Below are 57,671 nucleotides of genomic sequence, written 5' to 3'. Positions count from 1 at the left end.
ATCGAGCTTCATCGGGGATTATTATATCGGCCGCGATTATTTCCGGCTCAAACCGATGAACGTGTCCCACTTTATCGGCGATACCGTCATCGATCTGACCAAAGCGCAGATTCCTTACGGCACGACGAAGATCAACGTATCGAGCTTTATCGGCGACGTGGTGATCTATATGCCGAACGATCCGGAAGTCGGCGTCAAGGTGCACAGCAGTTCGTTCCTCGGCGACCAGAATATCTTGGGCAACAGACGGACCGGCATGGTCGGCGGCGTCGACGAGACGTATAATTACGACGAGTGCGCGAAGCGGATCAAGATCAACGTCAGTTCGTTCATCTCGGACGTGAACGTCAATATCGTAGGGTAAAGGCGGTCGGCCATGGGAAACTTATTGAAAAACACGAAGTGGGAGCTACTCTTTTATTTTCTGCTAAGCGGCGGGATTCTCGCCGCTTTGCTTTATTGGTTCAGCCTGTACGGCTTCGTACAGGTTTTTCCGCCGCGCATCTGGGTGTTCTATCTGCTGGCGGCGGTGCTCGTGGCGGTCGTGACCGGTTATATCGCGGGACAGCGTATCCAGCGCCGCATCGACGTGCTGCATTACAGCATGCTTCAGGTGTCGCAGGGCAATCTGGCGCTGCGGCTCGGCGATACGGAAGACCAATCGTTCACCCGCGTCTATCGCGAGTTTAACGTGATGATGGATTCGATCGAGACCAAGACCAAACTGCTGCAAAAATTGGGCGAAAGCGAAGCGGTCGGCAAAGAACAGCTTGTCGAAAGCGCGGTGCGCGAAGAACGCCGCCGAATGGCGCGCGATCTGCACGATTCGGTCAGCCAGCAGTTGTTCGCGATCCATATGTCGGCCGCTTCGCTGCCCAAGGTTCAGGCGATGAACCCGGACGCCGCGGCGCAGGTCATGCAGCAGTTGATCCAGATGTCCAATCTGGCCCAGAAACAGATGCGGGCGTTGATCGCGCAGCTGCGTCCGGTCGAACTCGAAGGGATCGCGCTGCCGGCGGCGTTGGATCGTTGGTTTCCGGATTACTGTATTCAGAACGGACTCAAAGGCGTCAAAGACGTCGAGCTGTGCGAAGAACTGTCCGAAGCGATCGAACAGCAGTTGTTCTTGATCGTGCAGGAAGCGATGGCGAATATCGTCAAACACGCGCAGGCGAGCATGGTCAGCTTGTCGCTGCGCGAAAACGAACGGCAGGTACTGCTGTCGATCAGCGACGACGGCAAAGGATTTTCCGGCGGCGCGGCGCAGAAGCAGGGGTCTTACGGCTTGATGACGATGAGAGAACGCGCGGAGAAGCTCGGCGGACGCGCGGAGATTCTGACCAAACCCGGCGCGGGCACGACGATTCGCGTACATATACCTAAATTTACAGAAGGAAAGGCAGTGGAAGAGCATGGAGAAGATCAAGATCCTGCTGGCGGACGATCACGACATGGTGAGGATGGGCCTCAAGACGTATCTGATGCTGGAACCGGGATTTGAAGTCATCGGAGAAGCGGCAAACGGCCGTGAAGTGATCGAACGTCTGCGTGCGTCTGCGGCGGAAGGCGGGGAGATGCCGGATCTGATCCTAATGGACTTGATGATGCCGGAAATGAACGGAACGGAAGCGACGCGCGTCGTCGTGTCCGAGTTTCCGGCCGTGCGCGTCGTCATGCTGACCAGCTTCCTCGAAGACAAACTGGTCATGGAAGCGATCGAAGCGGGAGCGGTCAGCTACGTGCTGAAGACCGTGACGGCCGAAGAATTGATCTACGCGCTCAAAGGCGCTTACCGCGGCATGCCGGTGATGACCGGCGACGTTTCGCAAGCGCTGACCCGCGGCATCCGGCAGCGGACCGTCGCGGCCGATTCTTCGCCGCTGACCGAACGCGAGAAAGAAGTGCTGCTGCTGATCGCCGAAGGCATGGGCAACAAAGAGATCGGCGAAGAGCTGCATATCAGCATCAAGACGGTCAAGACGCATGTCAGCAACCTGCTGATGAAATGCGAATTGGAAGACCGGACGCAGCTCGCGATTTATGCGCACCGGCAGGGCTTGGCGAGGTCTTGAAAAACGCCCGGAAAGCAGCTTGACGACGGGCAGCAAGAAACCGGAGCTTTTCCTTACGGAAAAGCTTTTTTTGATACGCAGAATTCGGTAAGCGTTACCAACGGCGTCAATACGCTTTTTTCTTTTTCTTATCAATCTTTATACCTCTTTTAATGTGCAATTAAGGTTGCTGGGCGAAAATAACTTCAGAAGCAAACGACGCACTACCGAATGAAGACACGCGAAAGCTTAATCAAAATTACGTTATTCGGCACAGCCCGAAAAGCGAGGAGGACAATAGAGATGGACGAAAAGAAATACGGTAACGGTTATGACGAAAACAACGCGACAAACGGCAGCGGAAGCAGCGATAATCTAAACGCAAGCTCCTCCGAGCAAGCGGGCGGCGGCCGCGAAGGTTCCTCTTATTATTATTCGTACGGACCGTTCCAATCGGTCAACTCGTCCGACGCGGAAGCGAAGAACGTGCAGAACGTGGACGTGACGCCGCCGAGCGCGATTCGCGGATACGATTCTTACGGAACGCCGAACGGACAAGGTTCCAAATCGGGCGGCAACTGGAACTATAACCAGAAGCCCAAGTCTTCGTTCAAGAACGCGCTGACTTCGTTCGCGGCCGGAGCGCTCGGCGCGATCGTCATCACCGGTTCGGTCTTCACCGCCGGACATGCCGGCTGGTTCTCGGGCGGCGGAACGGCGACGACGCCTACGGCCGCCGTGACGACGCCGGCGAAATCCAGCGGCGTGACGACCGCGGGCTACACGATCGATTCTTCCAAAGACATCGCGGACGTCGTGAATCAAGCCAGTCCTTCGGTCGTGAAGATCGAAACGTTGTCCAAAGGCGGCGGCGGTACCAACAACAGCAGCTCGAACTTCAACGATCCGTTCTTCCAATACTTCTTCGGCGGCCAAAACGGAAACGGAGGCAGCGGCGGAAACGGCGGAAGCAATCAAGGCAGCGGCAATTCCGGTTCTTCTTCGGATCAGTTGACGCCGCTCGGACTCGGAACAGGCTTCATTTTCGATAAAGAAGGTTACATCCTGACCAATAACCACGTGGTGGAAGGCGGCGACGTCATCCAAGTGACGGTGGACGGCACGACCAAACCTTACGAAGCCAAACTGCTCGGACACAGCGCCGATCTCGACCTTGCGGTTCTGAAGATCACCAGCACAGACGGCAAAGACTTCCCTTATATCTCGCTCGGCGACTCGAACAACATGGCGATCGGGAACTGGGTCGTGGCGATCGGCAACCCGGAAGGCTTCGAGCATACGGTAACGGCCGGCGTGCTCAGCGCCAAAGAACGCGAAATCTCCATCTCCGACGAAACGACCGGCAAAGCGACGCAGTACAAACACCTGCTGCAAACCGACGCTTCGATCAACCCGGGCAACTCCGGCGGCCCGCTGCTGAACCTCAAAGGCGAAGTCATCGGCATGAACACGGCCGTCAGCACGGAAGCGCAGGGCATCGGATTCGCGATCTCTTCGAACACGATCAAGAACGTCGTGGAACAATTGAAGAACAACCAAGAGATTCCGAAAGAAGCCGTTCCGTTCATCGGCGCCAGCTTGACGACCATGTCGGACAGCATCGCGCAGCAAATGGGCGTAACGACCAAAGAAGGTTCGCTCGTCAGCGAAGTCCTCTACGGTTCGCCGGCTTACAAAGCCGATCTGCGCAGCTACGATATCATCACCGGCATCAACGGCACGCCTTACGCGACGAGCCAAGACTTGATCACGGCGATCCAGAAGCTCAAAGTCGGCGACCAGATCACGCTGAACGTCGTGCGCAACGATAAGAAGGTCGATCTCAAAGTAACGATCGCCGACCGCAACGTGTACGAAGAATCCGCTGCGGCGCAGCAGAACAACAATTCGAACAACAGCGAGAACAACAACGGATTCGTCAACCCGTTCGGCGGCAGATAATTTCCGCCTTCAGGGAAAGAAAGAGCGGGAAGGGGAGACCCTTCCCGTTTTTGCGTCAAAAAGAGTGCGGAGGCAAGCGAACGTTGCTACAATAATAAAAAAGCATGTAGAGGAGAACGAAGAAAAAGATGCGATCGAATATATTGGTAGTAGACGACGACGAGAAAATCATTTCCATGCTTCGCCGAGGCTTGGCTTTCGAAGGCTACGAAGTCCACACGGCGCCCAACGGGGCGGAAGGCTTGAAGCTGATGAGAACGACCGATCCCGATCTGCTCGTGCTCGACGTGATGATGCCCGAGGTGGACGGTTTCGAAGTCGTGCGCAGATTGCGCGAAGCCGGCAGCGCCGTTCCGGTGCTGATGTTGACCGCCAAAGACGAGCTGGAAAATCGGGTCAAAGGCTTGGATCTCGGCGCGGACGATTATCTGGTCAAACCTTTCGCTCTCGAAGAACTGCTGGCGCGCGTCCGCGCGCTTCTGCGCCGCAAGACCGACAGCGTGCGCGAAGACGACGGCGAGCGTCTGAGCTTCGAAGATTTGGTCATGAACGTGGATTCCCGGGAAGTGACGCGGGGAGACAAACGGGTCGAGCTGACGGCCAAAGAATTCGAACTGCTTCATTTGTTCATGCTGAATCCGCGGCGCGTATTGTCGCGGGACCTGATCATGGACAAAATCTGGGGATACGATTACAGCGGCGAGTCGAACGTGCTTGAAGTCTATGTGGCAATGCTGCGCCAGAAGACCGAAGAATCCGGCGGCAAACGCCTGATCCAGACGATCCGCGGCGCCGGTTACATCTTGAGAAGCGATTCCTAAAAGGGGGCAGCCCTCTGTCATGTCCATCCGTTTACGTTTGACCGCCTGGTATTCGGGCATCCTCGCGCTGACGCTGTTGATGTTCAGCGGAGTCATCTATACGTTCGTTTATTACAATACTTACGTGAGCACGTACGATACGTGGCGAAGCCGGATCAGCGACCAGATTCGGCAGAGCATTACCGCGCCGGGCATCAACAGCGACGGAACGGTGAGTTCGCGGATTAACGTCAACAATATTTTGCAGACGATCGATCGGCGGCTGTATGTGCAGATCTACTATTATAATACGAACAAAATCCAGCAGTCCGACAATATGATGTACGGCGGCGAAGCTTTCAAATTCGACGTGCCGGCCGATCCTGCGGACGTGGTCAAAGACTTCAGTCAGATCAACGCGAACGGCAAACCGTATCTGATGTATCAGCAGTTGATGCAGACCGACGTCTCGGGCGCTCCCGTGCTGCTTCAGATCGCGGCCAGCACGGAAGAAGCCGAGAACATGATGTCCGACATGCGTTTCATTCTGGTACTGGGTTCGCTCGCGACGCTGATTCTGGCCGCCACGCTCGGCATGTTTCTCGCGAGGAAATCGATGGCGCCGATCGGCAAAGTCATCGAAGCGGCCAATGCGGTGCAGACGAGCAGCGACTTGAGCGTGAGGATCGATTATACCGGCCCGCAGGACGAGGTCGGACAGTTGATCAGCACGGTCAATCGCATGATGTCGCGTACCGAGTTGTTCTATAAAGATCTCGAAGAATCGTACCGGACGCAGCGCCGCTTCGTGTCGGACGCTTCGCACGAACTGCGCACGCCGCTCACGACTATTCGGGGCAACACGGATCTGCTCAAGAAAATCTGGACGATGGACAGCATGCCGCAGGGACTGAGCGAAGAAGATTTGCGGCAGATGTCGGTCGAAGCGATCGGCGATATCGCCGACGAATCCGAACGCATGAGCCGTCTGATCAGCGACATGCTGTCATTGGCTCGCGCGGATGCGGGTCAGACGATGCAAAAAGAACTGCTGGAGTTCGGCCCGCTCGTCGAAGACGTGGTTCGCCGCGCTCAATTCCTGCCGCATCGCGCCGACTGGCTGCCGGGAGATCTGTCTTCGCTGGAGGGCATCGCGGTAGTGGGCAACAAAGACTACTTGCAGCAGATGTTATTCATTTTTATCGAGAACGCGTTCAAGTATACGCCGGAAGGCGAAGTGCGCTTCGACGTGCTGCTCTATCGCCAACAGGTCGGAATCCGGGTGAAAGATACGGGCATCGGGATGGACAAAGACGAAGTGCCGCATATCTTCGAACGCTTCTACCGGGCGGACGAATCGCGAGGCAAAACGCCGGGAACGGGCCTCGGACTGTCGATCGCCAAATGGATCATCGACGAACATCAAGGTTCGGTCGAAGTCGTGACGGTCAAAGGTGAAGGAACCACGTTCATCATCTGGCTGCCCGCGCTGTTCCCCGAGGTCCAAGCGGCTTCGGACGCGGACGAAGTCTCGGAGCGCGAGGAATCGGCCGAACAAGAAAGTTTCGAACCGGAAACGGAAAAAAGCGCGGAGACATCCGAAGAAAGCGGGAATCGGCATCGGGCCGAGTAAAAGCTGCCGAAAAAGCGGCGGGAAAAACGGCGAACAGGCTGTCGTTTCCCCGCCGCCTTTCTTCGCGCCTTCCGATACGTTATAATCGGGGTATGCGCTGGTGCGCTTAAGCCATGAATCCGAAAGCAGGTGCTGATAGATGGAAGTATTGCGTATCGCCCCGCGCGGCTACTGTTACGGCGTAGTCGACGCGATGGTATTGGCCAGACAGGCGGCTCAGAACCTCGATCTGCCGCGGCCTATTTATATACTCGGCATGATCGTGCACAACGCGCACGTGACCCAATCGTTCGAGGACGAAGGCATCATTACGCTCGACGGGCCGAACCGGCTCGAGATTCTGGAGAAGGTCGATAAAGGAACGGTTATTTTTACCGCTCACGGCGTATCGCCGGAAGTGCGCAAGCGCGCGCGCGAACGCGGACTGACGACGGTCGACGCGACCTGCCCGGACGTGACGAAGACGCACGACCTGATCCGCGATAAGACGGCGGACGGTTACGAAGTCGTATATATCGGCAAAAGAAACCATCCCGAGCCGGAAGGCGCGATCGGCATCGCTCCGGAACATGTGCATCTGATCGAGAAAGAAGAAGAGATCGATGCGCTGGACGTGCCGGCGGGCAAGATCATCATCACCAACCAGACGACGATGAGCCAATGGGATATCAAGCATATTATGAAAAAACTGCTGGAACGTTATCCGGGAGCCGAAGTCCATAACGAAATCTGTCTGGCGACCCAAGTGCGGCAGGAAGCGGTCGCCGAGCAGGCCGGTCAAGCCGATCTGGTTATCGTCGTGGGCGATCCGCGGAGCAACAACTCCAACCGGCTCGCGCAGGTCTCGGAAGAGATCGCGGGCACGACCGCGTACCGCGTGTCGGACGTCAGCGAGATCAAGCAGGAATGGCTGATGGGGATTCGGAAAGTCGCGGTAACGGCCGGCGCTTCCACGCCGACGCCGATCACCAAAGAAGTCATCAACTATCTCGAACAGTTCGAAGAAAGCGATCCTTCGACTTGGGAGCTCAAACGTACCGTCGACATGAAGAAACTGCTGCCGCCGGTTCGGACGAAAACCAAAGTCGCGGAGTAAGAGGTTCGTCGCTTAGCGGAGCGGGAGTAGAAGTTATACACAAGAATCGAATAAAAAAGCTGCCGAAGATGTCTTCGGCAGCTTTTTGGCGTCAAATCAACACATAAGTCGCTCTGAGCGGTCCGTGCACGCCGACCACGAGCTGCATCTCGATATCGGCCGAGTTGGAAGGGCCGGAGATCAGGTTAATGCAGGAGCCGAGCGCTTCGCCGGCTTCGTGGCGGCGATTCAGCGCCGCCGCTGCCTGCGTGGAGCGAGGCACGATGCGGTCTCGCTGGATCACGCCGATATAATGCGCCGGCAGGAAGTGCAGCGCCCGTCCTTGGTCGGGCCGGCTCTCCAGCACGACCGTGCCGGACTCGGCCAGCGCGTAGTCGGCGAACACGAGCGCGACGTTGGCCGCCTCCGCGCGGCGGACGTTGTCTTCGCGGCTAGCGTCCGGCGACCAGACGGAGCCGCCGGGGAAGTTCAAGCCGTATTCGGCGAACCGCGGATCGCCGGATCGGATGACCGGACCGCCGCCGAAGCCGGCGATCAGGTCGTCTAGCGTCCGCTGCAGCAGCGCGGGCGTCGATTCGATCACCTGCGTATGAATGAAGGTGCATTGTTCTTTCAGCACCTCGACCAATTGCTCCGTCGTCCGGTCCGCGAGCGTGTCCAGATGGACCGTATGCTTCCAAGCCGGCCGCTGCACGGGGTCCGTCCTGCGGGGACGGCCGAGACTTTCGGCGACGCGGCTTAAGAAAGCGTCGCGGTTAGAGCCGCCCGAACCTGCGGGGTTGCGCTTATCCGGCTGCGAAAAAGATGTCGTCATGCGTTATCGCCTCCTCTGCCGATGCGGGACGAAGCTTCTTCGACCGAGACGTCGCGGCCGGGCTTGGGCCCTACTTCTGTCGTCTTCAGATCGCCGGCGGTTCTTGCCGTCCGATCCGCGACTTCGGTCTCGGCCGCAGCGCCGTCCGGCCGCTCCCGGTTCTCGTACCAAGCGCGGAATCCGTCGCGCTTCTTCACCGGCTGCGGCATGTCGCGGATGCCGATCCAGCCTTCGATCGGGCCCGGGCCGCGCACGATGCGGCCGTGTCGGCTCATGAGCTTGGTCATGGAATAAGCCAGCCGCAGCGTGCTGCCGAACAAGCCCGGCGACGACAAAAATTTGCCGGCCGCTTTCATTTGTATCCGGTCGGCGGCGCCTGTCCGCCCTTGAGAGACGATGTTCTGCCGGTGCAAGATGAGCTGCTCGTGCAGCGGAATCTTGACCGGACAGACGTCCGTGCAGGCGCCGCACAGGCTGGAAGCGTACGGCAGCTCTTTGTAATCGTCGTAACCGCCGAGCAGCGGCGTGATGACCGCGCCGATCGGTCCCGGATAGATCGAGCCGTAAGCATGGCCGCCGATATGCCGGTATACCGGGCAGACGTTCAAGCACGCGCCGCAGCGGATGCATTGCAGCGCTTCGCGGAACTCGCCGGCCAGAATGTCCGAACGGCCGTTGTCCACGATCACGAGATGGAATTCTTCCGGCCCGTCGACTTCGCCTTCGGCGCGCGGCCCCATAACCGTGATATAGCTGGTCAGTTTCTGCCCGACGGCGCTGCGGCAGAGCAGATTGTCCAGCACTTCCATCTCTTCCATCGTAGGCACGATCCGTTCCATGCCCATTACGGCGATCTGCGTTTTGGGCAGAGCGGCGACCAGATCGCCGTTGCCTTCGTTGGTTACCAGATTGACCGCGCCCAGATTCGCTACCGCGAAGTTGCAGCCCGTGATGCCGATCTCCGCTTCGAGGAATTTCTCGCGCAGCACCTTGCGGGCGAAACGAGCCAGATGTTCGGGCGTTTCGTCGCCTTGATAACTCAATTTGTCCGCGAATACGTCGCGAATCTGATTGCGGTTCTTATGCAGCGCCGGAGCCACGATATGCGAAGGCGGGTCCCAATCGTCTTCTTGCAAAATGTATTCGCCGAGGTCCGTCTCGATGATCTCGCAGCCCGCTTCCGCAAGCACGTGATTCATCTCGATCTCTTCGGTCACCATCGATTTGGATTTGACGACTTTGCGCGCGTTTTTATTTTCGATCACTTGTCGGATATAGCCGCTCGCTTCTTCTTTGGTCCGGGCGAAAAAGACCTGTCCGCCGCGCCGCTCCACGTTGTCGGCCATCTGCCCCAGATAGTAGTCCAGATTCTCCAACGTATGCTGCCGGATCTGCTGACCCAACTCGCGCCAGCGTTCCCAATCGCCGAGCGTGGTCGCGGCCGTCAGCCGCCTCGTCTTGAGACTGTCTTGGGCGGAACCGACCGCGCCGCGCATAAAAGCGTCGCCGATTCCGTCTTCGGTCCGAACGCCGAAAGCCCGGTTGTCCGTTTTGAGACTCATGCGTAGATTCCTCCTTTGACGGCCGCCGGCCGGCTGTTCAACACTTCCGCGATATGCATGACTTTGATCTCTTTGCCCGTGCGCGACATTCGCCCGCCGATATTCATCAAGCAGCCCATGTCCGCGCTGATCAGATATTCCGCGCCCGTTTCCGCGACGCAGGCGCTTTTTTCGTCGACCATCTGCTCGGAAATCCGAGGCATCTTCACGGAGAACGTGCCGCCGAACCCGCAGCAGTTGTCGCTGTTCTTAAGCGGTTCGAGCTGCAGCCCGTCCACGTTCTCGAGCAGCAGGAAAGGCGTCTCCGCTTCGCCGAGCAGTCTCGTCATATGGCAGGAGCGATGATACGTCGCGCTGCCTTCGAGTTTCGCGCCCACGTCGGTAACGCCGAGAACGCGAACGATGAACTGCGTGAACTCGTACGATTTTTCTTTTAACGCAATCGCTTTCATTTCCCACTGCGGATCGCCCGCGAAGACATGAGGGTATTCATGGAACATGGCGATGCAGGAGCCCGAAGGGCCGACGACGTAATCCGAATGTTCGAACGCGAGCATCATGTTGATCATCGCCTGCTTCGACTCTTCCAGATAACCGCTGTTATAGGTCGGCTGCCCGCAGCAGACTTGAGAAGCCGGAAAATCCGTTTCGCAGCCGAGCCGTTCGAGAACTTCGACCATCGCGCGGCCTACGCCGGGGAACATGAGATCCACCAGACAGGTCGAGAAAATGCTGACTTTCATATGCGATCCCTCCGTTTTTCCTTTATTCTACTCTTCGATTGTACGCTTGAAAACCACAATAGTACAAAAATTAAATAAAAAACATCACAAAACCACAATTTTAAAGCCAAAAATGTTGACAATAAAAATTGATAACGTTTACAATGTGGATGAAGACCAAGACATTTTAACCCATTTCTGAGGAGGCAGGACCGGTGCAAAAACATCAGATGTATATTAACGGGCAATTTACCGATGCGGAAAACGGAGAATGGATGGACGTGACCAACCCTTCGACGGACGAAATCGTTTCGCAGGTGCCGAAAGCGACGCGCGGAGACGTCGTTCGGGCGATCGACGCGGCGGAAGCGGCGCAGTCGGCTTGGGAAGAAACGCCGGCGGTCGAGCGCGGCGTCTATCTGCACCGCATCGCGGACGGAATCCGCGAGCAGTCGGAAGAGATCGCCCGTCTGATTTCCGAAGAAGTGGGCAAGACGCTCGAATTGTCGACCGTCGAAGTGAACTTCACGGCGGATTATATGGATTATATGGCGGAATGGGCGCGTCGTTACGAAGGCGAGATCGTCCAGAGCGACCGCGGCAACGAGAACATCTTCGTGTTCAAAAGAGCGATCGGCGTGACCACCGGCATCCTGCCGTGGAACTTCCCGTTCTTCCTGATCGCCCGCAAGATGGCTCCGGCGCTGATCACCGGCAATACGATCGTGGTGAAGCCGAGCGCGGAATCGCCGAACAATGCGATCGCGTTCACGAAGATCGTCGATAAGGTCGGTCTGCCGGCGGGCGTATTCAATCTCGTGACCGGACGCGGCGGCGAAGTGGGCAACGAACTGGCGAGCAATCCGAAGGTGGGCATGGTCAGCTTGACGGGCAGCGTGCCGGCCGGGCAGAAAGTCATGGAAGCGGCCGCCGAGAATATCATCAAAGTCAGTCTGGAACTGGGCGGCAAAGCGCCGGCGATCGTGCACAAAGACGCCGATCTCGATCTGGCGGTCAAGTCGGTCGTGGACTCGCGCGTCATCAATACGGGACAAGTATGCAACTGCGCGGAACGCGTATACGTGCACGAAGAGATCAAAGACGAATTCACGAGCCGCCTCGTCGAAGCGATGAAAGCCGTCAAGTACGGCAACCCGCTCACCGACGAAGGCATTCAGATGGGCCCGCTGATCAACAAAGACGCGCAGGCTTCCGTGCAGGCGAAAGTCGATCGTGCCGTCGAACAAGGCGCGAAAGTGCTGCTGGGCGGCAGCAAAGTCGAAGGAACCGGCAGCTTCTATGAGCCGACGGTCATCGGCGACGCGCGCAACGACATGGAGATCATCCAAGAAGAGATCTTCGGTCCGGTCATCCCGATCGTCTCGTTCAAGACGCTGGACGAAGCGATCGAACTGGCGAACGACAGCGAATTCGGCTTGACTTCGTCGCTCTATACGCAGAATTTGAACGTGGCGATGAAAGTGATCAAACGCCTCAAATACGGAGAAACGTATATCAACCGCGAGAACTTCGAGGCTATGCAAGGTTTCCACGCGGGCTGGCGCAAATCCGGCATCGGCGGCGCGGACGGCAAACACGGCTTGAACGAATACCTGCAGACCCAAGTGGTGTATTTGCAGTACGACAAAAACATCGAATAAAGTTTCGATAAAACTTCAATAAGAGTCTGTCGACAATAAGCTTCTCCGCTGCTTGCGGTCGAAACGGGAGAGCGGTTTGACCGATCATTCGGCCAAAGCACTCGGCCGGAACGTTTTCCGATCAGGGAAACGTTCCGGCTTTTTTCGTCAGCGGCCTGATAGCGGTAACGCGCAGGCGGACATGAATAGAGGCGATGCAGCGGGGGAAGACGATTGTCCGCACAGGAGAGACTTGAGAAAGCTCCTGATTTGCCGTCCGCTTCATGCACATTCGAAGAGCGGAATAGGTTTCCGCAAAAAAGCGTCTTTCCGGGTTGACGGTAGGCGCTTTTTTTGTTAGAGTTACTTCAACGGATAAAAGCATAAAAGCTTAAAAGCGTCTAAGTGCGAAATAATCTTCGGATTAGGGGTATCCCTCCCGAAAAGACAAAAAGACAACAGGGAACAACGTTCCCATTCCCATAACGAAAGGAAGAGAATATTATGATCGCGATCTTATCGAACCAAGCTCCGGAGGAGCAATTGCAGGAAGTCATCCGCGTGATCGAAAAAGAAGGGTTGACCGTCCATCTATCGAGAGGCGCCGACCGTACGGTCGTAGGCTTGGTCGGCAAAGCCGAGCCGAGATTGGCGGAGCATCTGCGTCAGATGAAAGGCGTCGAAGACGTCGTGAAGATCTCCAAGTCCTACAAATTGGCGAGCCGCGATTTCCATCCGGAAAACACGGTCATCCAGATCGGCGACGTGAAGATCGGCGGCGGCGAACTGGTCGTCATGGGCGGACCTTGCGCGGTCGAATCGCCGGAGCAGATCGACGAGATCGCCCGGCTGGTCAAAGCGGCCGGCGGCCAAGTGCTGCGCGGCGGCGCGTTCAAACCGCGTACCGGTCCTTACAGCTTCCAAGGCGTAGGCGTAGAAGGCCTGATCATGATGGCGGAAGCCGGCAAAAAGCACGGCCTGCTCACGATCACCGAAGTCATGACGCCGGAATACGTCGACATCTGCGCGGAATACGCCGATATCCTGCAGATCGGCACGCGGAACATGCAGAACTTCGATCTGCTCCGCAAACTGGGCACGTGCGGCCGTCCGGTGCTGCTGAAGCGCGGCTTCAGCGCGACGTACGACGAACTGCTGAACGCCGCCGAATACATTCTGGCCGGCGGCAACCCGGACGTCATGCTGTGCGAGCGCGGCATCCGCACGTTCGAACCGTACACGCGCAATACCCTCGATCTCGCGGCGATTCCGGTTCTTCAGAGCCTGAGCCATCTGCCGGTCATCTCCGATCCGAGCCACGGCACCGGCCGACGCGAACTCGTCGAACCGATGGCCAAAGCTTCGGTGGCCGCAGGCGCGGACGGCCTGATCATCGAGATGCATACCGATCCCGACAATTCGATGACGGGCGACGGCGTCCAATCGCTGTTCCCGGATCAGTTCGCCGGCCTGCTTCGCGATCTGGAGCAATTGTCTCCGATCGTCGGCAAAAGCTTCTCCACGACCAAAGCGGAAGCGGACGCTTTTAAAAATTGGGCGATCGTCTAATTTTTGAACGGAAGTTAACAAAAAAGCTAACCTGCTTTCCATGCTTTACAATCGAAAAAGCCCGCGTCGTACCGCCGTTTGCGGCCGACGTCGGGCTTTCTTGACAAATTGCTTTAAATTTCACGAAAGTGTGAGCATAACTCACATACCCGTAAAAAATAGCTGACATGAGACTTGACTGCTAAATAGTGCCGTTTTATAATGACGACAGCGAAAAAAGAGCATGAACGTTTCATAACGCATATCCGTTCAATGTTCGGAAATTTGGGAGGAAAGTGACATGTCGGTAGAAAAAGTATTGAAGCTTATTCAGGAGAACAACATCGAGTGGGTTGATTTCCGTTTCGTGGATCTGTCGGGCAAAGCTCACCACATTTCGGTCCCTGCAAGCGCGGTTGAAGAAGAAACGTTCGAGAACGGGGTTGCCTTCGACGGATCGTCGATTCCGGGCTTCCGCGGGATCGAAGAGTCGGATATGGTCATGATGCCGGATCCGGAATCGGTCTACATCGACGCTTTCACCGCTCATCCAACATTGAACATTATGTGCAACATCCATACGCCGGACGGCGACCGTTACGATCGCGACCCTCGCGGCATCGCCGAGAAAGCCGAAGAATTCATGCAAGCAAGCGGCGTGGGTTCGGCAGCGTTCTTCGCGCCTGAATCCGAGTTCTTCATCTTCGACGACGTTCGTTACCACAGCGGCATGAACGGCGCTTCGTTCGAAGTCGATTCCGAAGAAGCGGCTTGGAACACCAACCGCAAAGAAGAAGGCGGCAACCTCGGCTTCAAAGTGGGCGTCAAAGGCGGATACGTACCGGTCGCTCCGGTCGACAGCCAACAGGACATCCGCAGCGAAATGTGTCGTCTGCTCGAAGAAGCGGGCCTCGTGATCGAACGTCACCACCACGAAGTGGCGACTGCCGGTCAAGCGGAAATCAACTTCCGTTTCGACACGCTGAAGAAAACGGCCGACAACCTGCTCAAATACAAGTACATCGTGCACAACACCGCTCGCCAATACGGCAAAACGGCTACGTTTATGCCTAAACCGCTCTTCGGCGACAACGGCAGCGGCATGCACGTTCACCAATCGATCTTCAAAGACGGCGAGCCTTTGTTCTACGAAAAAGGCGGCTACGCGAACCTGAGCGAAATGGCGCTGAACTACATCGGCGGCATCCTGTACCACGCTCCGGCCCTGATCGCGCTGACGAACCCGAGCACGAACTCGTTCAAACGTCTGGTTCCGGGTTACGAAGCTCCGGTTAACCTCGTCTTCTCCAAAGGCAACCGTTCCGCGGCCGTCCGTATCCCGGTCGCTGCCGTAACGCCTAAAGGCTGCCGCATCGAGTTCCGTACGCCGGACTCCACGGCTAACCCTTACCTCGCTTTCGCGGCGATGCTGATGGCCGGCCTGGACGGCATCAAGAAGAAAATCAACCCGGTCGAGCTGGGCTACGGTCCTGCCGACAAGAACCTGTACGATCTGCCGGAAGAAGAGAAATCCCAAATCCGCAGCGTTCCGGGTTCCCTGGAAGAAGCGCTTGACGCGCTCGAAGCGGACAGCGCGTTCCTGACGGAAGGCAACGTCTTCTCCGAAGACTTCATCGCCAACTACATCGCGTTCAAACGCGCCGAAGCGAAACAAGTTTCGATCCGCGTTCATCCGCACGAATACAGCCTGTACTACGACTGCTAATCGCTTCCGGGCGATTCGCGAAATTGCGGGCCGCATAACGAAAGCCTCCGTCCCGACCGGGACGGAGGCTTTTTTATTCGGATTTCGCCGCCTGAACGGCGGCAGGGATATGCTTCGCGGCCGTATTGCGCGAAAAAAACGCCCGCCCGGCAAGGGGCGGACGTTACGGAGAGCTTGCCCAGCGGCTGAACTGCGCTTAGATCGCCGACTTCAGTTCGGAGGAAACGCGGTTGAGATCTTCGATCAGATCGGAGAAGCGCGTGAGCAGAGCGGCATAATCTTCATTCATACGGGCGACTTTGTCCGCTTCTTCTTCGGAAAGTTTCGACAACCGTCCGAGATTTTCCATCGAAGACGCGGCTTGTTGGGTGCCGGCGGAGATTTCTTCCGCCGAAGCGCTGACGCCCTGAATCCGCATTTCGGAATGTCCGGTTGCTTCAAGAATGCCGCGAAACTGTTCGCTGCTCGATTCCAGACGCTGCATGCCGTATTCGACTTCTTGGTTGATCAAGATCATTTCTTCGGACGAACGGCTGATTCGGCGACGAATTTCGGTTACGACGCCGGCGATCTCCTGTACGGCGGACCCGGTTTCTTCGGACAGCTTGCGCACCTCCGTGGCGACGACTTCGAACCCGCGTCCTTTTTCGCCGGCATGGGCAGCTTCGATCGCGGCGTTAAGCGCCAGCAGTTGAGTCTGAGAAGCGACGTCGCGGATAAAAGCGATCACGGAAGCGATCTGTTCGGACATGGTATCGAGTTCGCCGATCGAGGCCGAAGAAGCGGATACCTTCTCGCGAATTTGCTGCATTTGAGCGATCGCGTTTTGGACGGAGTGCGTTCCGGCTTCGGACTGTTGCGTCGCGATCTTGGCCTGTTCGGCCACTTCGCTGCTGATCTCCGCCACATGAAGGATGCCGTGCGCGATCTCGCCGATCGCCGCCGTGCTTTCCAGCGTGCCTTGCGATTGAAGCCGCGAGTGTCGGGCGATGTCTTTTACGGCGTCTACGATACGCCCGTTGACTTCCCGGCTGCTGCGTTGAAGGTCGGAAAGTTCGCCGGCCAGCGAAACGATTTGGTCGGACGTGCTGCCGGCCTGCATCATAATCTGCTCGAGCTGTTGTTTTTGCCGCAAAATGTCGGTACTCGCTTCGGCCCGCTTGAATTGGAAGTACATGCTGATCAGAAGGCCGGTCAAGACCAGAATGTAGCTGACTTTTTTCAGCAGATGGGCCGTATCGAAGCTGATATCGTAAGAGGAATGGGAGAGCGACATAAAGCCGAATTGCGTCATCAGTCCCGCAATGATGGACAGCACGAGCCAATGCTCGAAATGCCGGGTTTTCCAATGACCCAGTCGCAGATGGCCGTAGAGGGCGATCGCGAACAGCACGCCCGGAACCAGTTCCTGCGGACGGCCGATAAAGCTGCCTTCGACGTACGCTTTCGGAAGCGGTACGAAAATGAAAAACAAGAAGCAGGCCAGCGTCAATGCGCCCGTGATTCCGTAAACCAGCCGTTCGGCCCGTCTGCGATCGTCGGCTTCGTTCTGACGCCGCGTCCAGAACAACCAAGCCAGCACAAGAAGCACGGACAGGAACATTCGGGAAGCCAGCCAACTCCAGGCGACGAGCGAAGAAGAGACGGAAGGGAAGACATCCGCGAAAAAAGGAGACGTGACGACGGCGTGATAGCCGTCGAGCAGAGCGGTTCCGAGAAATCCGCTGCCGATCAGCAGCATGGAGGTCTGATTTTGCGTGTAGTAGTAGACGAGAGCGAGAATGCCGATGAAGGCGGCCAACATCGTAGCCATGATCTCCATCGAAGTGTGCAAAACGTTGCCGCCTTGCCAAGCGATGCTGCGGAGCGGAAGTTCGGCGAGAGCCAGAATAAGGAATAAGGCGGCATAACCCCAAGCGCGGTTTCGAGCGATGTGCATGTCGGATCTCCTTTTAATGGAAATTGGATAAGAAGTAGAGCTGATTACAACTATTGCAGTATAATGTCGAAAATTGTTGAGGTCAATTGTTTTCTAAAATTAATTTGTCCAAAACCGAAAACACGAACATTCTCGATTTTGTGGCGAAAAATGTACACCCTGTTTGGAAGACGTTCGTTATCGCTTTATCGCGTTGTGGTTTTACTTGAAGTAATGTTAGATTGCTGTTATCATTAACCCTAAATTATGGGCTTGAGGGGGCATTCGATTCATGAGTAAACGGGCTTACAACTTTAATGCGGGACCTGCGGCGCTGCCGCTCGAGGTACTCGAGCGCGCGCAAGCGGAGTTTGTGGAGTTTCAAGGAACCGGCATGTCGATCATGGAGATGTCCCACCGCGGCGCGGTCTACGAGAGCGTGCATAACGAGGCGCAGGAACGCGTACTGAAGCTGCTGGGCAATCCTTCGGGTTACAAGGTATTGTTCCTTCAAGGAGGAGCCAGCACGCAGTTCGCCACGATTCCGATGAATCTGCTGGAATCCGGCAAGAAAGCCGGCTATGTCATGACCGGAAGCTGGGCGTCCAAAGCGGCCAAAGAAGCCAAATTGATCGGCGACGTCTATACGGCGGCTTCCACGGAAGGCGACAAGTTTACGCGTATGCCTTCTCCGAGCGAGATCGACGTTCAAGAAAACTCGGCTTACGTACATATCACGTCCAACGAGACGATCGAAGGTACCCAATTTGCCGAATATCCGGATACCGGCAGCGTGCCGCTGATCGCGGACTTGTCGAGCGATATCTTCTGCCGCCCTCTCGATATCGAAAAATTCGGATTGATCTACGCCGGCGCTCAGAAGAATCTCGGGCCGTCGGGCGTGACGCTGGTCGTGGCTAGAGAAGAACTGCTGGCGCGGGAAGCGAAGAATATCCCGACGGTGTTCCGTTACGACACGCATCTGTCGAACAACTCGCTCTACAACACGCCGCCGTCTTTCTCGATCTACATGGTTAACCAGACGCTGCGCTGGTTGGAAGAGCAGGGCGGTCTGGAAGGCATCGGAGCCAAAAACGAAGCCAAAGCGAAACTGCTGTACGACGCGATCGACGGAAGCGGCGGATTCTACCGCGGCGTCGCTCAAGAAGGCAGCCGCTCGCTGATGAACGTTACGTTCCGTCTCGGTTCCGAAGATTTGGAGAAGGCGTTCGCCAAAGAAAGCGAGCAGCTCGGATTCGTCGGGCTCAAAGGACACCGCAGCGTCGGCGGTCTGCGCGCTTCGATCTACAACGCCGTTCCTCGCGCAAGCATCGAGGCTCTGGTGGACTTCATGGGCGATTTCGCCAAGCGCAACGGTTAAAACGCGAGCGGATCGTCGAAGCGGCGAAGGGAAACCTTCCCATAAGCCGGCGATTCGGGTAGTATAGAGAGCAGAAGAGACGGAAGAGCCGCCCGCTTCGGGCGGCTCTTCTTTCGCGTTGCGGGCGGCATTAGGCAGTCCGCCGCCCGATGCACGTCTGTCTTCAATGAAGAAATAGGAGTGAACAACCGACTATGGCATTGCATATCGTGTTGGTGGAGCCGGAGATTCCGGCGAACACCGGCAATATCTCGAGAACCTGCGCCGCAACGGATACCCATCTGCATTTGGTCCGTCCGCTCGGCTTCCGTACGGACGACGCTTCGTTGAAGCGGGCAGGACTCGATTACTGGCCGTCCGTCAAGCTGGAGTATCACGATTCGTTCGCGGAATTGCAGGCGAAATATCCGGAAGGCCGCTATTTCTACGCGACGACCAAAGCGACCAAGCGCTACAGCGACATCGAATTCCGCGACGGAGACTTTCTCGTTTTCGGCAAAGAAACGAAAGGGCTGCCGGTCGAACTGCTGGAAGCGAACCCGGAGACCTGCGTGAGAATGCCGATGCGGACCGATCACGTCCGTTCGCTGAATCTGTCGAACTCGGTCGCGATCATGCTCTACGAAGCGCTGAGACAGCTTGATTTCCCGGGCATGGAATAAAAGAATCGAAGGCGCGGACAACCGCCGTCCGAGCCTTTCTTATTATTAGCAGGGAAAATGTCGGATTAGACAAAAAACCGATAATTAACCAACGTTTCTTTTTTTTGTTGAACAAGAAGGAATTCGTAATCCGACCTCGAATATCTAATGTTGGGTTTGCAGAATCATTTCTGCAGGTGGGGCAGAAACAGCAAACTAATAACAGAAGAGGTGTTTTCAATTATGAAACCTGCTGGAGTAGTCCGGAAAGTCGACCAACTGGGGCGCATCGTGCTCCCGAAATCGCTGAGAAAAAGATATCAAATGAACGAAGGCGATCCGGTCGAAATTTTGGTCCAGGGCGATCATATCATTTTGGAGCGTTACCGTCCCAAATGTGTGTTCTGCGGTTCGATCGATGAGGTCAGCGAGTTTAAGGATCGTTACATCTGCGGAGCTTGCGTATCCGAGATGATGCAGATTCCGAAGCACGGCTGATCCGCATTGAAAACATCCGTGTACGCAAAAAAAGAGCCTTAGGGCTCTTTTTTTCGTGGATCGTATACGCGCGAAAAGACAGTGATCTAGCGGAAAAACAAAAAGTTCGTCGGCACCGGACGCATATTGCCGTCCGACGGATGATTGACGACGCGGCCGTTCATGACCAACGTGGACGAACCTCCGCCGTCCAAGTTATACGCGTTGACGACGCCGATCTTGTACAGCTGTCCTTGAATCTCTTCCAACGTCGCGCCGGAGCGGCCGCCCTCGTTATAGCCGTCGATGACGAAAATAATGAGCTGATCGTCTTTGTAGCTGCCGATGATCGTGCGCGGAGCGCGTTTGGGCGATGCTTTCCATTTGGTCGGAATCGGCGTTTTCTGACCGTTCTTCAGCAGGATCGGCACGAAAGAAGCGCCGAACCGCGGCTGAAGCCGATCCAATTCGGCCTGCTGTCTGAACTGTCCGCCGATCAGTTTGCCGGAGCCGTTCAACCCGACGAAATACAGGTCTTTGAAGCTGGATTCGAATCCGGTCACGTATTTGCCGTCCATGACGGTCGTGCTGAGCGGATAACGTTTGCCGTCTTGATCGGCGAAACCGCCGGCATTGATGCCCGCTACGGCGCCGTGGCGCTCTACCGCTTTGAGCGTCGTCTCGGAGCTTCCGAGCGTCTCGCCCGCCAGGCTCATGCGCATGGCCGACGGATCTTTCAATTTGACCTTCATGGCGTAACCTTTGTAGGTCACGGCATTGACGCGGAACAGTTCGATCCGAATCTTGTCGCTTTCGCTCGTCTCGATCGGATTGCCGAGCTTGGAGCGAATCCGCTTATCGTAGATGTTCTCCGGGCGCTGCGCCTGCACGGACGCTTTCTGCACGATGGAGGACATGGTTCGCGTCGTTTCGTTGTAGAGCGTCAGCGTCTTCTTAAGCGAAGCGGAAGTCGATTTGGCGCTGACTTCGGCCTTCTCCAGATCCTGAAGCAGCTTCGCGGACGAAGGGCTCAGGCTCGACGCCGTCTTGTACTTATCGGTATCCAATTGCAAATCGGGCCGAGGCGGAAACAGCAGCAGGCACAGCAGCAGGCCGAGAACGGGAGCCGTCAGAAGCATGAAAAAGCGGTTCGTCCGCTGGATTCGCGTCATTTGAGCAGATCCATCTTCTTCTGAAGCTCGCTGAGTTGGGACTTGACCTCGTTCAGCTGCGTGTAGAGCTTGTTGCTGTTGTCCGTCTTGTTGTTCGCGTTATCCTTGGTAAAGGTGAGCAGCTCGTTGAACGAGTCGACTTTGCCCTGCAAGGCGGCTACCTGTTGATTCAGCTGCGCGAATTGTTTTTCGTAATCGGCGCGGAGATCGGCCATCTGCGTCTCGGTCTGCGTCCGAAGAGTCGCCAGCGTCTGCTCTTGCAGCCTCTGACTGTATTCGTAAGCCGCGTAAACGAACAGCGCGATGATCACGACCCAGAACAGCAGGAACCATCTGACGGGAAGCCTGTCCTTTTTCCTGCTGCGAGAAGGGGCAGAGGTAGGTCCCGTTGAAGCTTTCATGATATCACCTCGTCAAAAAATTAAAGAAAACGGTCAAGCCCGAATTTCAGCTTTCATTCTATCATGCGGGGTTTTATTTCGCAAAAGCCCGTTTGCACGTTTTCAGCAAGAATCTTTCGATTTGCAAAAACGGACAATCGTTCTTTTTTCTATTGTTCCGACCAAGCGGAGACGACGGTCGCGTATTCGTTCAGAGCGGCCGTCCCGGCTTCGGTCAAGCGGTATCGGCCTCTGGACACCCGTTCGAACCAGCCGTAATGATTATCGCGAAGAATCGACGCCGCTTTTCCGACGCCGCTGGCTTCTTTTAGCTGTACGGGGGAAGATTCTCCGAACATCCAGAGCTGGCGGGCGACTTTCAGCGCGTTTTCGCGGTAAGCGGTCACGATTTTGCGTTTGGTCGATCCGCCCGTATTATGGTCTCCGCTGCGGGCATCGAACTCGGCTCGCAGGCGTTTGGCGCGAAGCCCGCTTTTTCGGGCATTTCCGGTTTCCGCTTCGCAGAGCACCTCCACGAAAGGCGCTTTGGTCTTGTAGAAGGTGACGACGATCAGACCGAGTCCGAGTCGTGCGCAGATCTGCGCGATTTCGCCGAACCGCTGGTTATGCGCGCCTTTTTTCGTCCGATTTCGTTCGACCGCGAGATAGACCGATCCGCCGAGCCGCTGCCGGTCGGCGCCTTGAAGCAGCAGTTCCAGCGTGAAGGTCTTCTTCATCTCGACGATCAGCGGACGTTCTTCGTTTTGCCGATAACCGAGCAGGTCGCAGTGGCGAACCTCGCTTTTGACCGAATAGCCCCGGGCCTCGAAAAAAGCTTTGAGCGGCGGATACAGTTCGGTCTCGTATTTGACAGCCATAATGCGGAATCCTCCGATGCATAAATTCGATACTTTATCTTACCTCTTCGTAAGGGACTTGGCAAAAAAGCTTGTCGCGCAAACGACACCTATATATAATAGAAGGAAAAAACATGGGTTTCCGGGCGGATGATCGCCGAAAGGCATTTCCGGCCGTGAAGGAGGTAAAACGATGGCTTCGATTCACGACGTGGCCAAAGAAGCGGGAGTGTCCGTTGCGACCGTTTCTAAGGTAATTAACAATTATCCGGACGTAAGCGACAAAACGCGCAAAAAAGTCAGTCAAACGATCAAACGTCTTAAGTATCATCCGAACGTCGCCGCCAGAGGACTGGTCAAAGGTCGCTCTTGGACAGTCGGCGTTTTTCTGACTACGCCTTTCACCAATCCGTTCGTTACGGAACTGCTTGAAGGCATCAAGACGGCGCTGCAAAACAGCGGTTACGATCTGGTTCATCTTTCGACGCGTTTCGACGATCCGGGCTATTCGTTCGTCGAACATTGTCTCAGCCGGAACGTGGACGGGGTTGTCGGCTTCGGCGTGGATCGCAACGACCCGCACTTGGAAGAACTGCTCGATTCGGACATTCCGACGATGTTCGTCGACGCGGACATCCGCGGTCGCCGTGCCGGCTATATTACGACGGAGAACAAAGCAGGAATCATGCAGGCCGTGGAGCATCTGACCGAATTGGGCCATTCCCGAATCGCATTCGTCTCGGGCGAGTTGAACAAAGCGGTCGGCATGCTTCGCCACGAAGGGTACATGGAAGGCATGAAGCTGCATAAACTGCCTGTACAAGACGATTACGTGAAGATCAGCGACTATTCGATGGAAGGAGGCACGCGGGCGATGACGGAGCTGCTGGAGCTTGCGGAACGTCCGACCGCCGTTATCTGTACATCGGACATGATGGCGTTCGGCGCGATCAACGTCATTCATCGCAGCGGCTTGTCCGTGCCGGAAGACATCTCCGTGATCGGCTTCGATAATACGTATTATTCGGAGATTTTTAGTCCGGCCTTGACGACGGTCAACCAGAATATCCGTTCGATCGGTTCGCATGCGATCGAGACGTTGATCACGATGATCGAGAACAGCGAGTTTACGCCGTCCGTCGTGACCGAACCTTCCAACTTGGTCGTACGCTGCACGACGGCGAAGCCGCGCGAAGCTTCCGCTTCCCAAAAGCCGAAGAAATCCCGCTCCAAATCTTAAACCCGGCGCGCCGATTCTCGGAACCCTGCTGCAATTGCGGCAGGGTTTTTCTTCGTTTCATAAATCGCGGCAGATACTAACAAAATAATTTTATTCGAATTTTGTTTTCCTAATAAAATAAAAATGGGATAAAAAATTCGAAAATTATTGAAATCCGCGAACAGGGATGATACGGTGTGAAAGAAAGAAAAAGCGGTTACACTCTCGATATTGGAGGAAGACGCCTTGAACGAAATCACACGGGATTTGCAGAACTGGACATTCAGAGCTTCGGGGGAAACGGAGTGGCTTCCGGCCGTCGTACCGGGCTGCGTACATAGCGACCTGTACAAGAACGGGAAGATTCTCGACCCTTATTACGGAACGAACGAACACGATTTGCAGTGGATCGACAAACGGGATTGGGAATACGAGAGCGTATTCGAAGTGCCGCAGGAACTGTTAAACCAAGAGCATATCAACCTCGCGTTCGACGGTCTGGACACGTATGCCGACGTTCGCTTGAACGGAGAGGTCGTTTTGTCGGCCGATAACATGTTCCGGACTTGGAACGTACCGGTCAAGAATCGTCTGAAAAGCGGAGAGAACCGTCTGCATATCACGTTCCGTTCGCCGATAAACGAAGATCTGCCTAAGCTGGCGGAGCTCGGCTACGCGCTGCCGGCGGCCAACGATCAGTCGGAACTGGGCGGACTGGGCGACAAGCGGGTGAGCGTGTTCGCGCGCAAAGCGCCTTACCATTACGGCTGGGACTGGGGGCCGCGGTTCGTGACCAGCGGCATCTGGCGCGCGATTCGTCTGGAAGCTTGGACCGGTCTGCGGATTACGGACCTGTTCATTCGTCAGCACGAAGTGACGAAGGACCGAGCCAAGCTGACCGCGACGGTCGCCGTCGAATCCGATCGGGAGTTCGAAGGACGCCTGCGGATCGCGGCGGAAGGCTTGTCGTTCGAACGCACGGAGCAGATTCGTCTCGGCGAAAACGTTTTGCGTTTCGAGATCGAAATCGACGAGCCCAAGCTGTGGTGGTCGAGAGGACTGGGCGAAGCGCATCTGTACGACTTCACGGCCGAGATTCTCGAAGGCGAATCGGCCTGCGCGAAGAAGAACGTCAAGACGGGACTGCGCAGCGTCAAGCTGAAGCGGGAGAAAGACGGCGCCGGCGCTTCGTTCTATATCGAACTCAACGGCGTGCCCGTATTCGCCAAAGGCGCGAACCATATCCCGAACGACAACTTCGAGACCGACGTGACGCGCGAGCGTTATCGGTACGAGATCGTGTCGGCCGCCGAAGCGAACATGAATATGCTTCGCGTATGGGGCGGCGGCATCTACGAAGAAGACGCGTTCTACGAACTGTGCGACGAATACGGCATCATGGTCTGGCAGGACTTCATGTTCGCGTGCAGCATGTATCCGGGCGACGAAGCTTTCTTGGAAAGCGTGCGCCACGAGGCGGAAGACAATGTCCGTCGTCTGCGCAATCATCCGAGCATCGTGCTCTGGTGCGGCAACAACGAGATCGACTCCGCATGGGCGCATTATCATCCGGACGGAGGCTGGGGTTGGAAAAAAGCGTATAACGAAGAACAGCGCAATCGGATCTGGGCCGACTACGAAGCGATCTTCCATCGGCTGCTGCCGGCCGCCGTCTCGAAGCTGTCGCCGGGCGCGGAATATTGGCCGTCTTCGCCGCTCGTCTCGCTGACGGGCGACGAGAATCAGCACGCGCATCCGGGAACGTCGGAAGGGGATATCCATTATTGGGGCGTCTGGCACAATTCCGAACCGTTCGAGAACTATAACAAATATATCGGCCGTTTCATGAGCGAATACGGCTTCCAATCGTTCCCCGAGCATAAGTCCGTGCTGCAATACGCGCCGGAAGACGCGCTTCGCCTCGATTCCGAGATCATGTTGGCGCACCAGAAGAACGGCCGGGGCAACTTCCTGATCAAAGAATACATGGACAAGTATCTGCCGGAGCCGAAAGATTTCGTTTCTTTCCTCTATATGAGTCAGGTGCTGCAAGCGGAAGCGATGCAATCGGCGATCGAAGCGCATCGACGCAGCAAGCCGTACTGCATGGGGACTTTGTACTGGCAGATGAACGACAGTTGGCCGGTCGCTTCGTGGTCGGGCATCGATTATTACGGACGTTGGAAAGCGCTGCATTATTACGCGAACCGGAGCTTCCGCGATCTGTCCGTTTCGATCGACGGAACCGACGGGGAAGAGCTGAACTTCCATGTCTTGAACGATACGTTGAACGCGGAATCCGTCACGCTGCACTTGCGTCTGCTGAGTTTCGACGGCACGACGATCCAAGAATCCGAGCTGCCGGTTCAGGCCGAAGCCAACAGCGCCGCGAAGGTCTATTCGCTGAAATCGGCCGAACTGCTGGGCGAAGCGTCGCCCGAACGTACCGTGCTGGCGGCCGAGCTCGTGCAAGGCGGGCGGGTGGTCGATCGCCGCACGCATTATTTCGTATCGACGAAAGCGATCGAACTGAGCAAGCCGACCATTCGCGCGACTCGCACGGACGACGGCGAAGGCCGGACGACGATCGTGCTGGAAACGGACGTTCTGGCGAAGCAGGTCTGGCTGTCGGCCGAAGCCGAAGGCGCTTTTACCGACAACTATTTCGACCTGCTGCCGGGCGAGCAGATTACGGTAGAGTTCCGAGTCCGCCGCGAAGACGGCACGCTGGCGCACGGCGCGGCCGGAGCGGTCGAAACGCGATCGATGGCGGATTTCATCAAGTAAAAGCTGTTTTTGCAGGCAGGCAAGCCGCTTTCCCGATAGGGAAGGCGGCTTGTTCGCGCTTGTACCGCCGCCTGAGCCGGGCGTATAATGGGACGGACAAAGCTTCGACGACAAAAGACGAAAAAGGAAGTGCATGATGGAACCGACACCGATCCGGACCACAAGAAGCTATAAAATGGCGCGGGTATTCCCGACCGACGTCAACAGCTATCATACTTTGTTCGGCGGTAAGCTGATGGCCTATATCGACGATATCGCTTCGATCGCCGCCGCCAAACTTTCGCGCGCCAACACGATTACGGCTTCGACGGATTCCGTCGACTTTCTGTACCCGATCTATATGACCGACTCCGTGACGCTGGAATCGTTCGTCACTTGGACGGGCCGAAGTTCGATGGAGACGTTCGTGAAAGTCATTCGCGAAGATCTGAAGACGGGAGAACGGCAGATCGCCGCGACGGCTTTTCTGACTTTCGTAGCCATGGACGATAACGGACGCAAGATCGAAGTCGCTCAGGTCTATCCGGAGACGGAGGAAGAACAGAAGCTGCACGAGAGCGCGCCGGTCCGTGCCGAGATGCGCAAGCAGAGAAGAGAAGCGAGCCGGACGTTGGCGGCCTTTCTGACGCGCGGCTATCCGTGGGAACCGGTCGAATAGAAAATTTCTATATAAAGAAACCAGTACGCTGATCGAAAATAAGGTGAGGTTTCGCCCCCGGAAACCCGCTTGAACCGTGCGTGTTTCCGAAGGGCTCAAACCTTAGATTGAATTCGATCAACTCACTAACTTTATTTTATTCAGCAGCTTGTAAAAGTGTTCAAGATCGTTTATGATGAAAAAAGAAAAAGTCGTCTGGATGTTCGTGGAAGTTTCCGAAAAAGGATTATGTAACTGAATCGTGACAATTTTCACATGCAGACGGCGAAAAATGGTTTAAAATAAAACTATAAAAAACAAATGAATAAAGGATCTTCGGGGTAGGGTGAAATTCCCGACCGGCGGTGATGGTTCGCTAAGCGAACCCAGCCCGCGACTCCCGAGCCGCTTTCGAAGCGGCAGGGACTGATCTGGTGAGATTCCAGAGCCGACGGTACAGTCCGGATGGGAGAAGATCAAGCGCAGACATGCCGGTGCAGACCGACCGCAGGTTTCTTTACGAGACCTGCCGCGGGATATTTGCTTCGTCCATGTTCTGCCGCTGAACCTTCAATGATGCAATCTTAGCCCCGAACGCCGCGTTTTACTCGGCTTCGGGGCTTTTTGCGCACGAGATCCCCCTTATTCGGATAAGGAGACTTGGGAAATGAAAACGGCCAATCGCAACGACTTCGTACAAACAAGCACAACTGGAGGCGGAAAATCGATTTTTGCTAAGCCGAGCAACGGCTTCTGGCTGATCGTGCTGGGAGCGGCGCTCTGGGGCGTCGATCCGCTGTTCCGCATCATCCTGCTTCATTCGATGACTTCTTCGCAGATCGTGCTGCTCGAACACGTCGTGATCGCTTTGTTCGTCGCTCCGATCTTGTGGAAAAACCGTGCGGAATTGAAAGGGATCGGCCTGCGTCACGTCGGAGCGCTGTTGTTCATTTCTTGGGGCGGATCCGCTCTGGCGACTTTGATGTTCACGCTCGCTTTGCAGCATGCCGGCGGCGCGTTCAATACGGTTCTGCTCCTGCAAAAACTGCAGCCGCTGTTCGCGATCATTCTGGCTCACTTCATGCTGAAAGAATCGCTGCCGCGCAACTTTGCTCCGCTGCTCGTGCTGGCGCTGGGCGGCACGTATCTGCTGACGTTCGGTTTCACCGTACCGTTCGGTCATGCCGGCGAATTCATGCAAATCGGCAGTCTGCTGGCGCTGGGCGCCGCCGCTCTCTGGGGCGGATCGACGGTCATGGGGCGTTACATGGTCGGCAAGCTGAAGTACGAGACGGTCACTTCGCTGCGCTTCATTCTGGCGCTGCCGCTGCTGCTGGCGATCACGGCCGGAGAAGGTCAAGCTTGGATGCTGCCGGCAGGCGGTCTGGCTCTGACGCTGGTCGGCGTCAACCTGCTGCTTCAAGCGCTGCTGCCGGGTCTGCTCAGTCTGTTGGCTTATTATAAAGGTCTCAAAACGACCAAAGCTTCGGTAGCGACATTGGCCGAACTGAGTTTCCCGATGGTCGGCGTGCTGGTGAACTGGCTGTACGGCGGCGAACTGCTGACCATCGCTCAAGTCGTCGGTTTCGTGTTGATCTGGTCGGTATTGTTCGTCATCTCCCGTCAGCAGACGCAGGAGATCGGACCGGAGCAGCTGGCCAAACAAGCGGCTTAAAGCGAATCGGTGCTAACGTCATCGCATAAATAAGGTTGAAAATCGACAAGCGCTCGCTGGTGATTCATTCCGGCGAGCGCTTTTTATTCGGCGAAAATTCCGGGGCGCTGCGCCTTTCAACGAGTTTGCGTATGCGGCCGGATCTTCGCGCGCGGCGCAATCCCGAGTTTTATCACCGTTCGACGGATATGTTATGATTGATCTATTACAGAAAGAAACGGAGAGAATCTCATGAATCGACAAGAAACCTGGCCGGCGCGTACCAACGACCGACCCTTCGTCCAGCTTATCCCCGACGTCCAGTTCGAACGATTCGCCGGCGGCAAAACGCTCAGCTTGAATCTGCTGCTGCCCAAAAGCGACCGTCCCGTTCCGCTGATCGTCTGGATCGTGGGCGGCGCTTGGATCAGCTGCAATGCGTCGCGCAATCTGCCGCAGATGATGATGCTCGCCGAGCGCGGCTACGCCGTCGCCGCCATTCAATACCGCTTGGCTCATGAAGCGCGGTTCCCGGCGCAGATCGAAGACGCCAAAAGCGCGCTGCGTTTCCTGCGCGCCAATGCGGACAAGTACGGCCTGGATGCAGGCCGCGTCGGCGTATGGGGCCATTCCGCCGGCGGACAGCTGGCGGCGCTGCTCGGCGTGACGGGCGGCTCGCCGGAGTTCGAGACGGCGGAGCATCTTCCGCAGTCGACCGCCGTGCAGGCCGTGGTCGATTTCAGCGGCCCGATCGATATCGAATTGGACTTCCAGAGCGAATTCCATATGCCGGTCATGGCCCTGATGCTCGGCGGCACCATTCGCATGAAGCCGGAACTCGCGCGCAGCACGAATCCCGTGAATTATCTGGACGGCCGCAAGCTGCCGCCGTTCTTGATCATGCACGGGGACGCCGATACCACCGTCCCGCTCCGGCAAAGCCGACTGCTGCATGACGCTCTGAGCGCCGCCGGCGCAAGCTCGGAATTTATCGTGCTCGAAGACACCGGTCATTCGACTGCCGAGATGCTGGTCCGCGACGATGTGATGAACAAAGTCGCAAACTTTTTCGATACGCATCTGAAAGCTTAATCTAAAAAACGACGTTCTGAAAAAGGCAGGCGCGGCGAATTTCGCCGCGCCTGCCTTTGCGTTTTGAGAAATTTTAATTTTTTGCGAAGTGAAGAAGCCTAAAAAGTACCTAGAAGAGAGACGGCTCGCTTCTCCCGCGAATAGAAACTTCCCGCCCTTTGCGCCAATCTAAGGCGCCATCCCCCGCCTTTTTCAGAACGTCGTAAAGCCCAACCGCATCTGAATCCGATACACCAGATCCTTCATCCAAGTCGTCGCTTCCAGATGTTCTTCCAGATCGAGCGTGTAAGTCGCGTCTTGATTGTTCCAGATCCGTTCGAAATACTGCCGAATCTCGCCCATCAGCGGACTGTCGGCCGCGCTGCGAACCAACAGATCGTTTTCCAAATTGTAATCTTTGAGATTGCGCGGCGTGAAGTTGGTCGACCCGGCCATGACGCTGCTTTCTCCGTTCGCGCGGTCGACGAACATCATTTTGGTATGATACTGTTCTTTGGTCGTGTTGTACCAGCGAATCTCGATTTTTTCCGGCACTTCGCTGTGCAGTTCGGCGGCGACCGGCCGGTTCGGAATGCCGATCTTGTCCCGGCCGAACGCATTTTCGTTGGGATCGAGCACCAGCTTGACCGCGACGCCGCGATCGGCCGCTTTCGTCAATTCGCTTAATACTTTTTTGTCCGCCAGATAGAACATGCCCATCCAGATCGTATCGCCGGACTCGGCCGCGCCGATCTCTTCCAGCACATGGTCGTAGACTTTGCCTTCCGTCAAATACTGCACCGCATAAGGTCCGCTTTCGTTTTCCCCGCTGCTCGTCGGGTAAGAAGGAAGAGTGCCTCCGCCCGAGAAGCCGAGAATCGCTTGTTCCGCTTTGAGCATGTCGCCGATGATCGGGCCGCTGACTTCGAGCGCCACATTGGAATGGTACGCGCTGGCATCGTGAATGTTGCCGCTCGAGATCAATGCGCTTTTTTCCGTGATAAACGCTTTGCGGTGGTTCGCTTTGACGTTCAGCAGCTTCAGGTAAGAGCGAAGCGTGATGTCCGGACCGTCGCTGGCCATCAGATTGGGCATCCAGCCGTGACCCGATTGGCCGAACCATTGAACGAACGTACGCCAGAACGCGGAATAGATCGGCGTGGAGTCCCGCAGCGGATCGGTATCGGTTACCACGACGCGAATCCCGGCCTTTTTAAGACTTTCCAGCAGTTCGTTGGCGGACGAACCGTAGTTGGTGTTGACTTCGTCGGTAATGAACGTAATATCGAGATCCGGTACCGCTTGTTTGCGTTCGATCAGCGTTTTCGCGAGCTTGGCGCTGACTTTCGGATATTCCTGTCCTTCGTGCGTATAGTCGTTGAACAGGAAGACGTCGATCACGATAAATTTTTCCGCCTCGTTGATCATTTCGATCGTCCGGTCGAAGATTTGCCGTTCCTGCGTGAATTCCCGGCCCGGGACCGGATAAGTGAGGTCGTGCAGAAAATCGACCTGCTGCATTCGGTAAACGCGGCTTTCGTACGAGATGCCTTCGGGCAGCGGTTTGTGCATCTGATACACCAGAACCGCAAGCAGCCATACGGCCAACAGAAGCAGCAGGATACCTATCGTTTTTTTTCGCCGTCGAGGCTTGCGCTCTCCGGTCTTTCGGTTCTTGCTTCCGAACGACGTAGGCCTGCGGCTCGACGCTTGCATGATCGTGCCGCTGCGATGCGTCGTCCATCGTTCTTCGTCACCCATCACGTTCCTCCTTCTCTGCGGGCATGCCGGATGCCTAGCTTTCTATCTGTATATAACAACAAGCAAGCAGGACTGACGCATCGGCATCTCGACAAAAAGCGAAAATCTTCGTTGCTTCCCGCTGTCTTTTAACGAAAACTTGAGATAAAATACGCTGTAAGAACGATTGTCGATTACGCGGAGAGCGAAGGGAGTTCGCCTTGAAAAATTCATTGGGGTTGTTAGGAGAGATATTTGCGAAAAGCGAGTTGTATCGGCCGCTGTTTATGTATCATCCCGACGCGATCTATGTGATGGATATGGCGGGCCGATTGATTTATGCGAATCCTGCGACCGAACGCATTAGCGGTTATACGCTGGAAGAGCTGCAAACGATGGATATGCGCAAGCTGTATCCCGAAGGAGAACGGGCCAAAAGTCTGAGCGGACGTACCGCGATGGGAGAAGCGAAGCAGCGGGATTTCAAAGTGAAAATCGTCCGCAAAGACGGAGCGCTGCTCACGTTGGCCATCACTTATTTGGCTATCGAACAAGGCGGAAAGCGCGTAGGAATCTACGGAATCGCCAAAGACATCACGGAAGAAGAACTTCAAAAGCGCAAGTTGAACGAGCAGGAGAAATTGTATCGTTCCTTGTTCGAATATAATCCGGCGGGCATTCTGTCTTTCGATCTGAAAGGGCGCTGCCTGTCGGTGAATCCCAATCTGGAAGCGATGACGGGGTACGCGAACGAAGAACTGCGCGAACAACCGTACTCGCTGTTGTTCGCGCCGGAATCGGCGGAACGTTTGAATCAACGTTTTCGACGCACGCTGCAAGGAAGTTCGGGGAACTTCGAAGCTCGATTGTTAGCGAAAGACGAACAGAAGATCGACGTGAATATTACCACCCTGCCGATCATCGTGGACGGAGAAGTGCTCGGCGTATATATGCTTGCCCTCGATATCACCGAATGGAAACGTCAGATCGAGCGCGGCCAAGAATTGACGGATCAATATACGGCGATTCTGAACGCGGTATCCGAAGGCATATTCGAGATCAACCGGGAAGGGCAATCCGTATTCATCAACCAGTCGGGAGCCCGTCTGTTAGGGTATACGGTTGAAGAATTCCGCGACGTATATAACCATGATCTGATTCACCATAGCCGTTCCGACGGCAGTCCTTATCCGATCGAAGATTGCCCGATCCACAAGAGCATGCGGGAAGGCGTAGCTCGGGCCGTAAGCGGGGAAGTCTTCTGGCGCAAAGACGGAACGAGCTTGCTGGTCGATTATCGGGTCAATCCGTTATTCGAGAACGGCGAGCCGGCAGGCGCGGTGATCGTATTCAAAGACGTAACGAGCGAAGACGAGATCGCCCGGCAGAAAAGCGAGACGCAGCGCGGATTCAGCGAGCGGGCGGAGTTCCTGAATCTGATGAGCCACGAGATTCGGACGCCGCTTAACGGCGTATTGGGCATGGCGGAGCTTGTGCAGGAGAGCGGACTGAACGAGGAACAGCAGCTCTACGTGGATACGCTGCTGCGCAGCGGACGGGCCTTGCAGGGCATAGCCGATCGTCTGCTCGATTTTAACGCCGCGGAGAGCGGTACGGTCGTTTTCGAACACGAACCGTTCGACGCCCGATATTTATTGAAGGAAGTCGCGGATTCTTTTTCGGTGCAAGCCGAAGCTTCGGGCGTCGAGTTGACGACGAGAATCGGAGAACCTTTTCCTGCCGAGCTTGTGGGCGATGCGGGCAAACTCCGTCGCATCCTGATCGGACTGGTCGGAAACGCGGTGAAATTCACTTCCCGAGGTTCGATCCGGGTCGCGGCGGAGTGCATGGTGCGGCCGAGGACCGGAGAAGGCGAATTGGTCCGCTGCGTACTGAAAGTGGAGGTGCGCGACACGGGAATCGGAATACCGGCGGATAAGCTCGAACTGCTGTTCCAGCCTTTTTCGCAGATTCATTCGGCTCTGGATCGCAGTTACGAAGGAACGGGATTGGGACTGGCGATCTGCAAGCGGTGGATCGAAGGGATGGGCGGCACGATCTGGGTCGAGAGCCGGGAAGGTCACGGCTCGGTCTTCTCTTTCACGCTCCCGATGCTGTGCGAAGAATAGAATCCGGAGTCATCGCGCCTTTGGCAAAAACCGCCGCATTCTTCCTTGCGAAAAGGAGAATGCGGCGGTTTTTGAGATTGCTGCGGTTTTCGATTCGATCAACTTTTTTTGGCGTACATCAACCCGATGGTTCCCGGACCGCAGTGCGTCGAGATGACGCAGCCGGCCGAAGACATCAGCACTTCTTCGGCATCCGTTTCCCGAAGGATCATGTCGCGAAGACGGACCGCGTCTTCTTCGGCGGCCGCGTTCACGACGACGACGGGACCGTCCAGACGGTCTTTGTTAGCAAGCAAATTTTGCAGCATCTTGTCGATCGCTTTCTCCCGTTTGCCTCGAACTTTATAAGCGGGAGTCATCTTGCCGTCGATCACTTTGATGATCGGACGGATGCTGAGCAGACTGCCGATCAGGTTCTGCATCCCCGAGCAGCGGCCTCCTTTATGCAGGTATTCGAGCGTATCGATCGCAAACTCGGTTTCGATCTCCGGACGCATCCGTTCGAGTTTGTGCACGATGTCGCCCACGTCCATGCCTTCTTCGGCATAGCGCGCCGCGCGCAGAACCTGAATCCCGATCGACGTCGACAGGTTGAGCGAGTCGAATACGGTCACGCTGCCCGGACCGAAATCGTTGGCCGCGATGCGCGCGTTCTGATAAGTGGACGATAAATCCGAGGACAACGCGATATAGAGAATCCGTTCGCCTTTTTCGATATAAGGAGCGAAAGCTTGACTGAAGTCGGCCGGCGAAGGGGCTGCCGATTTCGGAAGCTTGCCCTGCCTCGATACTTTATCGAACAATTGATTCGGCGTCAGATCCACACCGTCGCGGTAAGTTTGATCCTCGAATACGACATACAGCGGGACGATGCCGATCCCGTAACGCTGCCGCAATTCCGGAGGCAGATCGCTGGTGCTGTCGGAAAAAATTCGGATGTTGGACATGTTCATCTCCTCGTAACCGCTCCCGCCTGTTTGGCAAGCAAATTTGCGGGCGAAATGGCTTTAAGTCAAGTGTGCCGCATACGAGCGACAAGGTCGGTCGAGGCCGCACACGGAAGTGCCGCTTCAAGCGGTGCGGCACTTCCGTACAGTATACCATGATCCGGGGCAAATCGGCAGGCAAGCACGCAAAGGGGCCGACGCCGTCGAAGCGAAGGTCCCTTTGCGGTAATGCCGGATTCTTCGGGAAGGCGCGGCTTTACATGCCGCCGGCCGCTCCCATTACCGTGCTGATGAGGATAAAACCGCCGCCCGTCAGAACGCAAAGACCGTTAAGGATGGTTCCGATGATGGCGAATACTTTTTTGCGGTCTTTGACGACGAGCCCGATGATGCCCAGAATCAAGCCGATCAGGTTCAAGATGGCGGCGCCCAGAATGCCGAAGCCCGCAAAGCCGATCGCCATGAGCAGATTTCCGTTTTCGAGCGATTCGATGTTGGCTACTTGTCCGGTCGAGTCGACCATCGAAGCGACGGTGCCGATGATCGCCACGATGCACACGATGAACAGCAGGATGCCGATCAGGGCAAGCACGAACGACGCGATGCCGAGCCCCGAATGTTTCAGCGGACCGAACCGGCGGTCGTCGCGCGGATACTCGTCGTAAGGGCTGGGACCGTCTACGGGACTGAACGGCGGATTCATTCGTTCTTCGTAGCTGCGGCCGTCTTCGCTGCGATAAGGATCTTCGCTGCTGCCGATGCTTCTTTCGTCGCGCTCAGGATCTTTACGCAGATCTGGCCCGTTCGGTCGGCCGTCGGGGCCGCCGGAAGGCGGGAAACGATTGTCCATTTTTCAACTCTCCTTTATTATGGAAGCTTTTACTTGATTACTCTTTCATATCTTGCCTTAAAAATCAACCCTGAACAACAAGCTTTTTGCTTCATACGAACGAGAAACGGAAGCGTTTCGTTATCGGCGAAGACGAGCGGGCGAAAAGGCGGATTTTCGGGGTTCGTCTGGCCTTTCCGCATAAATCGTCCTATAATAAGTTGCGATTTGCGAATCCGGACGAACTTTGTTCCGTTCGCTTCATCTTCGAAGAAAAGAGGGGAAAGCATGCAGAGAAAAATCGCGGTCACGGCTTGCATAACGGCTTTGGTCGGCGTCGCTCTGGGAGCGTTCGGAAGTCACATTTTGGGCAGCCGAATCGGAGAAGATTCGCTGAAGACGTTTCAGACCGGCATCCAATATCATTTCATTCATGCGTTGGCGATGCTGATCGTGGCGATTGCCATGGGCGTATGGGGAGAGTCGCGTCGATTGGCATGGGCCGGATGGTTGTTTTTCGTCGGCATTCTCATGTTCTCCGGCAGCTTGTACCTGCTCAGCGTAACGGGGCTGAAGATATTCGGACCGATCACGCCGCTGGGCGGTCTGGCTTTCATGGCCGGTTGGATCTTGCTGGCGCTTGCGGCAGGCCGAAAAGCCCGCTAAGACCGCGCAACCCTATCCGGGCAATAGGAAAAAAGCCTTCGCTATCCGTTAATCTCCGGAAGGCGAAGGCTTTTTGATCTGCTTGCGCTTATTGGCCGCTGAGTTCGTCGATCTCGTTAAGCGAAAAGCTGTACACTTGTTTCTCGTCGACGTGATATACGCTCAATCGTTGGCCCGACTCGTCGAAATTGATGATTCGGCACGGGATGCTGAGACGATTGCCTCCCGGTTTGTTGACGATCAGACGAACCAGCCGATTTTTGTTGATCGAATCTCGAATGTCGTCCGGCGTCAGATAAGAAGCGGGTTGAGCCGCAGTTTTGGTAGTCGGATTCGAGGGGGCTTTCAAATCCGGCTGGGAGGCGGCGGAAGCGGACGTTTTCTGAAGCTGAAGATTTTTGGTCGCGGCCGATAATCCGGCTCTGGATTTCTCCAAATAATTGGTCTTCAGGTTCGCTAACGCGGCTTCGATTCCTTTGCCGAGCTCGATGCCGGAATTTATGCGAAGATCGACGACTTTGTCCGAGGCGTTCAAGAGCGCGAGCAGAGTCTGTAAAGCTTGGGCATTGGTCGAACCGTCAATCAGGATGTCTACGTTGAACAGAAATCCGGAACGTTCTTGCGGTGTCTTATTGTTCATAATTCCCCCGGTCTAAACCAGATCTAATTCGAATCTTGCTTCGTCGCCGCATAGCCAAAAAGCAGGATTCGCCGTTCTTTTATGATAGCATGACTTCATTCATAATCCTAGACCTGAACATTTCTTTGACGCGCGAATATCCAAATTAATGGGTGCGCGATCGCAGGGGATGGACCTATTCGTTTTGCTTGTTCCCTTCATGATTTCTTCACGTGCGCTGTTTGTTTCGCCGCATTTTGCAGAGGGTAAACTGTAACTAGGCACAGCAGGAAACACTTCTTCGCCGACCCCCTCGCCGAGCATGCGACCGGCGAAACGGAGAATGGGCGAAAAATAAGAATCAAATTTGAGGAAAGAGGGATCGATCATGGCTAAAACGACGAAAACCGAAGCTCAAACCCAAACGCTCGAGGAGATTTTGAACCGTCAGGTCGCGAACCTGAACGTTCTTTATGTTAAAATCCACAACTTCCACTGGTACGTGAAAGGCGAGAACTTCTACACCTTGCACGTGAAGTTCGAAGAACTCTATAACGAAGTCACCGTGAAAATGGACGAAGTGGCGGAACGCATGCTGACGATCAAAGCCAGCCCGGCCGCTACGATGAAAGAATATCTGGAACTGTCCAGCATTCAAGAAGCCGCCGGCGGCGAAGACCATCGCACGATGGTGCAGACGCTGATCGAAGACTTCGCGACGGTCGCCGAAGAAATGCAGGAAGGTCTGGAACTCGCGGAAGAAGCGCACGACCAAGCGACAAGCGACATGCTGATCGCCATGAAGCAGGATCTGGAGAAACATATGTGGATGCTGCGTTCGTTCCTCGGTCACTAAAATATCGGTTGATCCCAACGGATCCAGCCAAGCAAGAGCCCGGTCTTCTATAAGACCGGGCTCTTGCTATTGAGAATGCAGGCGATTTTTTCGCATGGAGAAGCGCATACGAATCGTTTTGCAAAATTAAAGGTTTCGCGGTTTGAAAGGGGAAATATAAGCGGATTCGTTGAACTGCAAAATAAATTGGGGTAAAATGAATTGAGAATCGATCATAATCAGTTTATAATCATTACAAGATTATAATTATTTCGATTGTTAAACGGATCAAAAGGATAACTCGGATTTACCATTATATTTCTGGAGGGACGCTGCATATGGCAACTAAATTCGTCATCGAAGGGCTTAAAGCGGAAATCGAAGGCAAAGAAATTCTGAAAGGCATCAATCTGGAAATGAACGGCGGAGAGATCCACGCGATCATGGGACCGAACGGTACCGGCAAAAGTACGTTGGCTTCCGCGTTGATGGGACACCCGAAATACGAAGTGACCGAAGGCTCGGCTACGCTTAACGGCGAAGACCTGCTCGAGATGGGCGTCGACGAACGCGCGCTTGCGGGCCTGTTCCTCGCGATGCAATATCCGAGCGAAATCGCCGGCGTCACGAATTCCGACTTCCTGCGCAGCGCGATCAACGCGCGCCGCGGCGAAGGCAACGAAATCTCGCTGATCAAGTTCATTCGCCAAATGGAGAAGAGCATGAAAGGCCTGGAGATGAATCCGGAATTCGCGCACCGTTACCTGAATGAAGGTTTCTCCGGCGGCGAGAAAAAACGCAACGAAATTCTGCAAATGATGATGCTCGATCCGAAGATCGTCATCCTCGACGAAATCGACTCCGGCCTTGACATCGACGCTCTGCGCATCGTGGCGGCAGGGGTCAACGAGATGAGAGCGGAAGATCGCGGTTTCCTGATCATTACCCACTACCAGCGCCTGTTGAACTATATCACTCCGGACTTCGTCCACGTCATGATGCAAGGCCGCATCGTCAAGTCGGGCGGACCCGAGCTGGCCGCGCGTCTGGAGCAGGACGGCTATGATTGGATCAAAGAAGAACTGGGCATCACGGACGAGACCGTCGGACAAGAACAAGAAGCTTAATATATAGAGAAACGGAAGGAGGAAGACCGATTATGACCTTACAAACCATTCTTCCGGTACAGGCCGCGCAGATCAAAGAGTGGGCCGAGACCCGCGGCGAAGCCGCTTGGCTGACTCAGCGCCGCTTGGAGGCGTTGGAACTGGCCGGTTCGCTGGAACTGCCGAAGCCGGAGAAAACGAAGCTCGATCGTTGGGACTTGAGCGGCTACGGCTCGTTCAAAGCCGGCGCGAAAGTATCGTCGCAAGACGAACTGCCGGCAGCGGCCAAAGAACTGATCGAAGAAGGCACGCAGAACTTGATCGTTCAGCATAACTCCGGCGTCGTCTACGCGGCGCTGTCCGAAGAACTGAGCGCCAAAGGCGTGATCTTTACCGATCTCGAAACGGCGGCCCGCGAGCACGAAGTGCTGGTCAAAAAGCACCTCGGCACGGCCGTGAAAACGAGCGAACATCAGGTGTCCGCGCTGCATTACGCGGCATGGACCGGCGGCGTCTTCCTGTACGTGCCGAAGAACGTCGAGCTCGAAGTACCGCTCCAAGCGGTATACCTGAGCGACGACGCTTCCGCGACGTTCGCGCCGCATATCCTGATCGTGGCCGACATGAACAGCCGCGTCACTTACGTGGACAATTACGTTTCCGCCGGATTGTCCGGCAGCGTTCTGCATAACGGCGTCGTGGAAGTCGTGGCGCTGGACGGCGCCAAAGTGCAATACGCGACGGTTCATCAATTCGGCAAAGAAGTTACGGACATTTCTTATCGCCGGGCGCTGCTGTCGAACGACGCCGATATCGAATGGATCGTCGGCGAGATGAACGACGGCGATACGATCGCCGATACGGCGACGACGCTGAACGGCAACGGCACGCATTCCGACGCCAAGATCATCGCGATCGGTTCGGGTTCGCAGAAGCTGAACTACACGACCCGCGCGGTTCATTTCGGCAAATCTTCGGAGAGCGATATGTTTACCCGCGCGGTCATGCGCGAAGAAGCGCAATCCATCATCAACGGCATCACGAAGATCGAGCACGGCGCGACCAAAGCGAACGGACAGCAGACGGAGAAAGTCCTGATGCTCAGCCCGAAAGCGCGCGGCGACGCCAACCCGATCCTGCTGATCGACGAAGACGACGTTATGGCCGGACACGCGGCTTCCGTCGGCAAGGTGAACCCGGAGCAAGTCTACTACCTGATGTCGCGCGGGATTTCCAAGCTGGAAGCGGAACGCCTCATTATCTACGGCTTCCTTGCTCCGATCATCGCGGAGATTCCGCTTGAGCTGCTGCGTACCCGCTTGCAGCGCATCGTCGAAAGAAAGCTGGGGCAGTAATGAACGCCTCGGTACGGGAGCAATTCCCGATTCTCAACCAGGAAGTGAACGGGCATCCGCTGGTCTACCTCGACAGCGCGGCGACTTCGCAGAAGCCGCGCGTCGTGCTCGACGCGGTACGCCGTTACTACGAATGGGATAACTCGAACGTGCATCGCGGCGTGCATACGCTCGGCAGCCGGGCGACCGACGCTTACGAAGGCGCGCGGGAGAAAGTCGCGAAGTTCATCGGAGCGGCGCATCCCGAAGAGATCGTATTCAACCGGGGAACGACGACCGGCCTGAATCTGGTGGCGGCTTCTTACGGAGACGCCAACGTAGGCGAAGGCGACGAGATCGTGATCACCCCGATCGAGCATCACAGCAACCTGATCCCTTGGCAGCAGCTGGCCAAGCGCAAAGGCGCCGTGCTCAAATACATCGAGCCGAACCCGGACGGCACGATCGACGTCGAAGCGGCAGGCAAAGTCATCACGGACCGCACCAAGATCGTGGCGATGGCTTACGTTTCTAACGTGATGGGCGTCGTCCATCCGATCAAAGAGATCGCGGCTCTGGCGCATAAGCACGGCGCGGTCATGGTCGTGGACGGCGCGCAGAGCACGCCGCATACGAAAGTGGACGTGCAGGATCTGGACTGCGACTTTTATGCCCTGTCGGGACATAAAATGTGCGCGCCGACCGGCATCGGAGCTTTGTACGGCAAGAAGGCGCTGCTGGAGAAGATGGAGCCGGTGGAATTCGGCGGCGAGATGATCGACGACGTCGGTCTGTACGACTCGACGTGGAAAGACCTGCCTTGGCGCTTCGAAGGCGGCACGCCGATCATCGCCGGAGCCGTAGGGCTCGGCGCGGCGATCGACTTCCTGAACGAGCTCGGCATGGACAACGTCGCCGAGCACGAACACCGGCTCGCGATGTACGCGATGCGCCGCATCAACGAGATCGAAGGCCTTAAGGTGTTCGGTCCGCAGGAGCGCAAAGTCGGCATCGTGACTTTCAATCTGGACGGCGTGCATCCGCACGACGTCGCGACCGTACTCGATTCGTACGGCGTCGCGATCCGCGCGGGCCATCACTGCTGCCAACCGCTGATGCGTTGGTTGAACGTCAGTTCGACGGCGCGAGCCAGCTTCTATCTATACAATAACGAACAAGACATCGACCGCCTGATCGACGCCTTAATCCAGACAAAGGAGTATTTTGGAGATGCAACTTGACGATTTGTACCGGCGCGTCATTATGGATCATTACAAAAACCCGCGGAACAAAGGCAAATTCGAGGCAGAAGGCGTGACGATCGACCTCAATAACCCGACCTGCGGCGACAAGATTTCGCTTCAGCTTCTGCTGGACGGCGACGTCGTCCGCGAAGCGCGCTATACCGGCGACGGCTGCTCGATCAGCATGTCTTCCGCATCGATGATGACGGAAGCGGTGAAAGGCAAGACGCTGCCGGAAGCCTTAGAGCTGGCCGAACGGTTCTCTTCCCTGATGAAAGGCGAGAGCGTCGAGTTCGACGAATACGAAGACATCGAAGCCTTATCCGGCGTCAATAAATTCCCGGCAAGAATCAAATGCGCGACCTTGGCCTGGAATGCCCTGCGCAAAGGAATCGAACGGGAAAGCCACTAACGAAAGGGAGGAATCAACATGGCTAAAGAAGCACCGATCAGCGACGAGTATCAATACGGCTTCCGAGACGAGCATAAGTCCATCTATCAGAGCGGCAAAGGCTTGACGAAGGAAATCGTCACTTCCATTTCGAAAATGAAGAACGAGCCGGACTGGATGCTGGAATTCCGTCTGAAATCGCTGGAGCAGTTCGAGAAGATGCCGATGCCGACATGGGGCGGCGACCTGAGCGAGCTGGACTTCAACGATATTCAATATTACGTTAAACCTTCCGAAGGACAAAGCAAGACTTGGGAAGAGGTTCCGAGCGAGATCAAGGAAACGTTCGACAAGCTGGGTATTCCGGAAGCGGAACAGAAGTTCCTCGCCGGCGTCTCGGCGCAGTACGAATCCGAAGTCGTGTATCACAACATGCAGAAAGATCTGGAAGATCAAGGCGTCATCTTCATGGATACCGACAGCGCGCTCAGAGAACATCCGGAGATCTTCCGCGAGCACTTCGCGAAAGTCATTCCTCCGGCCGACAACAAGTTCGCGGCTTTGAACAGCGCGGTATGGTCCGGCGGCAGCTTCATTTACGTCCCTAAAGGTGTCAAATGCGAAATCCCGCTGCAAGCGTACTTCCGGATCAACTCGGAAAACATGGGCCAATTCGAACGCACGCTGATCATCGCCGACGAAGGCAGCTTCGTGCACTACGTCGAAGGCTGCACGGCACCGGTGTACAGCACGAACTCGCTGCACAGCGCGGTCGTCGAGATCATCGTGAAGAAGGACGCGCGCGTTCGCTACACGACGATTCAGAACTGGTCGTCCAACATCTACAACCTCGTTACCAAACGCGCGGTTGCCGAAGAGAACGCCAATATGGAATGGGTCGACGGCAACATCGGTTCCAAACTGACGATGAAATATCCGGCAGTCGTGCTCAAAGGCCGCGGCGCGAAAGGTTCCGTCCTGTCGATCGCGGTAGCCGGCAAGAACCAGCACCAACACGCGGGCGCGAAAATGATCCACTTGGCTCCGGACACGACGTCGACGATTATCTCGAAGTCGATCAGCAAACACGGCGGCAAGGTGACCTATCAAGGCTTGGCGTCGTTCGGCCGCAAAGCGACAGGCGCCAAATCGAACATCAAGTGCGACACGCTGATTCTCGATAACCAGTCCACGTCCGATACGATCCCGTACAACGAGATCTTGAACGACGACGTGACGCTGGAACACGAAGCGACGGTCTCGAAGGTATCCGAAGATCAACTCTTCTACCTGATGAGCCGCGGCCTCAGCGAGAACGAAGCGACGCAGATGATCGTTATGGGCTTCATCGAGCCGTTCACGAAGGAACTGCCGATGGAGTACGCGGTCGAGATGAACCGTTTGATCAAGTTCGAAATGGAAGGCTCGATCGGTTAATTCCGGCGTCCTCCTGCTCGACACCAAAAGAGACGAACCGAGGTTCGTCTCTTTTTTTGCGAAAAACGAAAAGTCCTTCGGAGAAGAATCTTCCCCGAAAGACTTCAGGCTCAGCGGCAGGCCGCCTGCGACGGGAACGGCGAACTACGAGAGCGAATCGCGGTTTCGAACGGCGGCGCGCAGCTTATCCATGTACAGTTCGATTTCTCCGCAGGCGCGTTCAGCGCGCGCTCCCGGCATAAGCAGGAAAAGCCCGAGCAAAGCTTCGAGTTCGCCGTACAGCTGAACGGGCGAGAGCGGAGGCAGAGCAGGCGTTTCCAGCACCATGCCCGGCTGTCGAATCTCCGAAAAAGAAGGGCTGCCTGTCGAAGACGCTTGCTGCATGTACGAATCGACCGCGGCTTTGATCGATTCGAGCAGGCTTTCGTCGAGCAGAGGAACGTCGATTTCCGCTTCGGAAGCCGGATAGACGGCGGGAAGATTGCGGGCGAACAGACTTTTCCAAAACGAATTCATTTTGCTTGTCCCCTCTTTTCTGCGATCGACATCGTATTTCTGGCCCTATCTTAGCTTAAGATTCCAGAAGTCGAGAGCAGCCGAAAATGCAATCTGCCGAATTGTTTGCTGACAATCTTAAGAAGTCCGCCCGGCGACTCGCGAAAAAGGGCATCCGTCTGTTATACTGAGACAGTTGACGTTTTCTTTTAATTCGGGCAGCGTGCAGGAATCCCCTCGCCGGCTCTCGAATTAGTTGGTTCATGGCGTGCACGCAAATTGCGTATGATGCAGGAAAGCCGTTCCTGCCCGGCAGGAATTTCCCGAGAGCCGCGGCGGCCGTTTCGGCCTCGTCGTTCCATGCGCCTTTTGCGTACACGCTTTCAAAGAAGGAGGAGTATAGAGAATGAGCTTCATTTCCGTAATCGCCAAAGAGAATTTCATAACCGTGATGAGCGACAGCGGCGCCTCCGGTTCGGAGCATACGACGCAGCCGGAAGAACATGTGGTGAAAGTCGGAGAAAAGGAATTCGTCGCGCTGGCCGGCGGCGATCGTCAAGCGCGCGAGACGATCGCGAAACACGTCGCGGATCTGATGGAAGAAGGAACGCCGTACGAACGGATTCTGGTGATTCTTCAGATGACGCTGACCGCTTTTTCCGAGAAAAGCAAATCGGTGCTGACCGCGTTCGGCGGAGTGAACCGCGACGGCATGATCGAAGTCTGCACGTACGATCCGAACAGCCATGCGGAACGCCGACTCGCGCCTCGCGGCAGCGAGATCGCTTATTTCTTCTTGGCCGAAGGAGCGGGCAAGTACGGCAACCTGTACGAACTGCTTCAGAATTATTGGAAAGAAACCGGAACCGAAACGCCGAGCGCGATGATTCAATCGCAAAAGCTGCTGAACCGCTACGTGGCTTCCAAAGACGAAGAGGTCGGCACGTCGACAGTCAAGCTTGTACTGAAAAAGTAGAAGTAAACGCAAACACGTGCCCGCGCTGCCGCGGACACGTGTTTTTTGATGATACTTCGGATTAAGTTTCCCGATCCGAGAATACTTCCTCGATGTCCAGATGGGTTTCGACGGATAAGTCGACGAATCGGTCGCTGACGCGAACGAGCGGACGGAAAAAATCGGTAGGATGGTTCATGACGATATAGCCCGTTTCGCCGTTCGTCAAAAGCACTTTCTTATTAATGAAGTAAGGGAGCATATTGCGGATGAAGGTATGGGTAGGTTCGGCGGAAAGTTGACCGAAACTCAGCGAATACAGCTCTTTAAGCACGTTGATCAGTTCCTGCTTGTCTTGATAGACGCGGTTGCTGGTCATCGCGCTGTAGACGTCGGCTACCGCGATGATGCGGGACCAGGGATGCATCTCGTCTTCTTTGATTCCGTAAGGGTAACCGCTGCCGTCGCAGCGCTCGTGATGCTGAAGGGCCGCCGTTGCGGCTACGGTATCGCCGAGCGAGTTGCGAATGATCTCGTACCCGTTGAGCGTGTGCGTTTTGACGATTTCGTATTCTTCTTTGGTCAATCTGCCGGGTTTATTCAGAATTTCGCTGGGAATGGTTGATTTGCCGATGTCGTGCAGATACCCTGCTTGACAGATCGCAGAAGCTTGATCATGAGGATAGCCGAGCCAAAGAGCCAAATAGTAAGACAACATTCCGACCTGCATGGAATGGACGTACGTATAGTTGGCGTCGCGATTGAGCAGCAGCAGCAAAGCAACGGCGTCTTTTTGGGAGGCGAGCACGTTGAACAGCGGCTGCATGATGTCTTCCACAAGTTCGGTATTGAATATGCCTGTGGTCATGGACTCGTGGAACAATGACTCGAACATCAAAATGGCATCGTCGAAAGTCGCTTTGATCTCCGGGAAGAAGAAGGCTGCCGAGCTCGCGTTGGCATAAGCGTTTTCCGGATTAATCTGCACTTCGACATAATCGATGCTATGTTGGATGAGGCGCGCGATTTCCGCGTCGTACAGCGCGGTACCTTTGGCAAGGATGTGTACGCCGTGCCGATTGAAGGTGTCGGCAATCAGGCGATCGCCTGGGCTGAGATCGGTAACATGAACTTTCAAACGCGATGTCTCCTTTCTATAAGGAACAGATGTTACGGATCGGCACGATCTGGATCAGGCACACGATGGAAGACGGTTTCATTTTTTCGTTTCTTCGGGGCTTGCAGACGGCGACAAAGTCCGCTAATCAATATATCGACAGAACCGGTCCGATACGGCTGCGTTCCTTAGCCTTTTCTCGATTTGGGATGCTGACTCTCTCAATATACCATATTTCCTCAATGAATTGGAGCAGAATGTAACATCCAATTACATCATATGCGAGCATAAAAGGATTATTTATCCAGTTAGTAAACCGTACTTGCAGCTTACTTTTTACAAGGAAGGAAGCGCAAATTCTTTTCGACTGCCTAGAGGCATGTTAAAATACTTGCATGGGCTGCGGGACGTCTTCGTAAGCGGGCGTTTTGCGGCTCTTTTCAACCGCGAAAAGTTTGCGTCCCGATAGCGGCGTTCGAGCGCAAGGATAAAGTCGAACACGATTTCGACGATCGGAAGCCGGATATCGGATCGGGCTTTCGTTTGACGGGATGCAAGGTCCGAAGGAGGACGGCCTCAATGGGTTTGAAGACAGAAGATAGAGAGAGGCTCACCATCCTGCATACCAACGACCTTCACAGCCACTTCGAGCAGATGGGCCGAATCGCTGCGTTCATCGCCGCGGAGAAAGCACGGGGGAATCCGGTATGCACGCTTGACGTGGGCGATCACATGGACCGCATGGCGATCGAGACGGAAGGAAGTCTCGGATCGGCCAATGTCGATATTCTTAACCGCTCCGGTTATGATGCGGTAACGATCGGCAATAACGAAGGCCTGACTTTTACGCCCGAACAGCTGGGGAGCGTCTACGCTGCGCTCGACTGTCCCGTCGTATGCGGCAACGTAAAGTTGGAAGGAGGCGCTCTGCCGCCTTGGATGCGGGAGAACGCCGTGATCGAGAAAAGCGGGTTTCGCATCGGCGTGCTGGGGCTGACGGCTCCTTTTTCCGACTTCTATCGGCTGCTCGGCGTCGAAGTGACGGAACCGTTCGCGGGCTTGCAGGATCGCGTGAACGAGCTGCGCGGGCAGGTCGACGTCGTCGTGCTGTTGTCCCATTTGGGATTGGCGTCGGACGAACGGATTGCCGGAATGACGCAGGGCATCGATCTGATTCTGGGCGGACACACGCACCATCTGCTGCCGGAGCCGATTCGGATCGGAAGTACGGTCGTCTGCGCGGCAGGCAAATTCGGTCGGCATATCGGCCGGATCGTCATCGCGCGCGACGCGTCTTCCGGAGAATGCGAAGTCCGGGAAGCCGGGTTGATCGAACTGAACGAGGACTCCGTATCCGATGTCCGGGTGGATCATGCGATCGCCCGGCATTACGAAGAAGCGGCCGAGCGGCTGCGGCATGTGGCGGCGGTGTCCGAAACCGAACTTCCCGTCGATTACGAACGCGAATCGGAATTCGGCAATTTGCTTGCCCAGTCGGTTCGCCGGTTCGCCGGCGGCGAATTCTCGCTCGTGAACTCCGGACAGGTATTGGGACCGCTGCCGGAAGGCGCGATCACGGAAGGCATGCTTCATGCTTTATGTCCGTCTCCGATCAATCCGTGCGTCGTCACGCTGCGCGGAAGCGATATTCTGCGAAGTTTGGAACAATCGCTGCTTCCGGAGTATACGGGGAAAAAGCTGACCGGGTTCGGATTTCGCGGCGAACGGCTCGGAGGCTTGTGCGCCGACGGATTGACGATTCGGTATAATCCGGATGCTCCGCCCAACGAGCGGATCGTCGAAGCTCGTACCGCCGAACGGGTCATTGCGCCCGAAGAGGAATATCGGGTGGCGACGTTGGATATGTTTACCTTCGGCGCAGGGTACGAGTCTCTCAGCCGGGGAACGAATAAAAGATTCATTTTGCCCGAATTCCTGCGCGATCTGCTGCGTATCGAGTTGGGGCGGCCCGGAGCGGCAAGGGAAGCGGCGCTTCCGCGTTGGGTAGCCGAGTGATCGTTGTCGGACTTGGAGGATGCTTTTCGGAAAAATCAAAAATATCAACGGCCCTCGCCGGTGTGATCGTCAGCCGCGCACCCGGATTTCGAGACGGCTTAAATGGAGTGGAAGTTTGTGCGCCTGCTGTCGATCGGACAAATACAACCCGGCATGAAGCTGGGCAAACGCATTTATAATGAAGAGGGCCTGACGCTGCTGGCCGAAGGAGCGGAGCTGACGGCTTCGATTCTTCGCAGGCTGGAACAGCTCGGGATCGATATGCTGTATGTCCGGGACGAAGTGACCGACGACATCGTGCTGCCGGAGATGGTGAACGACGAGACGAGACGGCAAGCGATCAAACAGATTCGGACCGTTTATCGCAGCATGATGAACGATACGATGGGACGCATGTCTTATCCGCATCTGGGTTATAGCTTCCGCAAAATGACCGAAGAAATCCTCAACGATCTGGGCTCGCGCGAAGACGTTCTGATCATGCTCAGCGATATTCATACGACGGATTATTATTTGTACACCCACTCGTTCAACGTTTGTTTGTACACGCTGACGCTCGGCATGGCGGCCGGTTATTCGAAAGACGAATTGTTCACGCTGGGCATGGGCTCGCTGCTTCACGATATCGGCAAGACCAAAATCTCGTCGAAGGTGCTGCTCAAGCCCGGCAGGCTGACCGACGAAGAATTCGCCGAAATGAAGAAGCATACGGAATTCGGCTACGCGCTGCTCAAAGACGAGCCTTTCGTTCCGCTGCTCGCGGCGCACTGCGCGTTTCAACATCACGAGCGTCTGGACGGAAGCGGTTATCCGCGGGGCATCCGCGAAGGGGAAATCCATGACTTTGCCAAGTGGATCGCCATTACCGATTCTTACGACGCGATGACGACCAATCGGGTCTACCGGCGCGGCATGCTTCCGCATCAAGCCGTGGAGATTCTGTACGGCGGCTCCTGCACGCAGTACGACCAACGCAAATTGGAAGTGTTCCGCGACAAGCTTGCTTTGTATCCGGTGGGTCTGACGGTGCGCTTGACGACCGGAGAGACCGGCGTGGTCACGAGCGTTCCGCCCAAGACTCCCAACCGTCCCGTCGTTCGCATCATCGAGGACGCGGAAGGGGCAAGCGTGCAGCCGTACGAGATCGACTTGTCCCGGAAGCTGTCGGTCATGGTCGAACAGATCGCCGAACGCGAAAAAAGACAGGTTTGAACGAGATTTTCGCGCGAAAGGCTTGCAAAAAGGTTATATAAAGAAAAACCGGGCTTCGCTTTCGGGCGAATCGCCCAATTCGATAAAGGTGGTCAACATGAAAGTAATGAATAACGGCGGTACCCAGCTTCGCGAATTGTCTCCGAGTTACGATCCGTGGGACCCGATTCGTTCTTTGCGAAAGCATGGGCGGCACCGCTTGACCAGCGTGGAGATGACGGTCACGAATCTGTGCAATATGCGCTGCGAGCACTGCGCGGTCGGCGATACGCTGGTGATGAACGAGCCGGACATGATTCCGCTCGATCTGATGCTGCGCCGGTTGGACGAAGTCGAACATCTGGAAACGATCAGCATCACGGGCGGCGAGCCTTCGTTCCGGCGTCAGACGGTCGATAACGTGATCGTGCCGCTGCTGCGCTACGCGCGCGAGCGCGGCATCCGATCGCAGATCAATTCGAATCTGACGCTGGATCTGGATCGTTACGAGAAGCTGCTGCCTTATCTGGACGTGATGCATATCTCGTTCAACTATACGGGACCCGAACATTTCCATACGACCGGATTCGCCAACAGCGGACACCCGGTTCCGTATGCCGCCGCCGAGAAAATGTATAACCGCATGATCGACAACGCCAAAAGCCTGAGCAAATCCGGCATGTTCATCTCGGCGGAAACGATGATCAATTTCCGTACGCATCGACATCTGCCGCAGATGCATCAAGCGGTATTGGAGATGGGATGCCGCCGCCACGAAGTGCATCCGATGTATCCGTCGGCGTTCGCGGCCGACCTTCCGGTGCTGTCGCTGGAAGAGATGAGAGCCGGGATCCACGATCTGCTCGATCATCGCGACGAGAACGTCTGGATGCTGTTCGGCACGCTGCCGTTCTTCGCCTGCGGAAGCGGCGAAGAAGACCGCGAACTGCTGCGCCGTCTGCATAACGCGAAGAACGTTACCGTGCGCAACGATCCGGACGGCCGAAGCCGCGTCAACGTCAACATGTTCACGGGCGACGTATTCGTGACGGACTTTGCCGCGATTCCTTCGTTCGGCAGCGTATACCGGAACAATCTGGACGAGATCTTCGAAGAGTGGACGACCAATCATCCGCTTAACCGGACCGTCAACTGCCATTGCGACGCGGCGAGCTGCTGCGGACCGAATCTGCTCGTTGCCGACATGTATTACAAAGGCGTCGATTTCAAATCGCGCCGCGCGATTGTAGATTAAACCTTCGTTCGCTGAAGAAAAGAGGAGATTTCATTGGGCCACGAGATAGAGTTGGGAAAGCTGGCGCTTAATCTGTTTCTGGTGCTGCTGCTCGTTTTCCTGAACGGCGTATTCGTCGCCGCTGAATTTTCGCTTGTCAAAGTCCGCCATTCCCGGCTGATTCAGCTTCAAAGCGAAGGGAACCGGCTGGCGCCGTACGCATTGAGAGTCGCCAATCGGCTGGATGCTTATTTATCGGCGACCCAGCTCGGCATCACGTTGACCTCCCTCGGACTCGGTTGGCTCGGGGAACCGGCGGTCTCGGAGCTGCTGGTCGAGCCGTTGATGTACCGCATAGGCTTCACCGATCCGAATCTGATCGTCGGCGTGTCTGTGGCCATCGGTTTCGCGATCATTACGTTTCTCCATATCGTGCTCGGAGAACTGGCGCCGAAATCGCTGGCGATCCAGAAGTCCGAAGGCACGTCGCTGGCATTGGCCGGACCGCTGCTGGCTTTCTATTACGTGTTCCTGCCGGTCATCTGGCTGCTGAACCACACGGCTAATGCATTTTTGCGCATATTCGGAATCGAGCCGGCCGGAGAAGCCGACGCTGCCCACTCCGAAGAAGAGATTCGCATTTTGATGAATCAGAGCGCGAAGAGCGGAGCGATCGATCTGGAAGAAGTCAAACTGATGGACAACATCTTCGACTTCTCCGATATGCTGGCGCGAGAAGTGATGCTGCCGCGCACCGATATGGACTGCCTGTACGTCAATCTTCCGCTCAAAGAAAATCTGAAGATCATTACCGAGACGCGCCATTCGCGGTACCCGGTCGCGATCGAAGACAAAGACCAGATCATCGGCTTCGTACATATCACCGATATTCTGCTTTGGCCGCAGGGGACCGAGCCGAACCTGCGCAAGCTGGCGCGGCCGATCCTGAACGTGCCGGAGTCGATGGAGATCAGCCACGTGCTGCGCCTCATGCAGCAGAAAAGAGCGCAGCTCACGCTGGTCGTCGACGAATACGGCGGCACGGCCGGCCTGCTTACCGCGGAAGAAATCCTGGAAGAGATCGTCGGCGATCTGTACGACGAGTTCGAAGACGTGCGTCCGGAGATCGAGATGATCGGCGACGTCATCTCCGTCGACGGAAGACTGTTGATCGAAGACGTGAACGACTTGACGGGAGCCGAGATCGACGACGAAGAAGTCGATTCGATCGGCGGCTGGATGTTTAAAGAGCTTGAAGGCAATCCGCTGCCGGGACAGACGGTGGAGTTCGAAGGGGTAACTTTCGAAGTCGCCGAAGCCGAGAGGCTGCGAATTACCCGCGTGCATATTCGTAAACCGCACGAAGAAGCGGATGAAGAAGAAGAAAATGGGGAAGAAAACGACCGGGGAGACGATTGACGTCCCCTTTTCGTTGTTCGGGAGAGGATGAAACTGTCATGCAAACCGCAACCAAATTGTACAAACCCGAAGCGATGATTTTCGATATGGACGGTACGCTGTTCCAGACGGAAACGGTGCTGCTGCCCGCTTATCATCAGATGTTCGACGTGCTGCGCGCCGAAGGTCTGTATACGGGAGAAACGCCGCCGGAAGAACGGATTCTGGGCAGTCTCGGCATGCTGCTCGAAGACATCTGGAAGGTCGTGATCCCGGAAGGCGGCGCCGACGTGCATAATCGCGCCAACGACCTGCTGCTCGAGCTTCAGCTCAACGTGCTGAAAGGCGGCGAAGGACTGCTCTATCCGGACGTCAAAGAAACGCTGGAAAGTCTGCGGGAACGCGGGGTTCGCCTGTTCGTCGCAAGCAACGGGTTGGAAGGTTACGTCAAAGGCGTCTCGGACGCTCTCGGCATCGCGCCGCTGTTCGAAGCCCAGTACAGCGCGGGCGAATATCAGACCGCGACCAAAGTGCTGCTGGTGGAAAAGCTGTTGCAAACGTACGGCGTAACCAGCGCTTGGATGGTCGGCGACCGTTCGTCCGACGTTCAAGCCGGCATCGGCAACGGACTCGGCGTGATCGGCTGCGCTTATGCCGACTTCGGCGCCAATCACGAATTGGAAGGTTCGGACGCGCTGATCACGAAATTCGGTCAATTGATCGAACTGTACGATAACGCGCCTAACAAATAAACGGCAGACCAGTAAACGACCTACGAGCAAGCAGAGAATTTTTGCCGAATTCCGGCGATCCAAACGAGGCAACCCAAAGGAGACCTATACCCATGACCAACATTTACGACAAAGCGCACGACCTGGCCAAATCGCTTCAAGAAAGCCAAGAAGTCCAGAACATCACTTCTGCGCTCAAATTGATCGAGACCGACGCGGAGAGCAAACGGATGCTCGACGACTTCCGTACCCGCCAAATGGATATTCAACAGCGGATCATGGGCGGAGACATGCCTCCTCAAGAAGAAATGGAACAGATGGAGAAGCTGTTCGAAGTGCTCAGCTTGAACCTGAACATCCGCCGCCTGTTCGAAGCCGAACAGCGTCTGAGCGTCATTATCCAAGATGTCAACAAGATCATTTCCGACAGTCTCGCGAACATGTACGACCCGCGATAAGCCTACGGCAAGAGCAGCCCGAACGCTGCGCGCGAAGCTCCGGTTCCCTAGAGGGACCGGGGCTTTTCTGCTTTGAGACGCAGCATGCGCAGGCATTACCCGGGAGCATATTTATGTTATAATAGTAAGACAGTCTAATACAGATTTCTGGAGAGGAGTACAACAGTTGGAAGGGCATGAACAGACCGTGACCAAGCACGAACAGCTGCTTCAGCATATCGAGCAGCTTAAGGTCGGAACCAAGATCTCCGTTCGCAAACTGGCGAAAGAAATGGGCGTCAGCGAAGGCACCGCCTATCGGGCCGTCAAAGAAGCGGAGACGCTGGGCATCGTGATCACCAAAGAACGGATCGGAACCGTTCGCGTGGAAAAGAAACCGCGCAATATCACGGATCAACTGACGTTCGCGGATGTCGTCGATATCGTCGAAGGCCATGTGCTCGGAGGCAACGAAGGCTTATCGATCACTTTGCACAAATACGTGATCGGCGCGATGAAAGTCGACGCGATGGCCCGTTACATCGATACCGGAAGCCTGCTGATCGTCGGCAACCGGGAGAACGCGCACTCGCTGGCGATCGAACACGGCGCGGGCGTGCTGATCACCGGCGGATTCGGCACGAGCCGGGAAGTCAAGAGCCTCGCCGACCGTCTCGGCCTGCCGATCATCTCTTCGCGTCACGACACGTTTACGGTCGCCTCGATGATCAACCGCGCCATTTTCGACCGCTTGATCAAAAAGAAAATCATGTTGGTGGAAGATCTGGTGAGCTTGAAGTCGAAGCCGTATTCGCTCAAAGCGACCAGCACGGCGGAAGATTTCCGCCGCGTGGCGGAACGCACCGGCGCGGGCAGCTTCCCCGTGACCGACGAATGGAACCGGGTGCTCGGGATCGTCAGCCGCAAAGATATCGAGAGCGTCGAGCCGGGCCAGACGATCGAGCGGGCGATGGTGCGAAATCCCGTCACCGCCGGCATGTTGACTTCTCTCGCTTCGGCGGCGCAGATCATGACGTGGGAAGGCATCGATTTCCTGCCCGTCGTCGACCGCAACCGCAAGCTCACCGGCGTGCTGACGCGGCGCGAGGTGCTGCAAGCGATGCGCGACGCGCGCGAGCAGAGCAGCCTCGGCGAGACGTTCGATCATCTGATCTGGAACGGGTTCGCGGAGGAACGCGACAGCGAAGGCAAATTGTTTTTCCACGGATTCATCACGCCTCAGATGGCGACGGATCTGGGAACGATCTCGGAAGGGGTCATGACGTCGGTCATGATTCAAGCCGCGCTGCGTCTGGCCAAAGATTACAGCGGCAACGATTATGTCGTCGACAATATGAGCACGTATTTCATCCGTCCGGTTCAGATCGAAGACGCGGTCATCGTGACGCCGCTCGTGCTCGAAGTCGGACGGCGCATCTGCCGGCTCGAAATCGCGATCATTCACGAGGAACAGACCGTCGCCAAAGCGATGATGACGCTGCATTCGATCGAAAACGGATAGAACGGCATACGATAAACGAACAGGAACGGAAAAGGGGGAACGTCGGCATGAACGATTTTGTCCATCTGCATGTGCATAGCGAATACAGCCTGCTCGACGGAGCGGCAAGGATCAAGGAACTGGTGGGACGCGCGGCCGAACTGGGCATGAAGTCGCTCGCGCTGACCGACCACGGCGTCATGTACGGCGCCGTCCCGTTCTACAAAGCGTGCCGGGCCGCCGGCATCAAGCCGATCATCGGTTTCGAAGCGTATTATACGTCCGGTTCCCGGCACGAACGCGCCAGCCGCAAAGATCAGCCGATCTACCATCTGCTGCTGCTCGCCAAGAACGAGACGGGCTACCGCAACTTGATGAAGATCTGTTCGGCGGGTCATCTGGAAGGATTCCACTACAAGCCGAGAATCGACCGCGACGTGCTGAAACAGTACAGCGAAGGCATCGTCTGCACCAGCGCGTGCATCGGCGGCGAGATTCCGCAGCATTTCCTGAACGGACGTCCGGAAGAAGCCAAAGCGGCGGCGCTGCGTTACAAAGAAATCTTCGGCGAGAACTTCTACATCGAACTTCAAGATCACGGATTGGCCGAGCAGAAAAAGGTGAATCCGATGCTGATCGCGTTGGCGGAAGAGATCGGCGTCGAATTGATCGCGACCAACGATTCGCATTATCTGGCCGAACCGGATGCGGAAATTCAAGACGTGCTGATCTGCATCGGCACGGGCAAAACGATGGAAGACGAAGAACGTTTCCGTATTCCGACCCGCCAGCTCTATCTCAAAAGCGGCGAAGAAATGGCGAAGCTGTTCCCGCATCTGCCGCAGGCACTGGCGAATACGGCCAAGATCGCCGAACAATGCGAGCTCGAACTCGAACTCGGCCGTTCGATCCTGCCCGAATATCGGCCGCTTCCGGAAGGGAAATCGCCGCAGGAGTATCTGATCGATTTGTGCCGGGAAGGCTTGAATCGGCGTTACGGCGGTCTGCCCCAGTGGGAGGACGCCGAATATCGGAGCCGACTCGATCAGCGGCTCGAATACGAATTGGGCGTGATCGGCACGATGGGCTTTTCGGATTATTTCCTGATCGTCTGGGATTTTATCCGCTACGCGCACGAACAAAACATCGTGACGGGGCCGGGCCGGGGTTCGTCGGCCGGCAGTCTGGTCGCGTATACGCTGAACATCACGGACGTCGATCCGATCAAATACAATCTGTTGTTCGAACGCTTTCTCAATCCGGCGCGGATCACCATGCCGGATATCGATATCGACTTCAGCGACGAACGGCGCGACGAAGTGATCGCTTACGTCACGGACAAATACGGTTCCGACCGCGTGGCGCAGATCATCACCTTCGGAACGCTGGCCGCGCGCGCGGCCGTGCGCGACGTGGGACGCGTGCTGGCGCTGCCGTACGGCGAGGTCGACAAGACGGCCAAACTGATTCCGGTGCAGGTCGGCATGACGATCGACAAAGCGCTGGCCCAGAACGCCGCGCTGCGCGAGCGCGCGGATCAATCGCCGGATACCAAGCGCCTGATCGAGACGGCGCGCCGCGTCGAAGGGATGCCGCGCCACGCTTCGACGCATGCCGCCGGCGTCGTGATCGCCCGCGGTCCGCTGACCGATTACGTGCCGCTTCAAGAAGGCGGCGAGAAGACGGCGCTGACCCAATATCCGATGGAAAGTTTGGAAGCGGTCGGCCTGCTGAAGATGGACTTTCTGGGTCTGCGCACGCTGTCGATCATCGAACGCTGCCAGAACTGGATCGCCGAACGGACCGGTTCGGCCGTCGATTTCAAGGCCGTGCCGGACACCGATCCGGGCACGTACGAACTGCTCGGCCGGGGCGATACGCTCGGCGTGTTCCAGATGGAATCTCCGGGCATCCGGCGCGTGATGAAAGAGATGAAACCTTCGGTCATCGAAGACATCATCTCGGTCGTCGCGCTGTATCGTCCGGGTCCGATGGAATTTATCCCGAACTATATTCAGGTCAAGCACGGCGCGGTCGAAGCGCATTATCCGCACGAAGATCTGCGGCCGATTCTCGAAGATACCCACGGCATCATCGTCTATCAGGAACAGATCATGCAGATCGCGTCGACGATGGCCGGTTTCTCGCTCGGAGAAGCCGATCTGCTGCGCCGCGCCGTTTCGAAGAAAAAGCGCGAGACGCTGGATCAGGAGCGGACGCACTTCGTCCGCGGCAGCTTGGGGCAGCAGTACAGCGAAGAAGACGCGAACAAGGTCTACGACATGATCGTGCGTTTCGCCGATTACGGCTTCCCGCGCGCTCACGCCGCCGCTTACGGCGTGCTGGCTTTCCAGACCGCTTATCTCAAAGCGCATTATCCGGTCGAGTTCATGGCGTCGATGCTCGCCGCGGTGACCGGCAACCATCGCAAAGTCGCCGAATACGTCGTCGAGAGCCGGCGGATGAACATTCCGGTGCTGCCGCCGGACGTCAACAAGAGCGGCATGCTGTTCACCCCGTCCGAAGAAGACGGCAAGCCGAGCCTGCGGTTCGGTCTGGCCGCGATCAAGAACGTCGGCACGAACGCGATCAAGAACGTGATGGAAGAGCGGGAGAAGCAGCCGTTCGAGAGCCTGCTCGATTTCTGCCGCCGCGTCGATCCGAAGACCTGCAACCGGCGCGTGATCGAAGCGCTGATTCAAGCCGGCGCGTTCGATTCGCTGCCGGGGCATCGCGCGCAGCTGCTCGCGATGCTCGACGAAGCGCTGGACGCCGCCGCCAAATGGCGCAAAGAGCGCGAAGACTTCCAGATCCAGATGTTCGATTTCGTCGAAACGCCGAACTGGGAGATCGAATATCCGGATATCCGGGCGTTTACCGCATCGGAGCAGCTCGATCTGGAACGCGATCTGCTCGGACTGTACCTGTCGGGCCATCCGCTCGACGATTACGAACGTTTGATCGACGAGACGGGCACCCAGAAGCTGATGGATCTCGGCGAAGCGCCCGACGAGAGCCACGCCGTGACGGCCGGCATGGTCGTAAGCGTCAAGACCATCTCGACGAAGCAAGGCAAAGCGATGGCTTTCGCCGAGATCGAAGACCAGATCGAGCGCTGCGAACTGGTGCTGTTCCCCGAGGTCTGGAAACGGAGCCAAGAAGCCGTGCAGCCCGGCGCGCTGATCGCGCTGCGCGCGAAGGTCCAACAGCAGGACGAGGGCTTCAAGCTCCTCGCCGATACGGTCCTGCCGCTGGGCGAAGAGGCCGTGCGCGGCCTCCTCGCCCGCAGCGAAGCGCGCGGCGGCGGCCGAAATCCCGGCCGCCCGGCCCGCTCCGCCGGAAGCGGCGGAGCGAACGCCGCCGAAGGCGGCAAAGCGGAAGCGCGCCGCGCCGCTCCCGCCCATGGACGCCGCGCGCCGTCCGCCCCTGCCGCGCCACGGCCCGCAGGCGGCGGCGCGCTCGCCGACAGCGCAGGCCCCGCGCGGTCTTCGGGCCGACCCCCGGCCGAGTAGGTCGAAGCCCCGACGCAGCGCCGCTTCGCGACGACAGCGGCGGACCCCCGCGCCACCGC

General features: G+C 56.3%; 47 protein-coding genes, 1 pseudogene and 1 riboswitch (1 of these 49 running past the window's edge). Of the genes and pseudogenes, 35 read left to right on the top strand and 13 right to left on the bottom strand.

Annotation, left to right across the window (positions count from 1 at the left end):
* The 7 genes from liaF to CDO73_RS19490 all read left to right on the top strand — a co-directional run.
* Nucleotides 1–364 carry the final stretch of a cell wall-active antibiotics response protein LiaF gene (gene liaF, locus CDO73_RS19520; RefSeq protein WP_088490204.1) on the top strand. It extends 929 nt beyond the left edge of the window, so the window shows 364 of its 1,293 coding nt (coding positions 930–1,293); its start codon lies beyond the left edge, outside the window; the stop codon is at nucleotides 362–364.
* 12 nt (nucleotides 365–376) lie between these two features.
* A complete protein-coding gene (locus CDO73_RS19515) occupies nucleotides 377–1,501 on the top strand; it encodes a HAMP domain-containing sensor histidine kinase (protein WP_088490203.1) in 1,125 nt (374 codons plus the stop codon).
* Complete coding sequence (locus tag CDO73_RS19510) at nucleotides 1,413–2,072, top strand: response regulator (protein ID WP_088490202.1); 660 nt, start codon at nucleotides 1,413–1,415, stop codon at nucleotides 2,070–2,072. Before CDO73_RS19515 ends, CDO73_RS19510 begins: the two co-directional genes overlap by 89 nt.
* Before the next feature lie 282 nt (nucleotides 2,073–2,354).
* Nucleotides 2,355–4,013: a S1C family serine protease gene (locus tag CDO73_RS19505; protein ID WP_088490201.1), complete on the top strand. Its 1,659-nt coding sequence runs from the start codon at nucleotides 2,355–2,357 to the stop codon at nucleotides 4,011–4,013.
* 128 nt (nucleotides 4,014–4,141) lie between these two features.
* Complete coding sequence (locus CDO73_RS19500; RefSeq protein WP_088490200.1) at nucleotides 4,142–4,834, top strand: response regulator transcription factor; 693 nt, start codon at nucleotides 4,142–4,144, stop codon at nucleotides 4,832–4,834.
* 19 nt (nucleotides 4,835–4,853) lie between these two features.
* Nucleotides 4,854–6,446 carry a sensor histidine kinase gene (locus CDO73_RS19495; RefSeq protein WP_088490199.1) on the top strand — a complete coding sequence of 531 codons (1,593 nt, stop codon included), beginning with the start codon at nucleotides 4,854–4,856 and terminating at the stop codon, nucleotides 6,444–6,446.
* A gap of 139 nt (nucleotides 6,447–6,585) precedes the next feature.
* Nucleotides 6,586–7,542 (top strand): 4-hydroxy-3-methylbut-2-enyl diphosphate reductase, encoded by a 957-nt coding sequence (locus tag CDO73_RS19490; protein WP_088490198.1) that lies wholly within the window; start codon nucleotides 6,586–6,588, stop codon nucleotides 7,540–7,542.
* A gap of 91 nt (nucleotides 7,543–7,633) precedes the next feature.
* On the opposite strand, the gene CDO73_RS19485 is transcribed toward CDO73_RS19490, so the two are convergent.
* The 3 genes and pseudogenes from CDO73_RS19485 to CDO73_RS19475 form a co-directional block, all read right to left on the bottom strand.
* On the bottom strand, nucleotides 7,634–8,356 hold the full coding sequence (locus CDO73_RS19485) for a LutC/YkgG family protein (RefSeq protein WP_088490197.1): 723 nt from the start codon (nucleotides 8,354–8,356) through the stop codon (nucleotides 7,634–7,636).
* 149 nt (nucleotides 8,357–8,505) lie between these two features.
* Nucleotides 8,506–9,918 (bottom strand): annotated as a pseudogene (locus CDO73_RS19480) (LutB/LldF family L-lactate oxidation iron-sulfur protein); the annotation flags it as partial.
* Nucleotides 9,915–10,661: a (Fe-S)-binding protein gene (locus tag CDO73_RS19475; protein ID WP_088490195.1), complete on the bottom strand. Its 747-nt coding sequence runs from the start codon at nucleotides 10,659–10,661 to the stop codon at nucleotides 9,915–9,917. The gene CDO73_RS19475 and the pseudogene CDO73_RS19480, both read right to left, overlap by 4 nt.
* Before the next feature lie 209 nt (nucleotides 10,662–10,870).
* Here CDO73_RS19475 and aldA point away from each other — a divergent pair, with 209 nt between their 5' ends.
* The 3 genes from aldA to glnA all read left to right on the top strand — a co-directional run bounded on the left by aldA (nucleotide 10,871) and on the right by glnA (nucleotide 15,554).
* The gene (aldA, locus tag CDO73_RS19470) at nucleotides 10,871–12,301 is read left to right on the top strand and encodes an aldehyde dehydrogenase (RefSeq protein WP_088490321.1); all 1,431 of its coding nucleotides are present in this window, start codon (nucleotides 10,871–10,873) and stop codon (nucleotides 12,299–12,301) included.
* 483 nt (nucleotides 12,302–12,784) lie between these two features.
* Nucleotides 12,785–13,849, top strand: coding sequence for a 3-deoxy-7-phosphoheptulonate synthase (aroF, locus tag CDO73_RS19465; RefSeq protein WP_088490194.1), 1,065 nt, complete (start codon nucleotides 12,785–12,787; stop codon nucleotides 13,847–13,849).
* Between the two features lie 280 nt (nucleotides 13,850–14,129).
* Complete coding sequence (glnA, locus tag CDO73_RS19460) at nucleotides 14,130–15,554, top strand: type I glutamate--ammonia ligase (RefSeq protein ID WP_088490193.1); 1,425 nt, start codon at nucleotides 14,130–14,132, stop codon at nucleotides 15,552–15,554.
* A 196-nt stretch (nucleotides 15,555–15,750) separates the two neighbouring features.
* Here the strand turns inward: glnA and CDO73_RS27525 are convergent, their stop codons facing one another.
* Entirely contained in the window at nucleotides 15,751–17,493 is a 1,743-nt protein-coding gene (locus CDO73_RS27525; RefSeq protein ID WP_088490192.1) for a methyl-accepting chemotaxis protein, read from the bottom strand.
* A gap of 271 nt (nucleotides 17,494–17,764) precedes the next feature.
* Here CDO73_RS27525 and serC point away from each other — a divergent pair, with 271 nt between their 5' ends.
* From serC to CDO73_RS19440, 3 genes are all read left to right on the top strand, one after another.
* A complete protein-coding gene (serC, locus tag CDO73_RS19450) occupies nucleotides 17,765–18,853 on the top strand; it encodes a 3-phosphoserine/phosphohydroxythreonine transaminase (RefSeq protein WP_088490191.1) in 1,089 nt (362 codons plus the stop codon).
* Nucleotides 18,854–19,047: 194 nt separating this feature from the next.
* The gene (gene trmL / locus CDO73_RS19445) at nucleotides 19,048–19,515 is read left to right on the top strand and encodes a tRNA (uridine(34)/cytosine(34)/5-carboxymethylaminomethyluridine(34)-2'-O)-methyltransferase TrmL (RefSeq protein ID WP_088490190.1); all 468 of its coding nucleotides are present in this window, start codon (nucleotides 19,048–19,050) and stop codon (nucleotides 19,513–19,515) included.
* 222 nt (nucleotides 19,516–19,737) lie between these two features.
* Entirely contained in the window at nucleotides 19,738–19,992 is a 255-nt protein-coding gene (locus CDO73_RS19440) for an AbrB/MazE/SpoVT family DNA-binding domain-containing protein (RefSeq protein WP_087799899.1), read from the top strand.
* An 86-nt stretch (nucleotides 19,993–20,078) separates the two neighbouring features.
* On the opposite strand, the gene CDO73_RS19435 is transcribed toward CDO73_RS19440, so the two are convergent.
* The 3 genes from CDO73_RS19435 to CDO73_RS19425 form a co-directional block, all read right to left on the bottom strand.
* Nucleotides 20,079–21,143 (bottom strand): phosphodiester glycosidase family protein, encoded by a 1,065-nt coding sequence (locus CDO73_RS19435; protein ID WP_088490189.1) that lies wholly within the window; start codon nucleotides 21,141–21,143, stop codon nucleotides 20,079–20,081.
* Nucleotides 21,140–21,544 (bottom strand): hypothetical protein, encoded by a 405-nt coding sequence (locus CDO73_RS19430; protein WP_088490188.1) that lies wholly within the window; start codon nucleotides 21,542–21,544, stop codon nucleotides 21,140–21,142. Before CDO73_RS19430 ends, CDO73_RS19435 begins: the two co-directional genes overlap by 4 nt.
* Nucleotides 21,545–21,693: 149 nt before the next feature.
* A complete protein-coding gene (locus tag CDO73_RS19425) occupies nucleotides 21,694–22,401 on the bottom strand; it encodes a DUF2161 domain-containing phosphodiesterase (RefSeq protein ID WP_088490187.1) in 708 nt (235 codons plus the stop codon).
* 172 nt (nucleotides 22,402–22,573) lie between these two features.
* On the opposite strand from CDO73_RS19425, the gene CDO73_RS19420 reads away from it, so the two are divergent.
* The 5 genes from CDO73_RS19420 (at nucleotide 22,574) to CDO73_RS19400 (ending at nucleotide 29,769) form a co-directional block, all read left to right on the top strand.
* Nucleotides 22,574–23,620, top strand: a complete 1,047-nt coding sequence (locus CDO73_RS19420) for a LacI family DNA-binding transcriptional regulator (protein ID WP_088490186.1) — start codon at nucleotides 22,574–22,576, stop codon at nucleotides 23,618–23,620.
* A gap of 225 nt (nucleotides 23,621–23,845) precedes the next feature.
* Nucleotides 23,846–26,386: a beta-mannosidase gene (locus tag CDO73_RS19415; RefSeq protein ID WP_088490185.1), complete on the top strand. Its 2,541-nt coding sequence runs from the start codon at nucleotides 23,846–23,848 to the stop codon at nucleotides 26,384–26,386.
* Nucleotides 26,387–26,522: 136 nt separating this feature from the next.
* Nucleotides 26,523–27,044, top strand: coding sequence for an acyl-CoA thioesterase (locus CDO73_RS19410; protein WP_088490184.1), 522 nt, complete (start codon nucleotides 26,523–26,525; stop codon nucleotides 27,042–27,044).
* Nucleotides 27,045–27,351: 307 nt separating this feature from the next.
* A riboswitch (FMN riboswitch) is annotated at nucleotides 27,352–27,504 on the top strand.
* Nucleotides 27,505–27,690: 186 nt separating this feature from the next.
* Nucleotides 27,691–28,698 carry a DMT family transporter gene (locus tag CDO73_RS19405; protein ID WP_088490183.1) on the top strand — a complete coding sequence of 336 codons (1,008 nt, stop codon included), beginning with the start codon at nucleotides 27,691–27,693 and terminating at the stop codon, nucleotides 28,696–28,698.
* A gap of 231 nt (nucleotides 28,699–28,929) precedes the next feature.
* On the top strand, nucleotides 28,930–29,769 hold the full coding sequence (locus tag CDO73_RS19400) for an alpha/beta hydrolase (protein ID WP_088490182.1): 840 nt from the start codon (nucleotides 28,930–28,932) through the stop codon (nucleotides 29,767–29,769).
* Between the two features lie 192 nt (nucleotides 29,770–29,961).
* Here CDO73_RS19400 and CDO73_RS19395 read toward each other — a convergent pair whose 3' ends face one another.
* Nucleotides 29,962–31,464, bottom strand: coding sequence for a phospholipase D family protein (locus tag CDO73_RS19395; protein ID WP_373446993.1), 1,503 nt, complete (start codon nucleotides 31,462–31,464; stop codon nucleotides 29,962–29,964).
* A 245-nt stretch (nucleotides 31,465–31,709) separates the two neighbouring features.
* Here CDO73_RS19395 and CDO73_RS19390 point away from each other — a divergent pair, with 245 nt between their 5' ends.
* On the top strand, nucleotides 31,710–33,617 hold the full coding sequence (locus CDO73_RS19390; protein WP_143536156.1) for a PAS domain-containing hybrid sensor histidine kinase/response regulator: 1,908 nt from the start codon (nucleotides 31,710–31,712) through the stop codon (nucleotides 33,615–33,617).
* 98 nt (nucleotides 33,618–33,715) lie between these two features.
* Here CDO73_RS19390 and CDO73_RS19385 read toward each other — a convergent pair whose 3' ends face one another.
* Nucleotides 33,716–34,564: a DegV family protein gene (locus tag CDO73_RS19385; protein ID WP_088490179.1), complete on the bottom strand. Its 849-nt coding sequence runs from the start codon at nucleotides 34,562–34,564 to the stop codon at nucleotides 33,716–33,718.
* A gap of 256 nt (nucleotides 34,565–34,820) precedes the next feature.
* Entirely contained in the window at nucleotides 34,821–35,414 is a 594-nt protein-coding gene (locus CDO73_RS19380) for a hypothetical protein (protein ID WP_088490178.1), read from the bottom strand.
* 267 nt (nucleotides 35,415–35,681) lie between these two features.
* Here CDO73_RS19380 and CDO73_RS19375 point away from each other — a divergent pair, with 267 nt between their 5' ends.
* A complete protein-coding gene (locus CDO73_RS19375) occupies nucleotides 35,682–36,059 on the top strand; it encodes a DUF423 domain-containing protein (RefSeq protein ID WP_088490177.1) in 378 nt (125 codons plus the stop codon).
* An 88-nt stretch (nucleotides 36,060–36,147) separates the two neighbouring features.
* Here the strand turns inward: CDO73_RS19375 and CDO73_RS19370 are convergent, their stop codons facing one another.
* Nucleotides 36,148–36,699, bottom strand: a complete 552-nt coding sequence (locus CDO73_RS19370) for a hypothetical protein (protein WP_088490176.1) — start codon at nucleotides 36,697–36,699, stop codon at nucleotides 36,148–36,150.
* A 367-nt stretch (nucleotides 36,700–37,066) separates the two neighbouring features.
* Between CDO73_RS19370 and CDO73_RS19365 the strand changes: the two genes are divergently transcribed.
* The 6 genes from CDO73_RS19365 to sufB all read left to right on the top strand — a co-directional run bounded on the left by CDO73_RS19365 (nucleotide 37,067) and on the right by sufB (nucleotide 43,025).
* On the top strand, nucleotides 37,067–37,534 hold the full coding sequence (locus CDO73_RS19365; RefSeq protein ID WP_088490175.1) for a Dps family protein: 468 nt from the start codon (nucleotides 37,067–37,069) through the stop codon (nucleotides 37,532–37,534).
* Between the two features lie 317 nt (nucleotides 37,535–37,851).
* Entirely contained in the window at nucleotides 37,852–38,640 is a 789-nt protein-coding gene (sufC, locus tag CDO73_RS19360; protein ID WP_087799885.1) for a Fe-S cluster assembly ATPase SufC, read from the top strand.
* A 32-nt stretch (nucleotides 38,641–38,672) separates the two neighbouring features.
* On the top strand, nucleotides 38,673–39,974 hold the full coding sequence (gene sufD / locus CDO73_RS19355) for a Fe-S cluster assembly protein SufD (RefSeq protein WP_088490174.1): 1,302 nt from the start codon (nucleotides 38,673–38,675) through the stop codon (nucleotides 39,972–39,974).
* Nucleotides 39,974–41,194 (top strand): cysteine desulfurase, encoded by a 1,221-nt coding sequence (locus CDO73_RS19350; RefSeq protein ID WP_088490173.1) that lies wholly within the window; start codon nucleotides 39,974–39,976, stop codon nucleotides 41,192–41,194. The genes sufD and CDO73_RS19350 overlap by 1 nt, the downstream gene beginning before the upstream one ends.
* Nucleotides 41,184–41,609, top strand: a complete 426-nt coding sequence (sufU, locus tag CDO73_RS19345) for a Fe-S cluster assembly sulfur transfer protein SufU (protein ID WP_088490172.1) — start codon at nucleotides 41,184–41,186, stop codon at nucleotides 41,607–41,609. The genes CDO73_RS19350 and sufU overlap by 11 nt, the downstream gene beginning before the upstream one ends.
* Nucleotides 41,610–41,627: 18 nt before the next feature.
* Complete coding sequence (gene sufB, locus CDO73_RS19340; RefSeq protein ID WP_088490171.1) at nucleotides 41,628–43,025, top strand: Fe-S cluster assembly protein SufB; 1,398 nt, start codon at nucleotides 41,628–41,630, stop codon at nucleotides 43,023–43,025.
* A 144-nt stretch (nucleotides 43,026–43,169) separates the two neighbouring features.
* Here sufB and CDO73_RS19335 read toward each other — a convergent pair whose 3' ends face one another.
* Nucleotides 43,170–43,541 (bottom strand): hypothetical protein, encoded by a 372-nt coding sequence (locus CDO73_RS19335; protein ID WP_088490170.1) that lies wholly within the window; start codon nucleotides 43,539–43,541, stop codon nucleotides 43,170–43,172.
* A gap of 385 nt (nucleotides 43,542–43,926) precedes the next feature.
* Here CDO73_RS19335 and CDO73_RS19330 point away from each other — a divergent pair, with 385 nt between their 5' ends.
* The gene (locus CDO73_RS19330) at nucleotides 43,927–44,496 is read left to right on the top strand and encodes a hypothetical protein (RefSeq protein ID WP_088490169.1); all 570 of its coding nucleotides are present in this window, start codon (nucleotides 43,927–43,929) and stop codon (nucleotides 44,494–44,496) included.
* 61 nt (nucleotides 44,497–44,557) lie between these two features.
* Here the strand turns inward: CDO73_RS19330 and CDO73_RS19325 are convergent, their stop codons facing one another.
* On the bottom strand, nucleotides 44,558–45,613 hold the full coding sequence (locus CDO73_RS19325) for an HD-GYP domain-containing protein (protein ID WP_088490168.1): 1,056 nt from the start codon (nucleotides 45,611–45,613) through the stop codon (nucleotides 44,558–44,560).
* 558 nt (nucleotides 45,614–46,171) lie between these two features.
* On the opposite strand from CDO73_RS19325, the gene CDO73_RS19315 reads away from it, so the two are divergent.
* The 8 genes from CDO73_RS19315 (at nucleotide 46,172) to CDO73_RS19280 (ending at nucleotide 57,612) form a co-directional block, all read left to right on the top strand.
* A complete protein-coding gene (locus CDO73_RS19315) occupies nucleotides 46,172–47,608 on the top strand; it encodes a bifunctional metallophosphatase/5'-nucleotidase (protein WP_088490166.1) in 1,437 nt (478 codons plus the stop codon).
* A gap of 102 nt (nucleotides 47,609–47,710) precedes the next feature.
* A complete protein-coding gene (locus CDO73_RS19310; RefSeq protein ID WP_088490165.1) occupies nucleotides 47,711–48,820 on the top strand; it encodes an HD-GYP domain-containing protein in 1,110 nt (369 codons plus the stop codon).
* Between the two features lie 97 nt (nucleotides 48,821–48,917).
* On the top strand, nucleotides 48,918–50,054 hold the full coding sequence (gene yfkAB, locus CDO73_RS19305) for a radical SAM/CxCxxxxC motif protein YfkAB (RefSeq protein ID WP_088490164.1): 1,137 nt from the start codon (nucleotides 48,918–48,920) through the stop codon (nucleotides 50,052–50,054).
* Between the two features lie 33 nt (nucleotides 50,055–50,087).
* Nucleotides 50,088–51,452, top strand: coding sequence for a hemolysin family protein (locus tag CDO73_RS19300; protein ID WP_088490163.1), 1,365 nt, complete (start codon nucleotides 50,088–50,090; stop codon nucleotides 51,450–51,452).
* Between the two features lie 38 nt (nucleotides 51,453–51,490).
* Nucleotides 51,491–52,183, top strand: coding sequence for an HAD family hydrolase (locus tag CDO73_RS19295; RefSeq protein WP_088490162.1), 693 nt, complete (start codon nucleotides 51,491–51,493; stop codon nucleotides 52,181–52,183).
* Between the two features lie 92 nt (nucleotides 52,184–52,275).
* Nucleotides 52,276–52,620: a YlbF/YmcA family competence regulator gene (locus tag CDO73_RS19290; RefSeq protein ID WP_088490161.1), complete on the top strand. Its 345-nt coding sequence runs from the start codon at nucleotides 52,276–52,278 to the stop codon at nucleotides 52,618–52,620.
* 166 nt (nucleotides 52,621–52,786) lie between these two features.
* On the top strand, nucleotides 52,787–54,121 hold the full coding sequence (locus CDO73_RS19285) for a DRTGG domain-containing protein (protein WP_088490160.1): 1,335 nt from the start codon (nucleotides 52,787–52,789) through the stop codon (nucleotides 54,119–54,121).
* A 47-nt stretch (nucleotides 54,122–54,168) separates the two neighbouring features.
* Entirely contained in the window at nucleotides 54,169–57,612 is a 3,444-nt protein-coding gene (locus CDO73_RS19280) for a DNA polymerase III subunit alpha (RefSeq protein WP_256972775.1), read from the top strand.
* The last annotated feature ends 59 nt before the right edge of the window (nucleotides 57,613–57,671 follow it).

It is taken from the genome of Saccharibacillus sp. O23 (assembly GCF_002205895.1).
GTDB lineage: Bacteria > Bacillota > Bacilli > Paenibacillales > Paenibacillaceae > Saccharibacillus.
The sequence above is the reverse complement of the archived record's forward strand: the minus strand, read 5'-3'. Positions and strand labels throughout refer to the sequence as shown.

Bases quoted from the DNA above. Each gene is read 5' to 3' on its own strand.
- CDO73_RS19385 (WP_088490179.1), bottom strand. From the start codon at position 34,564: ATGTCCAACATCCGAATTTTTTCCGACAGCACCAGCGATCTGCCTCCG.
- glnA (WP_088490193.1), top strand. From the start codon at position 14,130: ATGTCGGTAGAAAAAGTATTGAAGCTTATTCAGGAGAACAACATCGAG.
- CDO73_RS19330 (WP_088490169.1), top strand. From the start codon at position 43,927: ATGAGCTTCATTTCCGTAATCGCCAAAGAGAATTTCATAACCGTGATG.
- CDO73_RS19395 (WP_373446993.1), bottom strand. From the start codon at position 31,464: ATGCAAGCGTCGAGCCGCAGGCCTACGTCGTTCGGAAGCAAGAACCGA.
- trmL (WP_088490190.1), top strand. From the start codon at position 19,048: ATGGCATTGCATATCGTGTTGGTGGAGCCGGAGATTCCGGCGAACACC.
- CDO73_RS19435 (WP_088490189.1), bottom strand. From the start codon at position 21,143: ATGACGCGAATCCAGCGGACGAACCGCTTTTTCATGCTTCTGACGGCT.
- CDO73_RS19425 (WP_088490187.1), bottom strand. From the start codon at position 22,401: ATGGCTGTCAAATACGAGACCGAACTGTATCCGCCGCTCAAAGCTTTT.
- CDO73_RS19350 (WP_088490173.1), top strand. From the start codon at position 39,974: ATGAACGCCTCGGTACGGGAGCAATTCCCGATTCTCAACCAGGAAGTG.
- CDO73_RS19375 (WP_088490177.1), top strand. From the start codon at position 35,682: ATGCAGAGAAAAATCGCGGTCACGGCTTGCATAACGGCTTTGGTCGGC.
- CDO73_RS19440 (WP_087799899.1), top strand. From the start codon at position 19,738: ATGAAACCTGCTGGAGTAGTCCGGAAAGTCGACCAACTGGGGCGCATC.
- sufB (WP_088490171.1), top strand. From the start codon at position 41,628: ATGGCTAAAGAAGCACCGATCAGCGACGAGTATCAATACGGCTTCCGA.
- CDO73_RS19380 (WP_088490178.1), bottom strand. From the start codon at position 35,414: ATGGACAATCGTTTCCCGCCTTCCGGCGGCCCCGACGGCCGACCGAAC.
- CDO73_RS19500 (WP_088490200.1), top strand. From the start codon at position 4,142: ATGCGATCGAATATATTGGTAGTAGACGACGACGAGAAAATCATTTCC.
- serC (WP_088490191.1), top strand. From the start codon at position 17,765: ATGAGTAAACGGGCTTACAACTTTAATGCGGGACCTGCGGCGCTGCCG.
- CDO73_RS19410 (WP_088490184.1), top strand. From the start codon at position 26,523: ATGGAACCGACACCGATCCGGACCACAAGAAGCTATAAAATGGCGCGG.
- CDO73_RS19495 (WP_088490199.1), top strand. From the start codon at position 4,854: ATGTCCATCCGTTTACGTTTGACCGCCTGGTATTCGGGCATCCTCGCG.
- CDO73_RS19290 (WP_088490161.1), top strand. From the start codon at position 52,276: ATGACCAACATTTACGACAAAGCGCACGACCTGGCCAAATCGCTTCAA.
- CDO73_RS19335 (WP_088490170.1), bottom strand. From the start codon at position 43,541: ATGAATTCGTTTTGGAAAAGTCTGTTCGCCCGCAATCTTCCCGCCGTC.
- CDO73_RS19400 (WP_088490182.1), top strand. From the start codon at position 28,930: ATGAATCGACAAGAAACCTGGCCGGCGCGTACCAACGACCGACCCTTC.
- CDO73_RS19510 (WP_088490202.1), top strand. From the start codon at position 1,413: ATGGAGAAGATCAAGATCCTGCTGGCGGACGATCACGACATGGTGAGG.
- sufD (WP_088490174.1), top strand. From the start codon at position 38,673: ATGACCTTACAAACCATTCTTCCGGTACAGGCCGCGCAGATCAAAGAG.
- CDO73_RS19405 (WP_088490183.1), top strand. From the start codon at position 27,691: ATGAAAACGGCCAATCGCAACGACTTCGTACAAACAAGCACAACTGGA.
- CDO73_RS19490 (WP_088490198.1), top strand. From the start codon at position 6,586: ATGGAAGTATTGCGTATCGCCCCGCGCGGCTACTGTTACGGCGTAGTC.
- CDO73_RS19295 (WP_088490162.1), top strand. From the start codon at position 51,491: ATGCAAACCGCAACCAAATTGTACAAACCCGAAGCGATGATTTTCGAT.
- aldA (WP_088490321.1), top strand. From the start codon at position 10,871: ATGTATATTAACGGGCAATTTACCGATGCGGAAAACGGAGAATGGATG.
- sufU (WP_088490172.1), top strand. From the start codon at position 41,184: ATGCAACTTGACGATTTGTACCGGCGCGTCATTATGGATCATTACAAA.
- CDO73_RS19280 (WP_256972775.1), top strand. From the start codon at position 54,169: ATGAACGATTTTGTCCATCTGCATGTGCATAGCGAATACAGCCTGCTC.
- CDO73_RS19310 (WP_088490165.1), top strand. From the start codon at position 47,711: ATGGAGTGGAAGTTTGTGCGCCTGCTGTCGATCGGACAAATACAACCC.
- yfkAB (WP_088490164.1), top strand. From the start codon at position 48,918: ATGAAAGTAATGAATAACGGCGGTACCCAGCTTCGCGAATTGTCTCCG.
- CDO73_RS19475 (WP_088490195.1), bottom strand. From the start codon at position 10,661: ATGAAAGTCAGCATTTTCTCGACCTGTCTGGTGGATCTCATGTTCCCC.
- CDO73_RS19365 (WP_088490175.1), top strand. From the start codon at position 37,067: ATGGCTAAAACGACGAAAACCGAAGCTCAAACCCAAACGCTCGAGGAG.
- CDO73_RS19505 (WP_088490201.1), top strand. From the start codon at position 2,355: ATGGACGAAAAGAAATACGGTAACGGTTATGACGAAAACAACGCGACA.
- sufC (WP_087799885.1), top strand. From the start codon at position 37,852: ATGGCAACTAAATTCGTCATCGAAGGGCTTAAAGCGGAAATCGAAGGC.
- CDO73_RS19430 (WP_088490188.1), bottom strand. From the start codon at position 21,544: ATGAAAGCTTCAACGGGACCTACCTCTGCCCCTTCTCGCAGCAGGAAA.
- CDO73_RS19315 (WP_088490166.1), top strand. From the start codon at position 46,172: ATGGGTTTGAAGACAGAAGATAGAGAGAGGCTCACCATCCTGCATACC.
- CDO73_RS19420 (WP_088490186.1), top strand. From the start codon at position 22,574: ATGGCTTCGATTCACGACGTGGCCAAAGAAGCGGGAGTGTCCGTTGCG.
- aroF (WP_088490194.1), top strand. From the start codon at position 12,785: ATGATCGCGATCTTATCGAACCAAGCTCCGGAGGAGCAATTGCAGGAA.
- CDO73_RS19370 (WP_088490176.1), bottom strand. From the start codon at position 36,699: ATGAACAATAAGACACCGCAAGAACGTTCCGGATTTCTGTTCAACGTA.
- CDO73_RS19515 (WP_088490203.1), top strand. From the start codon at position 377: ATGGGAAACTTATTGAAAAACACGAAGTGGGAGCTACTCTTTTATTTT.
- CDO73_RS27525 (WP_088490192.1), bottom strand. From the start codon at position 17,493: ATGCACATCGCTCGAAACCGCGCTTGGGGTTATGCCGCCTTATTCCTT.
- CDO73_RS19485 (WP_088490197.1), bottom strand. From the start codon at position 8,356: ATGACGACATCTTTTTCGCAGCCGGATAAGCGCAACCCCGCAGGTTCG.